Annotated in this window: 59 protein-coding genes (2 of these 59 running past the window's edge); 27 read left to right on the top strand and 32 right to left on the bottom strand. The window is 61.6% G+C overall.

Features of this window, described 5'->3' with window-relative positions; genetic code table 11:
- Window positions 1–23, top strand: partial view of a DUF5924 family protein gene (locus tag BN1188_RS06100; RefSeq protein ID WP_040260495.1) — the end only. 1,018 nt of this gene lie to the left of the window's left edge; only the last 23 of its 1,041 coding nucleotides appear in the window; the start codon falls outside the window, past its left edge; it ends in the stop codon at window positions 21–23.
- On the opposite strand, the gene BN1188_RS06095 is transcribed toward BN1188_RS06100, so the two are convergent.
- From BN1188_RS06095 to BN1188_RS06070, 6 genes are all read right to left on the bottom strand, one after another.
- The gene (locus tag BN1188_RS06095) at window positions 5–1,234 is read right to left on the bottom strand and encodes a nucleoside recognition domain-containing protein (protein ID WP_040260494.1); all 1,230 of its coding nucleotides are present in this window, start codon (window positions 1,232–1,234) and stop codon (window positions 5–7) included. The two genes, BN1188_RS06100 and BN1188_RS06095, sit on opposite strands and share 19 nt — an antisense overlap.
- An 80-nt stretch (window positions 1,235–1,314) precedes the next feature.
- Window positions 1,315–2,649 carry a glutamate/aspartate:proton symporter GltP gene (gene gltP, locus BN1188_RS06090; RefSeq protein ID WP_040260493.1) on the bottom strand — a complete coding sequence of 445 codons (1,335 nt, stop codon included), beginning with the start codon at window positions 2,647–2,649 and terminating at the stop codon, window positions 1,315–1,317.
- Window positions 2,650–3,199: 550 nt separating this feature from the next.
- The gene (locus tag BN1188_RS06085) at window positions 3,200–3,661 is read right to left on the bottom strand and encodes an inhibitor of vertebrate lysozyme family protein (protein WP_052469176.1); all 462 of its coding nucleotides are present in this window, start codon (window positions 3,659–3,661) and stop codon (window positions 3,200–3,202) included.
- A gap of 1 nt (window position 3,662) precedes the next feature.
- Window positions 3,663–3,827 carry a DUF1328 domain-containing protein gene (locus BN1188_RS06080; RefSeq protein WP_040260491.1) on the bottom strand — a complete coding sequence of 55 codons (165 nt, stop codon included), beginning with the start codon at window positions 3,825–3,827 and terminating at the stop codon, window positions 3,663–3,665.
- Window positions 3,828–3,864: 37 nt separating this feature from the next.
- Window positions 3,865–4,146 (bottom strand): hypothetical protein, encoded by a 282-nt coding sequence (locus tag BN1188_RS06075; RefSeq protein ID WP_040260490.1) that lies wholly within the window; start codon window positions 4,144–4,146, stop codon window positions 3,865–3,867.
- A gap of 198 nt (window positions 4,147–4,344) precedes the next feature.
- Window positions 4,345–5,187 carry a BON domain-containing protein gene (locus tag BN1188_RS06070; RefSeq protein ID WP_040260489.1) on the bottom strand — a complete coding sequence of 281 codons (843 nt, stop codon included), beginning with the start codon at window positions 5,185–5,187 and terminating at the stop codon, window positions 4,345–4,347.
- Window positions 5,188–5,328: 141 nt separating this feature from the next.
- Here BN1188_RS06070 and algB point away from each other — a divergent pair, with 141 nt between their 5' ends.
- Complete coding sequence (algB, locus tag BN1188_RS06065; RefSeq protein WP_040260488.1) at window positions 5,329–6,675, top strand: sigma-54-dependent response regulator transcription factor AlgB; 1,347 nt, start codon at window positions 5,329–5,331, stop codon at window positions 6,673–6,675.
- Between the two features lie 8 nt (window positions 6,676–6,683).
- The gene (locus BN1188_RS06060) at window positions 6,684–8,456 is read left to right on the top strand and encodes an ATP-binding protein (RefSeq protein WP_040260579.1); all 1,773 of its coding nucleotides are present in this window, start codon (window positions 6,684–6,686) and stop codon (window positions 8,454–8,456) included.
- A gap of 16 nt (window positions 8,457–8,472) precedes the next feature.
- On the opposite strand, the gene BN1188_RS06055 is transcribed toward BN1188_RS06060, so the two are convergent.
- The 3 genes from BN1188_RS06055 to BN1188_RS06045 form a co-directional block, all read right to left on the bottom strand.
- Entirely contained in the window at window positions 8,473–9,261 is a 789-nt protein-coding gene (locus BN1188_RS06055; RefSeq protein WP_040260487.1) for an N-acetylmuramoyl-L-alanine amidase, read from the bottom strand.
- Between the two features lie 52 nt (window positions 9,262–9,313).
- Window positions 9,314–11,407: a GGDEF domain-containing protein gene (locus BN1188_RS06050; protein WP_040260485.1), complete on the bottom strand. Its 2,094-nt coding sequence runs from the start codon at window positions 11,405–11,407 to the stop codon at window positions 9,314–9,316.
- Window positions 11,408–11,493: 86 nt separating this feature from the next.
- A complete protein-coding gene (locus BN1188_RS06045; RefSeq protein ID WP_040260484.1) occupies window positions 11,494–12,135 on the bottom strand; it encodes a thiol:disulfide interchange protein DsbA/DsbL in 642 nt (213 codons plus the stop codon).
- Window positions 12,136–12,311: 176 nt separating this feature from the next.
- On the opposite strand from BN1188_RS06045, the gene yihA reads away from it, so the two are divergent.
- Window positions 12,312–12,956 (top strand): ribosome biogenesis GTP-binding protein YihA/YsxC, encoded by a 645-nt coding sequence (gene yihA, locus BN1188_RS06040; protein WP_040260483.1) that lies wholly within the window; start codon window positions 12,312–12,314, stop codon window positions 12,954–12,956.
- A gap of 251 nt (window positions 12,957–13,207) precedes the next feature.
- Here the strand turns inward: yihA and polA are convergent, their stop codons facing one another.
- A complete protein-coding gene (gene polA / locus BN1188_RS06035) occupies window positions 13,208–15,970 on the bottom strand; it encodes a DNA polymerase I (protein WP_040260482.1) in 2,763 nt (920 codons plus the stop codon).
- Window positions 15,971–16,181: 211 nt separating this feature from the next.
- Between polA and BN1188_RS06030 the strand changes: the two genes are divergently transcribed.
- Complete coding sequence (locus BN1188_RS06030) at window positions 16,182–16,469, top strand: DUF2782 domain-containing protein (RefSeq protein WP_040260481.1); 288 nt, start codon at window positions 16,182–16,184, stop codon at window positions 16,467–16,469.
- Between the two features lie 63 nt (window positions 16,470–16,532).
- Window positions 16,533–17,483 (top strand): homoserine kinase, encoded by a 951-nt coding sequence (locus BN1188_RS06025; protein ID WP_040260480.1) that lies wholly within the window; start codon window positions 16,533–16,535, stop codon window positions 17,481–17,483.
- A gap of 38 nt (window positions 17,484–17,521) precedes the next feature.
- Here BN1188_RS06025 and znuA read toward each other — a convergent pair whose 3' ends face one another.
- Window positions 17,522–18,490 (bottom strand): zinc ABC transporter substrate-binding protein ZnuA, encoded by a 969-nt coding sequence (znuA, locus tag BN1188_RS06020; RefSeq protein WP_408633581.1) that lies wholly within the window; start codon window positions 18,488–18,490, stop codon window positions 17,522–17,524.
- A 58-nt stretch (window positions 18,491–18,548) separates the two neighbouring features.
- Here znuA and BN1188_RS06015 point away from each other — a divergent pair, with 58 nt between their 5' ends.
- The 7 genes from BN1188_RS06015 (at window position 18,549) to BN1188_RS05985 (ending at window position 24,060) form a co-directional block, all read left to right on the top strand.
- A complete protein-coding gene (locus BN1188_RS06015) occupies window positions 18,549–19,034 on the top strand; it encodes a Fur family transcriptional regulator (protein WP_040260479.1) in 486 nt (161 codons plus the stop codon).
- Window positions 19,034–19,807, top strand: coding sequence for a zinc ABC transporter ATP-binding protein ZnuC (gene znuC / locus BN1188_RS06010; protein ID WP_040260478.1), 774 nt, complete (start codon window positions 19,034–19,036; stop codon window positions 19,805–19,807). The genes BN1188_RS06015 and znuC overlap by 1 nt, the downstream gene beginning before the upstream one ends.
- Complete coding sequence (gene znuB, locus BN1188_RS06005) at window positions 19,800–20,585, top strand: zinc ABC transporter permease subunit ZnuB (protein WP_040260477.1); 786 nt, start codon at window positions 19,800–19,802, stop codon at window positions 20,583–20,585. The genes znuC and znuB overlap by 8 nt, the downstream gene beginning before the upstream one ends.
- A 73-nt stretch (window positions 20,586–20,658) precedes the next feature.
- On the top strand, window positions 20,659–21,369 hold the full coding sequence (locus BN1188_RS06000) for a PA5502 family lipoprotein (protein WP_040260476.1): 711 nt from the start codon (window positions 20,659–20,661) through the stop codon (window positions 21,367–21,369).
- 211 nt (window positions 21,370–21,580) lie between these two features.
- Entirely contained in the window at window positions 21,581–22,588 is a 1,008-nt protein-coding gene (locus BN1188_RS05995) for a methionine ABC transporter ATP-binding protein (RefSeq protein ID WP_040260475.1), read from the top strand.
- Entirely contained in the window at window positions 22,588–23,250 is a 663-nt protein-coding gene (locus BN1188_RS05990) for a methionine ABC transporter permease (RefSeq protein WP_040260474.1), read from the top strand. Before BN1188_RS05995 ends, BN1188_RS05990 begins: the two co-directional genes overlap by 1 nt.
- 36 nt (window positions 23,251–23,286) lie before the next feature.
- Window positions 23,287–24,060, top strand: a complete 774-nt coding sequence (locus tag BN1188_RS05985) for a MetQ/NlpA family ABC transporter substrate-binding protein (protein ID WP_040260473.1) — start codon at window positions 23,287–23,289, stop codon at window positions 24,058–24,060.
- Between the two features lies 1 nt (window position 24,061).
- Here BN1188_RS05985 and BN1188_RS05980 read toward each other — a convergent pair whose 3' ends face one another.
- Window positions 24,062–24,694 carry an SCO family protein gene (locus BN1188_RS05980; RefSeq protein ID WP_040260472.1) on the bottom strand — a complete coding sequence of 211 codons (633 nt, stop codon included), beginning with the start codon at window positions 24,692–24,694 and terminating at the stop codon, window positions 24,062–24,064.
- A 194-nt stretch (window positions 24,695–24,888) separates the two neighbouring features.
- Here BN1188_RS05980 and BN1188_RS05975 point away from each other — a divergent pair, with 194 nt between their 5' ends.
- Complete coding sequence (locus BN1188_RS05975) at window positions 24,889–25,533, top strand: hypothetical protein (RefSeq protein WP_040260471.1); 645 nt, start codon at window positions 24,889–24,891, stop codon at window positions 25,531–25,533.
- A gap of 9 nt (window positions 25,534–25,542) precedes the next feature.
- Here the strand turns inward: BN1188_RS05975 and BN1188_RS05970 are convergent, their stop codons facing one another.
- From BN1188_RS05970 to BN1188_RS05950, 5 genes are all read right to left on the bottom strand, one after another.
- A complete protein-coding gene (locus BN1188_RS05970) occupies window positions 25,543–27,036 on the bottom strand; it encodes a SulP family inorganic anion transporter (RefSeq protein WP_052469175.1) in 1,494 nt (497 codons plus the stop codon).
- Window positions 27,037–27,346: 310 nt separating this feature from the next.
- A complete protein-coding gene (locus BN1188_RS05965; RefSeq protein WP_040260469.1) occupies window positions 27,347–28,063 on the bottom strand; it encodes a carbonic anhydrase in 717 nt (238 codons plus the stop codon).
- Between the two features lie 260 nt (window positions 28,064–28,323).
- The gene (locus tag BN1188_RS05960) at window positions 28,324–29,382 is read right to left on the bottom strand and encodes a PA0069 family radical SAM protein (protein ID WP_040260468.1); all 1,059 of its coding nucleotides are present in this window, start codon (window positions 29,380–29,382) and stop codon (window positions 28,324–28,326) included.
- A 71-nt stretch (window positions 29,383–29,453) separates the two neighbouring features.
- Entirely contained in the window at window positions 29,454–30,800 is a 1,347-nt protein-coding gene (gene gudD, locus BN1188_RS05955) for a glucarate dehydratase (protein ID WP_040260466.1), read from the bottom strand.
- 28 nt (window positions 30,801–30,828) lie between these two features.
- Complete coding sequence (locus BN1188_RS05950) at window positions 30,829–32,187, bottom strand: MFS transporter (protein WP_052469167.1); 1,359 nt, start codon at window positions 32,185–32,187, stop codon at window positions 30,829–30,831.
- A gap of 254 nt (window positions 32,188–32,441) precedes the next feature.
- On the opposite strand from BN1188_RS05950, the gene BN1188_RS05945 reads away from it, so the two are divergent.
- Complete coding sequence (locus BN1188_RS05945; RefSeq protein WP_040260465.1) at window positions 32,442–33,152, top strand: FadR/GntR family transcriptional regulator; 711 nt, start codon at window positions 32,442–32,444, stop codon at window positions 33,150–33,152.
- A 64-nt stretch (window positions 33,153–33,216) separates the two neighbouring features.
- Here BN1188_RS05945 and BN1188_RS05940 read toward each other — a convergent pair whose 3' ends face one another.
- Window positions 33,217–33,483, bottom strand: coding sequence for a YheV family putative zinc ribbon protein (locus tag BN1188_RS05940; RefSeq protein WP_187375315.1), 267 nt, complete (start codon window positions 33,481–33,483; stop codon window positions 33,217–33,219).
- The gene (gene prlC / locus BN1188_RS05935) at window positions 33,483–35,573 is read right to left on the bottom strand and encodes an oligopeptidase A (RefSeq protein WP_084596160.1); all 2,091 of its coding nucleotides are present in this window, start codon (window positions 35,571–35,573) and stop codon (window positions 33,483–33,485) included. The genes BN1188_RS05940 and prlC overlap by 1 nt, the downstream gene beginning before the upstream one ends.
- A gap of 63 nt (window positions 35,574–35,636) precedes the next feature.
- Here prlC and BN1188_RS05930 point away from each other — a divergent pair, with 63 nt between their 5' ends.
- Both BN1188_RS05930 and BN1188_RS05925 read left to right on the top strand, forming a co-directional pair.
- Window positions 35,637–36,197, top strand: coding sequence for a gamma carbonic anhydrase family protein (locus tag BN1188_RS05930; protein ID WP_040260576.1), 561 nt, complete (start codon window positions 35,637–35,639; stop codon window positions 36,195–36,197).
- Window positions 36,197–36,853, top strand: a complete 657-nt coding sequence (locus BN1188_RS05925) for an HAD family hydrolase (protein WP_040260461.1) — start codon at window positions 36,197–36,199, stop codon at window positions 36,851–36,853. Before BN1188_RS05930 ends, BN1188_RS05925 begins: the two co-directional genes overlap by 1 nt.
- On the opposite strand, the gene BN1188_RS05920 is transcribed toward BN1188_RS05925, so the two are convergent.
- Window positions 36,821–37,915 carry an aminopeptidase gene (locus tag BN1188_RS05920; protein ID WP_040260460.1) on the bottom strand — a complete coding sequence of 365 codons (1,095 nt, stop codon included), beginning with the start codon at window positions 37,913–37,915 and terminating at the stop codon, window positions 36,821–36,823. The genes BN1188_RS05925 and BN1188_RS05920 overlap by 33 nt on opposite strands.
- Before the next feature lie 73 nt (window positions 37,916–37,988).
- Here BN1188_RS05920 and BN1188_RS05915 point away from each other — a divergent pair, with 73 nt between their 5' ends.
- Window positions 37,989–38,402, top strand: coding sequence for a PA0061/PA0062 family lipoprotein (locus tag BN1188_RS05915; RefSeq protein WP_040260459.1), 414 nt, complete (start codon window positions 37,989–37,991; stop codon window positions 38,400–38,402).
- Window positions 38,403–38,449: 47 nt separating this feature from the next.
- Entirely contained in the window at window positions 38,450–38,863 is a 414-nt protein-coding gene (locus BN1188_RS05910; RefSeq protein WP_040260458.1) for a PA0061/PA0062 family lipoprotein, read from the top strand.
- Window positions 38,864–38,880: 17 nt separating this feature from the next.
- On the opposite strand, the gene BN1188_RS05905 is transcribed toward BN1188_RS05910, so the two are convergent.
- Window positions 38,881–39,108 (bottom strand): DUF1161 domain-containing protein, encoded by a 228-nt coding sequence (locus BN1188_RS05905; protein ID WP_232430905.1) that lies wholly within the window; start codon window positions 39,106–39,108, stop codon window positions 38,881–38,883.
- A gap of 28 nt (window positions 39,109–39,136) precedes the next feature.
- Window positions 39,137–39,562 (bottom strand): OsmC family protein, encoded by a 426-nt coding sequence (locus tag BN1188_RS05900; RefSeq protein WP_040260457.1) that lies wholly within the window; start codon window positions 39,560–39,562, stop codon window positions 39,137–39,139.
- Between the two features lie 149 nt (window positions 39,563–39,711).
- Here BN1188_RS05900 and BN1188_RS05895 point away from each other — a divergent pair, with 149 nt between their 5' ends.
- A complete protein-coding gene (locus BN1188_RS05895) occupies window positions 39,712–40,713 on the top strand; it encodes an LLM class flavin-dependent oxidoreductase (protein ID WP_040260455.1) in 1,002 nt (333 codons plus the stop codon).
- Window positions 40,714–40,774: 61 nt separating this feature from the next.
- Here the strand turns inward: BN1188_RS05895 and BN1188_RS05890 are convergent, their stop codons facing one another.
- Window positions 40,775–40,996 (bottom strand): DUF1161 domain-containing protein, encoded by a 222-nt coding sequence (locus BN1188_RS05890; RefSeq protein WP_040260454.1) that lies wholly within the window; start codon window positions 40,994–40,996, stop codon window positions 40,775–40,777.
- 83 nt (window positions 40,997–41,079) lie between these two features.
- On the bottom strand, window positions 41,080–41,295 hold the full coding sequence (locus BN1188_RS05885; RefSeq protein ID WP_040260574.1) for a dodecin: 216 nt from the start codon (window positions 41,293–41,295) through the stop codon (window positions 41,080–41,082).
- 154 nt (window positions 41,296–41,449) lie between these two features.
- Here BN1188_RS05885 and BN1188_RS05880 point away from each other — a divergent pair, with 154 nt between their 5' ends.
- Window positions 41,450–41,776: an ElaB/YgaM/YqjD family protein gene (locus tag BN1188_RS05880; protein WP_040260451.1), complete on the top strand. Its 327-nt coding sequence runs from the start codon at window positions 41,450–41,452 to the stop codon at window positions 41,774–41,776.
- Here BN1188_RS05880 and BN1188_RS05875 read toward each other — a convergent pair.
- Complete coding sequence (locus BN1188_RS05875) at window positions 41,749–42,717, bottom strand: LysR family transcriptional regulator (protein WP_187375314.1); 969 nt, start codon at window positions 42,715–42,717, stop codon at window positions 41,749–41,751. The two genes, BN1188_RS05880 and BN1188_RS05875, sit on opposite strands and share 28 nt — an antisense overlap.
- A 55-nt stretch (window positions 42,718–42,772) precedes the next feature.
- On the opposite strand from BN1188_RS05875, the gene trpB reads away from it, so the two are divergent.
- The 3 genes from trpB to BN1188_RS05860 all read left to right on the top strand — a co-directional run bounded on the left by trpB (window position 42,773) and on the right by BN1188_RS05860 (window position 45,363).
- Window positions 42,773–43,990, top strand: coding sequence for a tryptophan synthase subunit beta (trpB, locus tag BN1188_RS05870; protein ID WP_040260449.1), 1,218 nt, complete (start codon window positions 42,773–42,775; stop codon window positions 43,988–43,990).
- Window positions 43,987–44,802 carry a tryptophan synthase subunit alpha gene (gene trpA / locus BN1188_RS05865; RefSeq protein ID WP_040260448.1) on the top strand — a complete coding sequence of 272 codons (816 nt, stop codon included), beginning with the start codon at window positions 43,987–43,989 and terminating at the stop codon, window positions 44,800–44,802. The genes trpB and trpA overlap by 4 nt, the downstream gene beginning before the upstream one ends.
- A gap of 99 nt (window positions 44,803–44,901) precedes the next feature.
- Window positions 44,902–45,363, top strand: a complete 462-nt coding sequence (locus tag BN1188_RS05860; RefSeq protein ID WP_040260447.1) for an anti-virulence regulator CigR family protein — start codon at window positions 44,902–44,904, stop codon at window positions 45,361–45,363.
- Between the two features lie 6 nt (window positions 45,364–45,369).
- Here the strand turns inward: BN1188_RS05860 and BN1188_RS05855 are convergent, their stop codons facing one another.
- Together BN1188_RS05855 and BN1188_RS05850 are read right to left on the bottom strand one after the other, a co-directional pair.
- Window positions 45,370–45,861 carry a hypothetical protein gene (locus tag BN1188_RS05855; RefSeq protein ID WP_052469166.1) on the bottom strand — a complete coding sequence of 164 codons (492 nt, stop codon included), beginning with the start codon at window positions 45,859–45,861 and terminating at the stop codon, window positions 45,370–45,372.
- Complete coding sequence (locus BN1188_RS05850; protein ID WP_040260445.1) at window positions 45,858–46,766, bottom strand: choline sulfate utilization transcriptional regulator; 909 nt, start codon at window positions 46,764–46,766, stop codon at window positions 45,858–45,860. The genes BN1188_RS05855 and BN1188_RS05850 overlap by 4 nt, the downstream gene beginning before the upstream one ends.
- Window positions 46,767–46,863: 97 nt before the next feature.
- Here BN1188_RS05850 and betC point away from each other — a divergent pair, with 97 nt between their 5' ends.
- The gene (gene betC / locus BN1188_RS05845; RefSeq protein ID WP_040260443.1) at window positions 46,864–48,420 is read left to right on the top strand and encodes a choline-sulfatase; all 1,557 of its coding nucleotides are present in this window, start codon (window positions 46,864–46,866) and stop codon (window positions 48,418–48,420) included.
- The gene (choX, locus tag BN1188_RS05840; RefSeq protein WP_040260441.1) at window positions 48,417–49,337 is read left to right on the top strand and encodes a choline ABC transporter substrate-binding protein; all 921 of its coding nucleotides are present in this window, start codon (window positions 48,417–48,419) and stop codon (window positions 49,335–49,337) included. The genes betC and choX overlap by 4 nt, the downstream gene beginning before the upstream one ends.
- A gap of 89 nt (window positions 49,338–49,426) precedes the next feature.
- Here the strand turns inward: choX and aroE are convergent, their stop codons facing one another.
- Both aroE and hemF read right to left on the bottom strand, forming a co-directional pair.
- Window positions 49,427–50,236: a shikimate dehydrogenase gene (gene aroE / locus BN1188_RS05835; protein ID WP_040260440.1), complete on the bottom strand. Its 810-nt coding sequence runs from the start codon at window positions 50,234–50,236 to the stop codon at window positions 49,427–49,429.
- An 8-nt stretch (window positions 50,237–50,244) separates the two neighbouring features.
- On the bottom strand, window positions 50,245–51,180 hold the full coding sequence (gene hemF, locus BN1188_RS05830; RefSeq protein ID WP_040260439.1) for an oxygen-dependent coproporphyrinogen oxidase: 936 nt from the start codon (window positions 51,178–51,180) through the stop codon (window positions 50,245–50,247).
- Between the two features lie 155 nt (window positions 51,181–51,335).
- Here hemF and BN1188_RS05825 point away from each other — a divergent pair, with 155 nt between their 5' ends.
- Window positions 51,336–52,310, top strand: a complete 975-nt coding sequence (locus tag BN1188_RS05825; protein ID WP_040260438.1) for an NADPH:quinone reductase — start codon at window positions 51,336–51,338, stop codon at window positions 52,308–52,310.
- Window positions 52,311–52,350: 40 nt separating this feature from the next.
- Here the strand turns inward: BN1188_RS05825 and BN1188_RS05820 are convergent, their stop codons facing one another.
- From BN1188_RS05820 to BN1188_RS05810, 3 genes are all read right to left on the bottom strand, one after another.
- On the bottom strand, window positions 52,351–52,905 hold the full coding sequence (locus tag BN1188_RS05820; protein WP_040260437.1) for an L-threonylcarbamoyladenylate synthase type 1 TsaC: 555 nt from the start codon (window positions 52,903–52,905) through the stop codon (window positions 52,351–52,353).
- Window positions 52,906–52,940: 35 nt separating this feature from the next.
- Window positions 52,941–54,053, bottom strand: a complete 1,113-nt coding sequence (gene dprA, locus BN1188_RS05815; protein WP_040260436.1) for a DNA-processing protein DprA — start codon at window positions 54,051–54,053, stop codon at window positions 52,941–52,943.
- 88 nt (window positions 54,054–54,141) lie between these two features.
- Window positions 54,142–54,982 carry the 3' portion of a LysM peptidoglycan-binding domain-containing protein gene (locus BN1188_RS05810; RefSeq protein WP_040260435.1) on the bottom strand. The gene runs 185 nt beyond the window's last position, so 841 of the gene's 1,026 nt are visible here — the last part of the coding sequence; its start codon lies beyond the right edge, outside the window; it ends in the stop codon at window positions 54,142–54,144.

Below are 54,982 nucleotides of genomic sequence, written 5' to 3'. Positions count from 1 at the left end.
CCGGTCAGGCAAAGAACCAGTAGCACACGGCAATGGCGCAGACTACACCCGCCAGTTCGGCGAACAGGGCACAGCCCACTGCATGGCGCGCTCGCTGGATGCCTACAGCGCCAAAGTAGACGGCCAGTACGTAGAAGGTCGTTTCCGTGCTGCCCTGGATAGTGGCCGCCACCAGCGCCGGGAAGCTGTCGACTCCCTTGGCCTGCATGGTTTCGATCAGCATCGCCCGGGCCGCGCTGCCCGAGAAGGGCTTGACCAACGCCGTGGGCAACGCGTCGACGAAACGGGTATCCAGGCCCAGCCACTGTACCCCCTGGCGGATTCCCTCAAGCGCCAGGTCCAGGGCACCCGAGGCACGCAACACGCCAACGGCCACCAGCATCGCCACCAGGTAAGGCAGCAAGCCCTTGGCCACGTCGAAGCCTTCTTTGGCACCCTCCACGAAAGCTTCATAGACAGCGACCCGACGCAAGGCCGCGACCGTGACGAAGGCAATGATTAGGCCAAACAGCGTCAGGTTGCCCAGCAGGGAGGACAGGCTGGCCACGGCCGTGGCTGACAGGCCGGCGAGGAATGCCATGAAGCTCCCCAGTATCAATGCCCCTGGCAACAGATAAGCCAGCACTACAGGGTCCCAGAGGCGCAGGCGCTGCATCAGCGCGACTGACAGCAACCCGGCCAGGGTGGAGCCGCTGGTGGCCAGCAGGATAGGCAGGAACACCATGGTGGGGTCCGGGGCGCCTTGCTGGGCGCGGTACATGAAAATGGTGACCGGCAGCAGGGTCAATGATGAGGCGTTGAGTACCAGGAAAAGGATCTGCGCATTGCTGGCCTCACCGGGGCGGGGGTTCAGCTCCTGCAGCGCACGCATCGCCTTCAGGCCGATGGGGGTGGCGGCATTGTCCAGGCCAAGGGCGTTGGCCGCGAAGTTCATGGTGATCAGGCCAAGGGCAGGGTGCCCGCGCGGCACTTCAGGCATCAGCCGCGCGAACAGCGGACCGAGCAGGCGAGCCAGGGCATCGACGATACCGGCTTTTTCAGCGATCTTGAGAAAACCCAGCCAGAGGGTGAGGGTGCCGAACAGTAGCACCATCACATCGACCGACAGCTTGGCCATGGCGAAGATGGCCTCCACCATGCTGGCGAATACCGCGGCGTTGCCTGCCACCAGCCATTGCGCCAGCGCAGCTACCGCCGCTACCAGGAAAAAGCCGAGCCATAGGCCGTTGAGCATTGCATACCCCCTTCAGCGAAGGGGGCATGATAGTCGGCCGCGAGCGAGCAGGCTATGGGCCCGGCCAGGCTGTGGCAGGCTCAGGGCTCGCTACGCCGGGCCGAGGTCAGCGCTGCCTCCCGGCTGCGCCAATGGGGCAGGGAGCTCCAATAGCGGGCGCCCTTGGCGTCATCGTACATGCCCTCCCAACGGGAAATCACCAACACTGCCAAGGCATTGCCGATTACGTTCAGGGCTGTGCGGGCCATGTCCATGATGCGATCCACCCCAGCGATGAAGGCCAGGCCTTCCAATGGGATGCCGACACTGCCCAGCGTCGCCAGCAATACCACGAAGGATACCCCCGGCACGCCTGCAATTCCTTTGGAGGTGACCATCAAGGTCAGCACCAGCAGGATCTGCTGGCCGATGCTCATGTCGATCCCGTACAGCTGCGCGATGAACAGCGCCGCGATGCTTTGATACAGGGTAGAGCCATCCAGGTTGAAGGAGTAGCCGGTAGGCACTACGAAACTGCTGATGGCTTTCGGCGCGCCGTAGGCCTCCATCTTTTCGATGACGCGAGGCAGCACGGTTTCCGAACTGGCGGTGGAGTACGCCAGGATCAGCTCATCCTTGAAGATGCGAATGAGCTTGAGCACGGAAAAACCGAACAGTCGGGCAATCAGCCCCAGCACGCCCAGGGCGAAGAACAGGATGGCGACGTATACCAGCACGACCAGCTTGGCCAGTGGCAGCAACGAGGCGAAGCCGAAGTTGGCCACGGTCACGGCGATCAAGGCGAATACGCCGATAGGGGCGTAGTTCATGATCATGTGCGTCACGCGGAACATGGTTTCAGAGATGCCCTGGAAGGTACGTACCAGCGGCTCCCGAGTTTCCGGCGCAAGGCTGGAAAGTCCGAGCCCGAAGATCACTGAGAAGAAAATGATCGGCAGCATTTCACCACGCACCACTGCCGCGAAGATGTTCGAGGGAATCAGATTCAAGAGGGTGGCCACCAGAGCGTGGTCATGTTGCACTTCGGCCGTGGTTTTCTGGTACTGGGAGATGTCCACCGTTCCCAGGGTACTCATGTCGATACCACTGCCGGGATGAACCAGATTCGCCAGTACCAGGCCGACCAGGATCGCAATGGTAGTGACAACCTCAAAATAGATGATGGTTTTCAAGCCAATGCGGCCGAGCTTTTTGGCATCGCCCACACCCGCGATACCGACGATCAGCGAAGAAATGACAATAGGGATGACGATCATCTTGATCAACCGGATAAAGATGTCACCCGCAGGTTGCAGTACGTTACTGATCCACCAGGCCTTTTCGGCGCTGAAATGGTTCAGGGTGGCGCCTAGGGCGATACCGAGCACCAAGCCAATGAGAATTTGCCACGCCAGGCTGAGTTTTGGCTTTGTCATTATCAACTCTTCTTGTCAGGTTCATCGAGGCCATGTCGACTGACATACCGATGGGGGCGCTGGCCTAGGGTAAGACTTCTGCCAGCAAAAGGAGCGAACTATTCAGATATGGCTACTCACCGTCTAATGCCATAACCGGCTAGCCCATGCCGAATCGGCATGGAAAAAGGCGCATATTTTAGGCGAAAAGAGCCTTTTCTTACCAGATTCGGAATACCGAACAAGAATTCAGCAATATCGACTCGGCTCTTAAGGGGTCGGCTATCAGCTAATTCGAACGCGTCGGCCCTACCGTTCGGCTTTCCGAACGGCCCTGGGCGTTCCTCAGAAAAGACAGGCGGTGACAAATGGGCATGAAAAAGCCTCATTGCGCGCGGGGCGTGCTCGCCCAGCGTGCAATGAGGCTTATTTGCCTGACCCGGCCCCGATGGAAGCACTCCCTGTACTCCTAGGTCACTCCGGCGAAACTACCACCAGAGCATCCCGGCCCCTTGGTCATGTAGCAGCCCTCTTCAGGCTGTACAGGTACTGCAGTGATCGTCGAGGAACCTTAATACCAGCCAGGTTCGCTCTTGAGCTGCTCGGTCAGCATGGCCTGGATACCCTCGTCGGGGCTGCCCAGCCAGCGATAATCAGCGTGCCTGGATGGCGTCTTGTCCTCGGGCAGTGCCGTGGGGACCTTCACCCATAGCGCGTAGGCCTTGGCCTTGTTCCAGCTGAACGCAACCAGTACGCGGTTGTGCAGGCAGTCGTCAGCGCGCTCGCATACTGGCCCAACCAAATACTTTTCGCCGTCTTCCGTGACGGCGGTCATCGGCGAAGAAGCTCCGGACAAGTTCAAGACCCAGTCGGGAAGGCGTTCTTCTTTCCGCACGGCTTCTTGCCAGGCATGACGGTACTGCGTATCTGTTGCAATGAGGTTACTGGCTCGCTCCTGGCCATCGTTATCCGCCCAAGCGTTGGTAGCGGCGACTGTGGCAACCAGAGCTATACCACGCAACCAGCCCTTCATGTCACGGGCGCCCACGGCGGCCGAAGAAGAAGGACACCACGAACAGCACCAGGAAAATAACGAACAGTATCTTGGCGATACCTGCGGCGGTGCCGGCGATGCCACCGAAGCCCAGTACAGCGGCGATGATAGCGATGATCAGGAACGTGATAGCCCAACTCAGCATGGTGAATCTCCTCTAGGTTGTAATCCGTGGCGCCGCGTCAAAACACCCAATGTGATTCGGCGGGGCGCTGATACTGGTCGCTTTGCTCCACTGGCTGCAGGCCAACGGCCTGGTTGCCGGATGCGCTCACCGCACTGAGGGCAGGTGCTTGCATCGAGTGCAAGGTATGGATCAACGGCTCGGCCGGCTGGTTCCAATAATGATATTGCTGGGCGCCTAGCAGGGTGAGCATCAGGGCCAGGGAAGCGAACAAGGTCTGGCGAAGGGTATGGCCGGAAGTAGGCGAGACCGAAGCAGAGCGTTGACCTGACTGTTTCATGATGACCCCCTCCAAATTCGATCGGCATCACACTGGGATGCGTTTGTTAGGGGATATTGCAGAGGTCGTGCCAGCTTCGCTTACGAAGGAAAAGCCTTAAATTACAGGGGTTTGCAGATCAAAATGACAAAGGGGACATGCGCAAGCTGCACGATGTCCCGCTTCGTCTCGGGCGAATTGCATGATGGCAAATAGATGCTACCGTGACGTGGCCATGGCAACCTTCAAAAGGTCGGTATCCACACCCCTGACGCCCCGTAGATGTCGGGCAAGGTCCGCTGCCCGGTCCTTCTCGGCCTGGCTGTCGACTTCACCACTCAGGCGGACGATTCCTTCGCTTACCTTGATCTCGATCCGCAATGCATCCAGGCCCCGCTCGTACTGATAGCTGCTGGCTAGCTTACTTCCGATCCAGGCATCGCTTATCCCGGCCTCAGTAACCGCGGCCTGTTTCTCGGCCATGGTCGTGCTCGTATCCGCCGCTCGCAGGCTGACCAGGTTATTCACCACAATCACTCCGGAAGTATGTTCCGCCAGGCTCCCGGCCCAAGTTTTAGCTTCGGCGGTCGCTGCCTGACCCGTAAGGGTGACCACGCTACCCTCGACTTTTACCTGAATGGCGGAGGAGGCGGTATCCACGCTCCAGCGCAAACGCGCTTCAAGCGTAGTCGCCAGTGTCAGGTCATCGAGCTCAATCAGCCGAGGCGATTTGACTGGTGGCCGCTCTCCAAGAGCCGGGCTGACCACCAGCTGATTATCTACGGAGGTCCCCCTGGCAACGGCCTGGGCCAGGCGCTCGGCCAGGGCTTTGTCCTCTTCACCCTCTACCTCCCCGGTCAGGCTGAGGCGTCCATCAATGACCCTGACCTGTATCTTGTCGTTGGCCAGGCGACTGTTCAGGCTGAGGGCCGTGCTGGCCGCGCCCTCGTTCCAGGCATCCTGGCGGGTGTCGGCCCAGGCCGACGTAGCACTACATAGCATGAGCAGGCTGGCCAGGGCGCTGACTAACGGTGTCCTGGCAGCTAAGCGGTTTTGCGTCATGAGGTCTTCCAGGCGGATCGAACCGAAGGGCAACGCAGCCAGCGCTACCCGGCAAAGGGTGAAATCGTTCAGAATTGACCTTGCAACTTGACCGATAATTCTCGGACTAAGAGAAGATCTTTAATTTAGGAGCGTAGGAACATGGAATCTGGTGCGGATCATCAAGGCCGTATCCTTCTGGTTGATGATGAAGCGGCCATTCTTCGCACCTTCCGCTATTGCCTCGAAGACGAAGGCTACAGTGTCGCCACCGCCAGCAGCGCGGCCCAGGCTGAAACCTTGCTGCAGCGCCAGGTATTCGACCTCTGCTTCCTGGACTTGCGCCTGGGGGAGGACAACGGCCTGGACGTGCTTGCCCAGATGCGCACGCAGGCCCCCTGGATGCGCGTAGTGATCGTTACTGCCCACTCGGCCGTGGATACGGCTGTGGATGCCATCCAGGCGGGCGCGGCCGATTATCTGGTCAAGCCTTGCAGCCCGGATCAGCTTCGCCTGGCCACGGCCAAGCAGCTGGAAGTGCGCCAATTGTCCCAGCGGCTCGAAGCGCTGGAAGGCCAGATCCGCAAGCCCAAGGACGGGCTTGATTCCCACAGCCCGGCCATGATGGTTGTGCTGGAAACGGCACGTCAGGTTGCCAATACGGACGCCAACATCCTCATCCTGGGTGAATCCGGTACCGGCAAGGGGGAGCTGGCACGGGCTATCCATGGTTGGAGCAAGCGCGCCAAGAAGGCCTGTGTCACCATCAACTGCCCGTCACTGTCCGCCGACCTGATGGAGAGCGAGCTGTTCGGCCACAGCCGTGGCGCTTTCACTGGCGCCAGCGAGAGCACCCTGGGGCGGGTCAATCAGGCTGACGGCGGTACGCTGTTCCTGGACGAGATAGGCGACTTTCCGCTGGCGTTGCAGCCCAAGCTATTGCGCTTCATTCAGGACAAGGAATATGAACGCGTGGGCGATCCGGTCACCCGCCGTGCCGATGTGCGCATCCTGGCGGCGACCAACCTGAACCTTGAAGACATGGTCAAGGAAGGGCGCTTCCGTGAAGACCTGCTTTACCGCCTTAACGTCATTACCCTGCACCTGCCGCCTTTGCGCGAGCGCAGCGAGGACATCCTCACCCTGGCCGACCGTTTCCTGGCCCGCTTTGTCAAGGAGTACGCACGCCCGGCGCGCACGTTCAGCGAGGAGGCGCGTTCAGCGCTGCTCAACTATCGCTGGCCTGGCAACATTCGTGAGCTGCGCAACGTGATTGAGCGAGCCAGCATCATCTGTCCGCAGGAACGCGTGGAAGTCAGTCACCTGGGAATGGCAGAGCAGCCGGTCAATAACGCTCCCCGCGTTGGAGCGGCCCTGAGTCTCGATGAACTGGAAAAGGCACATATCGGAGCCGTGCTTGCCAACAGCGATACCCTCGACCAGGCCGCCAGGACGCTAGGCATAGACGCGTCCACGCTTTACCGTAAACGCAAGCAATACAACCTGTGATGCCCTGGATGAAGTTGCGCACTCGACTCTTTCTCAGCATCTCGGCGTTGATGACGGTCGCCTTGCTGGGGTTGGTGCTGGGACTGGTCAGTGTTACGCAGATGGCGGCCAGCCAGCAGGGACTGCTCCAGGGAAGTTTTCATGTATTGGAAAGCGGTCTGCACCTGCGTCAGCTGCTCGGCGATCAGCTGGCGATGGCGTGGGCGGAAAAGCCTGCCCTCGAGCGCTTCGAAGCATCGCGGGTGCAATTCGAGGCCGCGCTGACCCAGGCCCAGGCGAAAGCTCCCCCACAACAAGCCGAGCAGTTCGAACGCATCGCGCAGGACTACCAAGGGTTCGCCGAACGTTTTCGCGACATAGTCCTAACCGGGGCGGATCCACGCGCCGATAACCGATTGAGCGAAGCCTTCAACAAGGTGCGCAACGACCTGATCGCGGGCCACAAGCAGTCCTTGATTGCCATCAGCGCCAATCAGCAGGTCGCCCACGATCATGCCGTGTGGATCTCAGCATTGATGGGCCTGGTGGGTATCGCCATCCTGTGCGTCGGCTTCATCACGGCGCACCGGATCGCGCGTCGCTTCGGCGAGCCCATCGAGGCGTTGGCGCTGGCCGCGGATGACATCAGCCATGGCCGCTATGACGTGACGCTACCGATTTCGGCCAGCCCCGAAATGAACCGCTTGAGCCAGCGCTTCGCAACCATGGCCGATGCGTTGCGTAACCATCAGGCGACCAACGTCAACGAATTGATCGCCGGCCAGCAACGGATGCAGGCAGTGCTGGACAGCATCGATGATGGCCTGCTGATGATCGACCGTCAGGGTTTGCTGGAGCACCTCAACCCAGTGGCGCAACGACAGCTGGGATGGGACAGTGATCGCAAGGGACTGAGCCTGGGAACCGCCCTGGACCAGCCTGATCTGGATGTTCAGCTACAGACCGTGCTGCGCGGCGGCTCTCTTGAGCGGGCGCCGGATGACCTGGAGTTCGAAGTGGACGGGGAAACCCGTTTGCTGTCCTACAGTCTGACCCCGGTCAGCCACGTTCAGGGCGATATTCTGGGCGCGGTCATGGTGTTGCATGACGTCACCGAGCAACGCGCGTTCGAACGTGTACGCAGCGAGTTCGTACTGCGGGCTTCCCATGAACTGCGCACCCCGGTCACCGGCATGCACATGGCCTTTGGCTTGCTCCAGGAACGGGTACGGTTCGAAGCCAACTCACGCGAAGCCGACTTGCTGAAAACCGTCAATGAAGAAATGCAGCGATTGATGCAGCTGATCAACGACCTGCTCAACTTTTCCCGCTACCAGAGCGGACTGCAGAAGCTGACTTTGGGGCCTTGCGTGGTCGATGACTTGCTCAGCCGCGCCAAGGATCGCTTCAGCGATGCCGCGGCTGCCCAGGGCATAGCATTGGCCCTTGAGCACGCGCAGAACCTGCCTCGGCTGCATGCCGATGAAGCTCAGCTGGACCGGGTACTCGACAATCTGATCGACAACGCTCTGCGGCACACCCCCAGCAATGGTCATATCCGACTGCAGGCCCGGCGCCACGCCGAAAGGGTGATCATCAGCGTCGAGGACAGCGGCGAAGGCATCCCCTACGGCCAGCAAGGCCGCATCTTCGAACCCTTCGTGCAGGTAGGTCGCAAGAAGGGCGGTGCCGGCCTGGGCCTGGCCTTGTGCAAGGAGATCGTGCAACTCCACGGCGGGCGCATGGGCGTGTATTCCCGTCCGGGGCAAGGCACGCAGTTCTATATGGCGCTGCCGGTCTAGGCGACGCCTGTGGCCGTCAGATCATGCCGGCCAGTACTTGCAGAATCGCGGCGGTCTCGGCATCCGGCGCGCCATCGAAGCGACTCGGCCGGTAATGCATCTGGAACGCGGCCAGCACATGGCGGGTAGCCACGTCCAAAACCCCGCTACGGCTTACTCCATAGCCTATTTTCGCCAACTGCTCCTGATACCAGGCCATGGTGGGCGGGCTCATCTCGAAATGGACCTTGGCACGGCTGACAGCCCTTGCGTCCGGCCAGAGGCCGAAGCCTTCCTTGGCCAATCGCTGCCAAGGAAAAAGCGGGCCGGGGTCCAGCTTGCGCAAGGGGGCGATATCGCTATGACCGACGATGTAGCGCGGCTCCAGGCGATAGCGGGTACGGATGTCGCGTAGCAGTGCCAGCACTGCCTGGACCTGGGCTTCGCTGTAGGGGTACCACACGCGGCCAGTGGGGGTGTCTGTGTAGCCGGGGTTGACGACTTCAATCCCAATGGACGATGAGTTCAGCCAGGTGCGGCCATCCCATTCGCTTTCACCGGCATGCCAGGTGCGGTATCGCTCATCGGCCAGCCGGTAAATGGTGGCCGGCCCATCTCCTATCAGGTAATGAGCACTGACTTGCCCATGGGTAAGCAAGGCAAGAGAGCGGTCCAGAGGGGCAGCCGTGTAGTGCAGGACTACGAACTGCACACGGCTGTCATAGTTGGCTGAAGGGTGGCTGGTATCCAGGCGCAGCCCACTGGCGCAGCCGCTCAACCACAACGCTATGGCCAGTCCGGCGAGGTTTCGCAGTTTCATGATCATCGCAAGGCAGAAAACAGGGTGTCAGTTTACATAACTCCGCCACGGTGGCGGCTCAGGCTCGCTCGATACGGTTTCGGCCGCCGTCCTTGGCCCGATACAGGGCCTGGTCCGCGCGTTTGAGGGCTGTTTCAGTGGACTCCCGCGGCTTGACGGCCGTAGTGCCCACCGACACCGTGACCACGATCCGCATGCCCTTGAAGTGGAAAGGACAGGCCTCGATGACCTGGCGCATCTTTTCCAGCACTTCGCCGGCGACTTCCGGGGTGGCGCCAGGAAACAGCGCCACGAACTCTTCACCGCCGAAGCGGGCCAGGAAATCACCCTCACGCAGTTGTCGGCGCAACTGATCGGCCACGATCTTCAGCACACGGTCGCCCGCCAGGTGGCCATAGCCGTCATTGATCGACTTGAAATGATCCAGGTCCATGATCGCCAGCTGGATTGGCGTATCGTCCTCCGGAAGCCTACCAGCAAGCGCCTCGAGGCGCTCGCTCAAGCCGGCGCGGTTGGACAGGCCGGTGAGAGGGTCCAACAGCGCCTTCTGTCGTTGCTCCTCCAACACGTTGCGATAGGCTTCGGCCTCCCGTTCCATGTTCGCCACACGCTCGGACAGCCCACGCATACGCTCGGCAACTTCCTGCTCACGGGCTTCACGCCTGCGCCGATGCTCATCCACCGAGCCCAGCAAGCCATCGAGGCGCGACTCCAGCAAGCGTTTGAGGCCATCGGCATCAGCAGTGGCAGCCACACTCTCATGCAACCCACCTACCTGCTCGCGCAGTTCCGTGTCGAGCTGGCGCGCCTGGTCCTGGCTTTCAGCATGGTCCAGGCTGGCTACCTGGAGCTGGCCATGGAACCATGCCAGTCGCTCATTGATCTGCTCAAGGTAGCGCTGTAGCTCCTGTTGCCCATTGTCACTGATAGCCAACACCATGGCCGCCAGGTCGTCCAGAAGAGGTAGCAACTCGTACCAATTCAAGCCATGGTCGAGCCGCTCTCGCATGGAATCCGCTTTCTCCAACAGCTTCTGCGGAAGCACCAGGTCATCCAGCATTTTCAGCAAGGTGCTTTCAATATGGGTGGCCACCGAGCTGTAGGTAGGCTCGGCATGCGCCGCCAGGCTATAGCCTTCGGTCTGCGCCTCGGGGTCCGTGCTCAGCGCTTCGGCCAGGCTCAGCGGCAACGGCAGGATATCCAGCGCGGCGGGGGTCAGCGCAACCTTGGGGCAGGATTGGGGTGCAACCTCGACAAGCACATGCGGGGTGACAGCTGGTTCGGTTTCCACCGTCAGGCTGGCCGCGTCGACTTCCGACGGTTCAGGTTCCGGATCCTCTTCGGCGGCCGAGTCAGCCGTGGAGGACGCCATCAAGGGCTCAACCACGATGGTATCCCGCGCGGCGGTGACAGGCGCGAGCTCGATCTCCGGGGACGCTTGCGCGGCGAGCGAGTCGGGCTGAGGATGCAACGGCACCTCAACTCGCGCCGCCGGTTCCGTTGAGTTCGCGGCAGGCGCGTCGGCTATCGTGGGCGAGTCGGCAGATACCATTGCCGACTCGGTTTCGGCTTCAGCTCTTGCCACGGGCGCGACGGTCGGAAACGCCTCAGGTTCGATGCTCGGCTCGTCCCGGTGCCCGAACAAGCGCTCCAGCAGGCCAGGCCTGGCAGGATTGGCCACCGGGTCCAGGGAAGTCAACGCGGCGCCTTGTAACGCGCTCAGTTCGCTCAGCAACAGGGGAAGCTCGCGCGATTGCCCTATGCGCTTTTCCAGACCATGGGCGAATTTTTTCAGGGGCTTAGCGGTTTCCCGTGGCAGCGGCAAGGTCTGCAATTGGTCCACGAGGGCATTGAGGGCGGTAGCGATCTGTGCCATCCGGGCTTCACGGCGCTGCTCGGAATCGAGCACGGTACGCTCCAGGCGAGGAATCAGCTGAGCCAGGGCAGCGTCCATATTGTCGCTGCGCACTACCTCGCGCATTTCCTTCATGCACTGGTCTACCGCCTTGTCCGAGCCCTCGGCGGCAAGGGTGCTACGCACCAGGCCGAGACGGAGCAGGTCGAGCCGAGCGTTCCAGCGGCGCTCCAGCTTTTCCTGGTCCTCGATGCTCTTGAGGTATTTTTCTTTCCAGCGCTGAGCTTCATCGGTCATGGGCAAACGAGGCCGGCGCGCAAGGTCAGGATCAGATCAGGCGTACCCTCGGGGCCAAGGGTACGTGGAAAGTCGAACGGTGGGATTTATTGGCCGGCGCCCTTGGCCGCTCGCTCTTTCTCGATCAGTGTATCGGCCACTTTGAGGGTTTCTTCAGGGCCGCCCGACGAACCGAGATCGAAGCGATACTTGCCGTTCACGATCATGGTCGGCACGCCCGTGGCACCGTAGTCCGCCGCAAGCTTCTTGTACTTGGCGACCTGGCCCTTCACCGCGAAGGAATTGTAGGTTTCCAGGAACTTGGTCTTGTCCACGCCGAGGTTGGCGACGAAGTCCGCCATTTCCTCGGGCGTCTTGAACATCTTGTGTTGCTTGTGGATGGCATCGAACACGGCGGTATGGACCTTGTGTTCCACGCCCATGGCCTCCAGGGTCACGAACATCTGGCCGTGTACGTCCCAGATGCCGCCGAACATGGCCGGAATGCGGACAAAATGGACATCGGCGGGAAGCTTTTCGACCCACGGGTTGATGGTTGGCTCGAAGGCATAGCAGTGCGGGCAGCCATACCAGAACAGCTCCACCACTTCGATCTTGCCGGGCTGGGCCACAGGCACGGGGCTTTCCAGGACGGTGTAAGGCTTGCCGCCCTGGGTGTCATCCGCATGGGCGGCAACGCCGAACAGGCTGGCCAGCGCCAATACCGCGCCGATGAACAGATTACGCATGCTTAACTCCTGGGCATGAAAGGATGGCCTTGAATACATGGCTCAAGCGGTCATGGCAAGTAACAAAGCGTTGAAGGTTGTAACCGGAGGGCTGCCGCGTGGCAACGACAGTCCATTACCCAAGGGATATACTGCGGGCCATTACGCCAAAGGCGTCTCGATTGTCCAGGATTCTCATGTCGTTCAAGAACCCCGTGCTTGGCCTTTGCCAGCAAGCTTCCTTCATGCTCAGTGCCGCGAAAGTGGACCAGTGTCCGCCCGACGCTGGTTATGAAATCGCCTTCGCCGGCCGCTCCAATGCCGGTAAATCCAGCGCGCTCAATACCCTGACCCACGCCAGCCTGGCCCGTACCTCCAAAACCCCCGGGCGTACCCAACTGCTCAATTTCTTCCGCCTGGATGACAGTCGCCGCCTGGTCGACCTGCCCGGCTACGGGTATGCGAAGGTACCTATCCCGCTCAAGCAGCATTGGCAAAAGCATCTGGAGGCCTATCTGGGCAGCCGCGAAAGCCTCAAGGGCATCATTCTGCTCATGGACGTTCGCCACCCGATGACCGACTTCGACAACATGATGCTGGACTGGTCGGTGGCCAGCGGCATGCCCATGCATATCCTGCTGACCAAGGCCGACAAACTGACCTATGGCGCCGCGAAGAACACCCTGTTCAAGGTGCAGTCCGAGATCCGCAAGGGCTGGGGCCCCTCGGTAAGCATCCAGTTGTTCTCCGCGCCCAAGCGCAGCGGCCTGGACGAAGCCTATGAAGTACTTGCCACCTGGTTGGGGCTGATGCCCGAGCCAGAACAGGCCCAAGCGGTCTGAGCGGCAGGCCGCCCGCGAAAGGTGCAGGCAAAAAAAACCCCAAACTTCATATGGGGAGGGCGAAGTTCGGGGTTCAAGTACCGGTGCCGCTTTTGGCGGGCCGGATATCTGCCAACACTTAACACAACATAGGAGCATCGAAGGGCTTCGCAGCCGTTCAGGTGCTCTGAGCCCCGATTCACAGGTTTAGTTCCTCACCGTTGCAAATTAATCGCAATAACGATGAGGTTTCATAAACTGAATGGCGCGGGTCAGTGCGCCTCGTCCCAGTTGTTGCCTATACCGACTTCCACCAGCAGCGGCACTGCCAGGCTGGCAGCTCCGGCCATGTGTGGCTGGATTTGCTCACGTACCTGCTCGACCAGATCCTCACGCACTTCCAGCACCAGTTCGTCGTGAACCTGGAGGATCATCCGCGCATCCAGGCCGCTGCTTTCAAGCCATTCATGCACCGCGATCATGGCAAGCTTGACAATATCCGCGGCCGTCCCTTGCATCGGGGCGTTGATAGCGGCCCGCTCGGCGCCACGACGCAGGGCAGGGTTCTTCGCGTTGATGTCAGGCACATGCAGCCGGCGGCCGAAAAGCGTCTCTACATAGCCCTTTTCCGCCGCCTGGGCGCGTGTGCGCTCCATGTAGCCCAAGACACCTGGGTAGCGAGTGAAGTAGCGGTCGATGTAATCCTGGGCCTGCTTGCGATCTACCCCGATCTGCTTGGCCAGGCCGAACGCGCTCATCCCGTAGATCAATCCGAAGTTGATCGCCTTGGCGCTGCGCCGCTGATCATGGGTCACGGCTTCCAACGCCACGCCGAACACTTCGGCTGCCGTTGCCCGGTGCACGTCCAGGTCATTCTGGAAGGCATGCAGCAGGCCGGCATCCTGTGCCAGGTGCGCCATGATGCGCAGCTCGATCTGCGAGTAGTCCGCCGCCAGCAGCTTGTAGCCAGGCGCGGGGATGAATGCCTGGCGAATGCGCCGACCCTCCGCGGTACGGATCGGAATGTTCTGCAGGTTCGGGTCGCTGGAGGATAAGCGGCCGGTAGCTGCTACGGCCTGCTGGTACGAGGTATGAATACGCCCGGTGCGAAGATTGATCTGCTCCGGCAGCTTATCGGTATAGGTGCTCTTGAGCTTGCTGAGGGTCCGGTACTGCATCAGAACCTTGGGCAAGGGATAGTCCTGCTCGGCCAGTTCCGCCAATACGGCCTCGGCCGTAGAGGCCTGGCCTTTGGCAGTCTTGCTGATCACCGGCATGCCTAGCTTTTCGTACAGGATCACACCCAATTGCTTGGGCGAGCCCAGGTTGAAGGTTTCCCCGGCAATGGCATAGGCCTCTTGTTCAAGGGCCATCAGCTTCTCGCCCAATTCCGCGCTCTGCACCGCAAGGAGCGCCGCATCTACCAGGGCGCCGTTTCGCTCCATCCGGGCGAGTACGGGCACCAGCGGCATCTCGATTTCCCCCAGCACACGCTCGACGCTTGGTATGGCTGCCAGGCGGGGCGCCAGGGTCTGGTGCAGGCGCAAGGTGACATCGGCATCCTCGGCCGCATAGGGGCCGGCCAGCTCCAGCGGCACCTGATCGAAGGTCAGCTGCTTGGCCCCCTTCCCGGCCACGTCAGTGAACAGGATCGTCTGGTGCCCCAAATATTTGGCCGCCAGGCTGTCCATATCATGACGTGTGGCAGTGGAATCCAGCACATAGGACTCCAGCATCGTGTCATAGGCCAGCCCGCGGACTTGAATGCCTTCGTCCAGGTCACCGCCGATGGCACAGTTAGCCAGTATGTTGATGTCGTACTTGCCATGCTGGGCCACCTTGGCCTTGGCAGGGTCTTCCAGCAAGGGCTTGAGCGCACGTAATACCTGATCCCTGTCGAGCTGGCGAGGCACGCCCATGTACGAATGAGTGAGGGGGATATAAGCAGCCTCATGAGGCTCCACGGCGAACGACAGCCCCACGAGTTCCGCAATCTGCGCATCCAGCCCTGTGGTTTCGGTGTCGAACGAGAACAACGGCGCCTTTGCCAGCTTCTCCAGCCAGCGTTCGAAGTCGGCCTGTTCAAGGATGGTTTCGTATTTCACTTCGGCGGCGGACGCTGGCGGAGCTTCCAGCGGCACGCCCTCCACAGCCGGGGCCTCGCGCTTGAGCTCTTCGAGCCAGCCCTTGAACTCCAGTTCGGAGTACAGCGCCGCGAGCATTTCCCGATCCGGCTCGCCGCACATGAGGTCTTCAATGGCAACATCCAGCACCACGTCGGTCTTGATGGTCGCCAGCTCGTACGAAAGAAACGCCATCTGGCGATGCTCTTCGAGCTTGGCCGGCAACGACTTGGCGCCTCGGATGGGCAACGTCGGGACCTTGCCCAGGTTCTCGTACAGCTCGGCCAGGCCGCCGCCGATACCCAGCAGCAGGCCTTGGGCCGTTTTTTCACCTACGCCGGGCACGCCGGGGATGTTGTCCACCTTGTCACCCATCAGGGCCAGGTAGTCGATGATGTGCTCAGGCCCTACGCCAAATTTTTCACGTACGCCGGGGATGTCCAACACAGTGCCGGTCATGGTGTTGACGAGGGTGATGTGCTCGTTCACCAGCTGGGCCATGTCCTTGTCACCGGTGGAGATGACGACATCCCGGCCTTGAGCGGCGCTGATACGCGCAAGGGTGCCGATCACGTCGTCCGCCTCTACCCCGTCGACACAGAGCAGCGGATAGCCGCTGGCGCGTACCGAGGCGTGCAGTGGCTCCACTTGCACCCGCAGGTCATCGGGCATCTTGGGGCGGTTGGCCTTGTACTCGGCGAACAGCTCATCGCGGAACGTGCCGCCCTTAGCATCGAAGACCACGGCGAAGGGGCTGTCCGGGTATTGCCGTCGCAGGCTGCGCAGCATGTTGAGCACCCCTTTCACCGCTCCGGTGGGCAGCCCCTTGGACGTAGTCAGCGGGGGCAGGGCATGGAAGGCGCGGTACAGGTAGGAAGAACCGTCTACCAGAACGAGGGGCGCTTGGGTCATAAGCAGGATCAACCTTTTGGACGTAGGGTCTGCGCGGAGCCGAGGCGCGCGGTAGCGTAGGGCCGCGCACGGGCCCGCCTTGGCCTACCGCTTGTAGATAGGCAATTCGTGCCGGTGTTCAACGCGGTCTCTGATGCGCAGATACATTTCAAGTGGTGCGAGGCCGGCGTTACTATGGCGGCTCAGCCGACCACAAAGGGACAAGGTTACCATGCACTCGCTCAAACGCCTGATGCTCGCTTCGATCCTGCTCGCCGCTCCGCTGGCGGCAATCGCGGCGGACGATGCCCCCTCCGCGGACCCGGACGTGACCATCCGCCAGGAAGGCGACAAGATGATTCAGGAATATCGCCAAAACGGATTCCTCTACGCCGTGAAAGTCACCCCCAAGCACGGCAAGCCTTACTTCCTGGTGCGCGCCGACGGTACCAGCCCGAACTTCATCCGTTCGGATCAGCCCGACATGCTCATTCCCCAATGGGAAATCTTCAAGTGGTAGACTCGCGCGGCTAATTTCAACCAGGCGCTGGCTAGCTGGCGCCGCTTCAGGCCCTGAACGACCATGTCCGTCTTTACCCCGCTGTCGCGCCCACAACTGGAAACCTTCCTGCAAGCCTACGATCTGGGCCGGCTGCGTGACTTCCAAGGCATAGCTGCGGGTACCGAAAACAGCAATTTCTTCGTCAGCCTGGAGAAGGGTGAATATGTGCTGACCCTGGTGGAGCGGGGGCCAGCCCAGGACTTGCCGTTTTTCGTCGAGCTGCTGGAGGTACTCCATCAGGCGCAGCTACCGGTACCCTTCGCCATCCCGGGTACCGATGGCGTGGCACTGCGCGAACTCGCCGGTAAACCCGCCTTGCTCCAGCCTCGGCTGGCCGGCAAGCACATCAGCGCGCCCAGCGCCGAGCACTGCAGCGAGCTGGGAGCGCTCCTGGCACGGCTGCATCTGGCCACGCGCGATCGCATCCTGCATAGACGCACCGATCGCGGCATGACCTGGATGCTGCGCGAGGGAGAACGCCTGGTCCATGGCATGGAAACCTCGGCCGCAGCCTTGCTCAACGCGGCGTTACAGGAAATTCGCGAGCAGCGTGAAGCCATCCTGGCATTACCCATGGCCAACGTGCACGGGGATCTTTTCCGCGACAACGCCATGTTCGAAGGCACCCGGCTGACTGGCGTCATCGACTTCTACAACGCCAGCGCGGGGCCCATGCTGTACGACGTGGCCATCAGCCTGAACGACTGGTGTTCAGCACCTGACGGCACCCTGCAGCCGGAACTGGCCATGGCCTTGCTCAGCGGATATGCGAGGTTGCGACCCTTTACCCGCGCCGAAGCCGAACTGTGGCCGGTGCTATTGCGCATCGCCTGCGTCCGCTTCTGGCTGTCGCGACTGATCGCAGCGCAGTCCTTCGCGGGGCGGGATGTTCTCATTCACGACCCGGCCGAATTCGAGCAGCGGCTGTCCCAGCGCCAGGTGGCGACCGTAGCCCTGCCGTTCACTGAATGATCTTGCCAGCCGGGCCTGGAGCCCGGCTCAACGAAGCGTCACAGGGCTTCCAGACAATCTGCCAGGTTGTCGGCCAAACGCCGCAGCAACTGTTCATAGCCTCGCGCGTCTGCTGTTTCCGACGCCCCGAGCGGGTCGAGTTCCGCCAGGCGCACCGGCAGCCCGGCGGTCAAGGTTTCGGCCAGCCGCGGTCGCGCAGGGGGCTCGCTGAACACGCAGCTCTTGCCGGCCCCGCTCAAGCGAGCCCGCATCTCTGCCACATGCGCCGCTCCGGGCTGTACCTCCGCCGCCACGCTGAACACCCCAACGTGCTTCAGGCCATAAGCCTGTTCGAAATAATCGAAGCCCTCATGGAACACGAAGAACGGTTTGCCAGCCACGCCTGCCAAACGTTGACGAAGTTCGCCGTCCAGCGTGGCCAGGCGTTGCTTGAAGCTTGCCAGGTTCTGCTGGTACCGGACGGCATTGGCCGGGTCGGCCTGGGCGAAATCCGCCGCCATTTTTTCCGCGATCACCGAAGCGTTGGCCGGGTCGAGCCAGAGGTGGGCGTCCAGTGAGCCTGGGCGATGATCGTGGTCATGCTCGTCGTGTTCATCACCCTGGTCGCCTGCGTGGCCTTCATCGCCGTGATCATCCACATGCGCATCGCCTTGCTCGCCGAAATGACGCAAATGCAGGCCGGGCAGGGTCTGCAGGGCCACGCTCGGCTGCTTGCGGGCCGTCAGGGCCTTGTCGAGGAAGGCTTCCATGTCCGGCCCGATCCAGTACACCAAGTCGGCCGAGCCGACCTGGCGTACATCGGATGGGCGCAACGCGTAATGGTGAGGGGACGCCCCTGGTGGCAGCAGTACGTCTGGCGTGCCCAGGCCATCCTGCACCGCGGCGGCGATCAACTGAACCGGCTTGATGCTGGTCAGCACTGAAAGCTGGGCATTGGCCAATGGGCTGAAGGCCAGGCCCAGGCCGCTACAAATGATCCATACGAAAAGCCGAGACACGGCAGGCACCCCAGAGCGGCTGAAAAGGAGTAACATAATAACGTCTCTCAACCGATGCGTCCCGCTCATGTTCACTACGCCGCTGGCCCACCGTCCCCATGACCACTCCCATTGCGTCCATTCGGCGCTGACCGAAGCCGACACCCTCTGCCAGCAGAAGGGCCTGCGCCTGACCGCGCTGCGCCGTCGCGTGCTTGAACTGGTGTGGCAGAGCCATAAGCCGCTTGGCGCGTACGACATTCTCGCTGTGCTGAGCGAGCAGGACGGCCGCCGCGCGGCGCCGCCCACGGTTTACCGAGCTCTGGATTTCCTGCTCGACAATGGCTTGGTCCACCGCATCGCCTCGCTCAACGCGTTCATGGGCTGCGTTCATCCCGAGCATGCGCACCAGGGGCAGTTCCTGATCTGCCGGACATGCCATATCGCTGTGGAACTGGAACAGCCCGGTATCACCCAGGCGATCAACGAAGGCGCCAGCACGGTCGGTTTCAGCGTTGAAACCCAAACGGTCGAAGTGGTCGGCCTATGCAGCAATTGCAAGGCAGCGGCCTGATGAGCGAGCCATTGCTGCGCCTGGAGCAGGTCAGCGTCGCTTTCGACGGTCAGGCCACGCTGGACCACGTGGATCTCCAGGTGAGCGCAGGCGAAATCGTAACCCTGATCGGCCCGAACGGGGCGGGCAAGACGACCCTGGTACGGGCGGTGCTTGGCCTGTTGCAGCCAGACAGCGGCTCGGTCTGGCGTCAGCCTCGGCTGCGGGTGGGGTACATGCCACAAAAGCTTCAGGTCGAGCCCACCTTGCCGCTTTCGGTCGTGCGCTTCCTGCGCCTGCTGCCAGGCGTGAACCGCGCCCGGGCCGAGGCCGCGCTGGCCGAGGTAGGAGCGGCCCAGGTCATCGACAAGCCGGTACAAAGCGTTTCCGGTGGCGAGCTGCAGCGTGTGCTGCTGGCCAGGGCATTGCTGCGTGAGCCGCAGTTGCTGGTACTGGACGAGCCTGTCCAGGGGGTGGATGTCGCCGGCCAGGTAGAGCTGTACCGGCTGATCACGCGCTTGCGCGATCGCCATGGCTGCGGGGTACTGATGGTGTCTCACGACCTGCACCTAGTGATGAGCACCACCGACCAGGTGGTCTGCCTGAACCGTCATGTGTGCTGCTCCGGTCATCCGGAACAGGTCAGCGGCGACCCAGCCTTCATCGAGCTCTTCGGCGACTACGCGCCAGGCCTGGCGGTGTACCACCATCATCACGACCATGCCCATACCCTGCATGGAGAGGTCATCGGTGGCCAGCCCCATGCACATGGAGCCCATTGCAATCATGGCTGACTTTCTTCTTTACGCCCTGGCGGCTGGCTTGGCGCTTGCCATTGTCGCCGGCCCTCTGGGTGCCTTCGTGGTCTGGCGGCGCATGGCCTATTTTGGCGATACGCTGTCTCATGCCGCGCTCCTGGGCGTCGCCCTCGCCCTGGCGCTAGACATCAGCCCCACCTTGGCCGTTACCCTCGGCTGCCTGATCCTGGCGGTCGTGCTGGTCACCTTGCAGCAACGCCAGCCCCTGGCTTCGGACACGCTGCTGGGCATCCTGGCGCCGAGCACCCTGTCCCTGGGGCTGGTGGCGCTAAGTTTCATGCGTGACGTACGCATCGACCTGATGAGCTATCTGTTCGGCGACCTGCTGGCCGTGAGTCCAGCGGACCTGGGCTGGATACTGGGCGGCAGCGCGCTGGTACTGGTTTTGCTAAGCCTGCTCTGGCGCCCCCTGATTGCCATTACAGTGCACGAGGAGCTGGCTCGAGTGGAAGGCTTGCCCGTGGCAGGGCTGCGCCTGGCCCTGATGCTGCTGATCGCTATCGTGATAGCCGTGGCGATGAAAATCGTCGGGGTGCTGCTGATCACTTCGCTACTGATCATTCCGGCCGCGGCCGCGCAACGCCATGCCAGGTCACCTGAGCACATGGCGCTCGGAGCCAGCCTGCTAGGGGTTCTCGCGGTACTGGCGGGGCTGGCGATGTCCTGGTTCAAGGATACGCCGGCCGGCCCGTCCATCGTGGTCAGTGCCGCCGCATTGTTCCTTGTCAGTTACACCTTGCCACGGCGGGCATGAAAGCATGGGGCTTTTTCCCGTGGGCATCCGGCGTGTAGACTTGCTCGATTTTGCCCATAAAGAGAGTGGCGCAATGAAGCTTTTGACGTCTCGTTGTCTGCTGATCGTAGCCTGTTCCCTGGTGCTTGCCGGTTGTCAGAGCGCGCCACCCGTGCCTGCGCCGCCGCCGCCGCCCTCGGCCCTGGAAGTGCTGCGACAGAGCATTGACAGCAATGAACTGGCCACGGCCGAGGATCAACTTGCAACCCTGCAAGCGCAAACCCCGGACGATTCCCAACTGGAGACCGCTCAGCGCCAGCTCGCCGAGGCTTATCTCAAGCGCAGCCAGATCGTATTGCAGAAGGGGGACGTGAACGCGGCCGCGACCGCGCTGGCTCGTGCCCGCGCCCTGATGCCTCAGGCGCCTGCGCTCACTGGTGGCGTCAATGGCGCTATCGCCCAGGCCCGCAAGGCTGAACTGGAAAAGGCCGAAGCGGCGCTCAAGGCCGCTGAAGCCAAGCCGATCGCACGGTTGATCGACCCTACCGCCAACAGTACGCCAGTAATCCTGGCAACCCAGGATCAACGTCAGCTGTGGGCCCAACTGGACGACCTCACCAGCGACATTGTCAATTACCAGTGCGATGTCGTGGTACAGGCGCCTCGTCAGGCCGATATTCCGTGGCTTGAAGCCCTATTGCGCAAGCGCGTCACGCGCCGCGCGCCCGGGCTGGAATGGAAGCTCGCTCATCGTATCGAGCGCAAGCAACCGGCGATCGTTATCCTGAGCCCCGCCAAGCCCTGAGCGCGATTTTCCAGGGCGGGCCTACGGCGCTACCGCCCTGGATAATGGCTTCGCTGCGCCAGGCCTTCCTCCGATCAATCTCTAGCCGCGACAGTACGCCTCGGCGCGTCCTCGAAAGAAATTCTCAAGCCGAGCCGCGCTCAGGTTAAAATGCGCGGTTTTGGCTAACCGCCCCAATGCGCCCACCCGGCGCGCGGCACGCAGGTGACCCGTGATCGAGTTTCAAGACGTCCACAAGACCTACCGGGTAGCCGGCCGGGACATTCCCGCGCTGCATCCTACCCGGCTCGTCATCCCTTCCGGCCAGGTCTTCGGCCTCATTGGCCACTCCGGCGCCGGCAAAAGCACGCTGTTGCGCCTGATCAACCGCCTGGAGCAACCCAGCGGCGGCGCCATCTTCATCGACGGTGAGGATGTAACCGCCTATGGCGCCGATCGCCTGCGCCAGTTGCGCCAGCAGGTCGGCATGATCTTCCAGCATTTCAACCTGCTGGCCTCCAAGACCGTGGCCGACAATGTGGCCCTGCCCCTGCGCCTGGCCGGGGAGTTGTCCACCAAGGATATCGATACCCGCGTCCAGGGTCTGCTGGCGCGGGTCGGCTTGAGCGAGCACGCCCGCAAGTATCCCGCGCAGTTGTCCGGCGGGCAGAAGCAACGGGTGGGTATCGCCCGCGCACTGGCGACCCAGCCGAAGATCCTGCTGTGCGACGAAGCCACCAGCGCGCTCGACCCTCAAACCACGGCGTCGGTGCTGCGCTTGCTGGCCGAGATCAACCGCGAGCTGAATCTGACCATTGTATTGATCACCCATGAGATGGACGTGATCCGCCGGGTATGCGACCAGGTAGCGGTGATGGATGCCGGGCGAATCGTGGAGCAGGGGCCTGTGGCGGATGTGTTCCTGCACCCCACGCATCCCACCACAAAGCGTTTCGTGCAGGAAGACGAGCACGTGGATGAAAGCGAACAGCGCGACGACTTCGCCCATGTGCCCGGGCGCATCCTGCGCCTGACCTTCCAAGGTGAAGCCACCTATGCCCCCCTGCTGGGAACCGTGGCCCGCGAAACCGGGGTGGACTACAGCATCCTGGCCGGGCGCATCGACCGTATCAAGGATACCCCGTATGGCCAGCTCACCCTGGCCGTGACCGGCGGGGACCTGGAGGCGGCCTTCGCCCGCTTCGCTGAAGCCGACGTTCATATGGAGGTACTGCGCTGATGGATTTCTTCGCCAATGTGGACTGGACCGAAATCTGGCTGGCTACGGTCGATACCCTTTTGATGCTGGGCGGCTCGCTGCTGTTTACCGTCATTCTGGGCCTGCCATTGGGCGTGCTGCTCTTCCTCTGCGGGCCCCGGCAGCTTTTCGAGGAGCGTCGGGTCTATGCCTTGCTATCGTTCCTGGTGAACGTACTGCGCTCGCTGCCGTTCATCATCCTGCTGATCGTCATGATCCCTTTCACCGTGCTGATCACCGGCACCTCGCTTGGCGTAGCCGGGGCCATCCCACCCCTGGTGGTAGGGGCTACGCCATTCTTCGCGCGGCTGGTGGAAACTGCCCTGCGCGAAGTGGATCGAGGCATCATCGAGGCAACCCAGGCCATGGGCGCCACTACCCGCCAGATCATCCTCAATGCGTTGCTGCCTGAAGCCCGGCCGGGGATTTTCGCGGCCATTACCGTAACGGCGATCACCCTGGTGTCCTATACCGCGATGGCGGGCGTAGTGGGGGCCGGCGGCTTGGGCGACCTGGCCATCCGCTTCGGTTACCAGCGCTTCCAGACGGATGTGATGATAGTCACTGTCATCCTGCTTTTGGTGCTGGTGCAGATCCTTCAAAGCATCGGCGATCGTCTGGTCGTTCATTTTTCCCGTAAATAAGCGTGGCCGCCGATTGCGGCCCGCAGGAGCCTTTCCATGAAAAAATTGCTTGCGGCCTTCGCCGCCGTGTTCTCGCTTGCCGCCCAGGCCAATGAAACCCTGACCGTGGCTGCCACGGCCGTGCCTCACGCCGAAATCCTTGAGTTCGTCAAACCCGTCCTGGCCGCCGAAGGGGTAGACCTCAACATCAAGGTCTTCACCGATTATGTGCAGCCCAACGTCCAGGTCGCCGAGAAGCGTTTGGACGCCAACTTCTTTCAGCACCAGCCGTATCTGAACGAGTTCAACAATGGCAAGGGCACTGATCTGCTCGCCGTCACCGGCGTTCACCTGGAGCCCCTGGGCGCCTACTCGAGCAAGTACAAGACCCTGGCCGAGTTGCCTGGCGGTGCCAACGTGGTCATTCCCAACGATGCCACCAACGGGGGGCGGGCCCTGTTGCTGCTGCAGAACGCCGGCCTGATCAAACTGCAGAATCCGCGGGATATCCTCGCGACCCCCAAGGACATTATCGAGAATCCGAAGGATCTGAAGATCCGCGAACTGGAAGCCGCCACGCTGCCACGCGTGCTGACTCAGGTGGACCTGGCCCTGATCAATACCAATTATGCCCTCGAGGCCAAGCTGGATCCGGCCCATGATGCCCTGGTCATCGAAGGCAATGATTCGCCCTATGTAAACATTCTGGTGGCCCGCCCGGACAACAAGGACAGCCCGGCCATGCAGAAGCTGGCCACGGCGCTGCACAGCCCTGAGTTAAAGCAGTTCATCCTGGATAAATACAAGGGCGCGGTTTTGCCCGCCTTCTGAACTAACTTCCCTCGACCAGCTGCGGCAGCCGCCGCAGCAATTGGGACGAATCGAAAGGCGCGCGGATGAAACCGCGTAGCCGACCGTCAGGGCCAATCACCGCCAGGTTGCCGCTGTGCTGTACGGTGTAGTTGGGCTTGCTCGTGTCTGCGGGGAGGTAGGGGATGCTCAGGCCCGAGGACAACTGCATCAGAACATCCTCAGGCGCAGTCAAGCCCACGAATTCTGGATCGAAATAGCTCAGGTAGTTCTTGAGCTGCTCTGGCGTATCCCGATGGGGGTCGACACTGACTAAATACACCCGCAGCCGCCCCGTAATTTCAGGCGAGAGCTTCCGCTTGATCTCCCGCAGTTGCGCCAATGTGGTGGGGCAGATATCCGGGCAGAAGGTATAGCCGAAGAACAGCAGGCTCCAGGTGCCCTTGAGCTGATCCATGGCGACCGCCTGGCCGTCCTGGTTCGTCATGGAGACGGTCGGCACGGCGCGGCCCTGAGGCAGAAGGATGATCCCGGCCTCGACCAGCTCGGTACGCTCATCAGGGCCTTCCTGGCTGAGCATCCGCTCAACCGCCCAACCTGCACCCAGGGCAGCTACAGTAATGACAGCAGCGGCCGTTTTTTCCAGACGAGTCATGTTCAGCTCCCGAAGCACAAGCCGCTACGCTAAGAGGCTGGAGGGCGAGGTGCAACCTCGCGCGAGCAATTAAGTGCTGGCCATATGACATAACCTAAAGAAATAACCAGGCTATGGTTATGACAATTTCATCTTATTCTGCGCTGGGCCGCGACTATCGTAGGGGCTTTGCGTCATGTTTAGCTGGAGACACCATGAATACCGCCGCCATACGCGAGTTGATCGACCGCGCCCATGCACATGAACAGCGAACCGGGCAATTGGCCCGGCACCTGGAGGAGCACCGTTCGAACTTGCATCATTCGATCACCTTCGCTGAAGCGCCCATGAGCGACGACGCCTTGCTCCCGCGCTTCGTTGACGCATACATCCAGCAGGTGCCGGACCTTATCGATGCGGCGGCCCAGGTGGCCATAGACGCTGGCATAGCCGCGCAGATCCATCCTGTACTCAATATCGCCACGGAATACTTCCTGCAGCCGCCCGCTATCCTGAACGGCCATGACGGCATGGACGGCCTGCTGGATGAAGCTTACCTGGCCCATCGCTTGGTGGAAGAGGTCAACGACCTCTATATTCGTCACTTTTCCCAGCCGCTGATTCCGGTAGACACCACAGTGGCGAACCTGATCGCCCACAATCTGATCGGCGAGCCCTTCGCCAATCAACTGGACGAGGTGGTACATCACTCCATGGACCAGTTGCTCGATGACGAAGCCTTCGAGCAGGACACTGTCCAGGCCTACAAGGACAGGCTCACCAGCCCCGAGACGGGCGCGGCCTGGAAACGCTGGCCGTGCCTGTCCCGTCAACTGGGCGTGGGGCTGGATATCGCCTGAGCGCCAGCCTTATCCGCTCGCGCTCAGGCCGGTGGTTGTGCGCAGGCGACCCTCGACCCTGCGCTTGAGCCCACGGGTCTCGATGGTCAGGCGCGAGCCGCTGGCCTGATTGGCGCGGCCCCAATCTTCCAGTAGCTCCAGACATGAGTGGTCGATGTAACTCAAGCCGCCAAGGGGCACGTGCACATGGCTACCGGGGGGAATGCTGGCCAGAGCCTTGGTCAGTGCCGGCACCTTCAGGAAGGTGGCCGCGCCCGTCAGGCGCAGCTCCAGCTGACCTTCGCTCAAGGGTATCAGGGCGATCTTCAGGCGAGAGGCCTTCAGCGCCAACTTGAGCAGGGTCAGGGCGAAGCCCAGCAACACGCCGGTCAGCAAGTCAGTGAACACAATGGCCAGCGCTGTAGCGGCATAGGTGAACATCGGCATACGGCCATAACGACCCAGCCCACGGAAGGCTTTGAAATCCACCAGTTTCACACCCGTGAACACCAGCACACCGGCCAGACTCGCCACTGGAATGCTCTGCAACACTGTCGAGAGCAAAAGCACGAAGGCGAGCAGCCATAGGCCATGGAAAATGGCCGAGGCACGGGTTTGCGCCCCAGCCTGGACATTGGCCGAGCTGCGTACGATCACCCCGGTCATGGGCAAGGCACCCAGCACACCGCAGAGCATGTTGCCCACGCCCTGGGCGGACAGCTCGCGGTCGAAATCCGAGCGCGGACCACTGTGCATGCGATCTACCGCGGCGGCGGACAACAGCGTTTCGGCGCTGGCGATGAACGCCAGAGCCACGGCCGCGATCAGTACGGCGGGATCAGCCAGCGCCATCAAATCAGTAGGGGTGAGCCAGTCGATGGCCTCGGCAAGGTTTTCAGGTACCTGCACCCGCTTGACCTGAAGGGGTAGCAGCAGACTGATCACCGTAGCGGCGGTAACCCCTAGCAAGGCGCCTGGAATGAAACGCAACCGCGCCGGACGCAGCTTCTCCCATGCCCACATGATGGCGATGGTCAACAAGCCCAGGAGGCCGGCTTGCCAGCCTAATCCTCCGCCCAAGGTAGGCAGGGCGTCACCCACCGCGCCTGGAAACTGCAGCAGGTTGGCCATTCCCGAAGGCTGAGGCGCCTGGTCCAGCATGACGTGGATCTGCGAAAGCACGATCAATATGCCGATACCCGCCAACATTCCATACACCACGGCAGGCGCGGTGACCCGGAACCAGCACCCGAGCTTGAAGCGTCCGGCCAGCAACTGTAGCCCACCGGCCAGTACCAGGATCGGGCCCAACATTCCCAGCCCATGCTGGCGAACCAGCTCGAATACCAATACCGCCAACCCGGCGGCAGGCCCGCTGACCTGAAGGGGCGAGCCTGCCAGGAAGCCGACGACCAAACCGCCCACGATGCCAGTGATCAACCCTTTGGCCGGCGGCACGCCGGAGGCAATGGCGATGCCCATGCACAACGGCAGCGCTACCAGAAATACCACTACCGAAGCCATCAGCTCGCGCGGCAAAGCCGCTTTTATTTGCGTAATAGTCACGTTGCTCTCCTGAACTTACTTCAGGCCGTGGCCGGACCGTTATGAACAGGCACGTCGGATGCAGGACCGCGAAACGGGCGAATGCGACACGCAGCCGCTTCGCCAGCTTCATCTAATTCCTGCAGGAAGTACCCGTTTTTGATTGTTCTTATTAACAACGGAAGCGGCCAGAACTTCATCGAAGATGGCGTTCAACCCTGGCCTGTAATCACTGACCCATTAGGCATCGCCCATCGAGGGGCGGCGGCGGTCTACGTGTGCTGCATTCCTAGAAGCGTCCCTTGGGCGTCGCGCTAGGGGTATCAGGGCTGTCCAGCGGCAGGAAACAGTCCTGCTCGGCATCGTAGGCTTTGATTTCGCTGGTTTCGATGTTGTACACCCAGCCGTGGATGAACAACTGACCGCTGGCGATGCGCGCGGCCACCGAGGGGTGGGTACGCAGGTGGCGAAGCTGAGCGATAACGTTTTCCTCGGTAAGCACCGCCATGGTCTCGGCCTCCGAACCACAATTGCAGTTCTCGTGCACCACGGTTTTCGCCGCCTCGGCATGGCGCAGCCAGGCGGCTACGGTCGGCATCTTTTCCAGGCTGTCCGGGTTCAGCACGGCCCGCATCGCGCCGCAATCGGAATGGCCGCAGATGATCACATGCTGGACTCCAAGCGCCATCACCGCATATTCAAGCGCGGTGGACACGCCCCCGTTCATCTGGCCATAGGGAGGGACCACGTTGCCGACGTTACGGGTCACGAACAGATCACCCGGGGAGCTATTGGTGATCAGCTCGGGCACGATCCGCGAATCCGCGCAAGTGATGAACATGGCACGCGGCCGCTGTGCCGTGGCCAGCTTCTTGAAAAGCGCCTGCTGTTCCGGAAACACCTCTTGGTGGAAATGGCGGAAGCCGTTGACGATACGTTGCAGCGACTGCTCAGCGCTTTCGTCGACAGTGGCCGGGTCGGGGAGGGGTTGATCCATCGAATCCATGCTTGATCCTCTTGACGGTAAGACTTGCCCCACAAGGGGTGAAGAAAAATCCTACACTGAAAGCTTTCACCCAGGTATTAAACAAAGTGTGACCGAATAAGACAATTCTCAAACTAATGTCTTGACCTTAATCAAAGCTTAAGTGCCATTACCCAGACATAAAGGACTTCCGGACTGATGGACTAATAGCTAAATAACATTAAATGCTGGCAGTCTGCTTACTGCTCTATATATGCAACAGCCAACTCCTGTTTTAAAGCTTAAAGCAGTGATAACTGCTGCCCCGGTGGGCTGAACGCATGGCAATCCAGGCCATCGCCCGCACGTGCTTGAAGGCCGGCCCGCTTGACAGCATGGGCGAAGCGCCTGGCAACCATCTGGGCGAAAACACCTTCTCCCTTCATGCGCTCACCGAAGCGTGAATCATAGAGTGCACCGCCCCGGCTTTGCCGAATCATGCTCAGAACATGGTTCGCCCGTTGCGGATAATGAACACGCAACCATGCCTCGAACAGCGGCGCTACCTCCAGCGGCAAGCGCAACAACACATAATGGGCACTGCTCGCCCCGGCCTTTGCGGCGGCGTGGATCATGGCTTCGAGCTCGTGATCGTTGATGGCCGGAATGACAGGCGCACAGATCACCCCTACGGGTATCTCTGCTTCAGCCAGCACCCGTACGGCTCGCAAACGTGCCCCAGGCGCTGCGGCCCGTGGTTCCAGGGTACGCTTGAGTTCGTTGTCCAGTGTCGTCAGGCTGATCATGACCCGTACCAGGCGCAGGCTGGCCAATTCCCGAAGGATGTCCAGGTCACGCAATATCATCGCGCCCTTGGTCGTGATGGTTACAGGGTGGCGATACCGCAGCAGAACCTCCAGCAGCTCCCGGGTTATGCGGTAGTCCTGTTCGATGGGCTGGTAAGGGTCGGTATTGGCGCCCAAGGCGATGGGCGCGCACCGGTAACCCGGTTTGCCCAAGGTTTCTTCCAGGCGTTGTGCAGCGTTGGTCTTGGCGATCAGGCGCGTTTCGAAATCCAGCCCCGGTGAGATGTCCCAATAGGCATGGGTAGGGCGGGCAAAACAGTAGATGCAACCGTGCTCACAGCCCCGGTAGGGGTTGATCGAGCGATCGAAGGGAATATCCGGTGAACTGTTACGAGCGATGATGGTTTTCGCCGCTTCGATACGGACCTCGGTGTGGACGCTGGCTGGCACTTCCTGGTGCCAGCCATCATCCTCCAGCACCGAGCATTGGCTGTGGAAACGATTGTCCGGATTGCTGTCCGCACCGCGGCCGCGCTGGGGAGCTCTGGGTAACATGGGAACAGGCTCTATACTGTATGGAAAACCAGTATAAACCTGCTCAGCCCTTTGCTACTGCCCCTTGTCGCCTAGCGCACCAGGCAAGGCCGCTTGTTATCGAAGCGCCAGTTCGGGATCAGGAACTGCATCGCTACCGCGTCGTCGCGAGCGCCGAGGCCCATTCCCTTGTACAGCTCATGGGCTTGGGCCACGGCGTCCATGTCGATTTCCACACCCAGGCCTGGCTTCTTCGGCACGGCGACATGGCCACTGATGATCTGCAGTGGCTCGCGGGTCAGACGCTGACCGTCCTGCCAGATCCAGTGCGTGTCGATGGCGGTGATCTCGCCCGGCGCAGCGGCTGCTACCTGGGTGAACATTGCCAGCGAGATATCGAAGTGGTTATTGGAGTGCGAGCCCCAGGTCAGCCCCCAATCGTTGCACATCTGCGCCACTCGAACGGAGCCTTGCAGGGTCCAGAAGTGCGGGTCCGCCAGCGGTATGTCCACGGCTTGGGACTGGATGGCATGGCCCATCTGCCGCCAATCCGTGGCAATCATATTGGTTGCGGTGGGCAGGCCGGTCGCACGGCGGAACTCAGCCATCACTTCACGGCCGGAGTAGCCGTCTTCCGCTCCGCAGGGATCTTCGGCATAGGCCAGCACATGATGCTGGTCTCGGCAGAGGCGTATGGCTTCCTTCAACGACCAGGCGCCGTTCGGGTCCAGGGTGATACGGGCTTGAGGGAAACGCTCGGCCAAGGCGGTGACCGCGTCGATTTCTTCCTCACCGCGCAATACGCCACCCTTGAGCTTGAAGTCATTGAAGCCATAACGGGCCTGGGCGGCTTCGGCCAGGCGGACCACCGCTTCCGGCGTCAGGGCCTTTTCGTTGCGCAGGCGGAACCAGTCGTCAGGGCCGTCTTCGCTACGGTAGCCGAGGGTGGTCTGCCCTCGATCGCCAATGTAGAACAGGTAACCCAGCATCTTCACCGCGTCGCGCTGCTGCCCCTCGCCCAGGAGCGCGGCCACTGGCACGTCGAGGAACTGGCCCAGCAGGTCGAGCAGGGCCGCTTCCATAGCGGTTACCGCATGGATAGTGATGCGCAGGTCGAAGGTCTGCAACCCACGGCCGGCGCTGTCCCGCGCCGCGAAGGCTTCGCGCATGCGATTGAGTATCTGCTGGTACTGGCCGATGGGCTGGCCGACCACCAGCGCGCGGGCGTCTTCCAGGGTTTCACGGATACGCTCGCCACCGGGCACTTCGCCAACGCCGATATGCCCGGCGTTGTCCTTGAGGATCACGATGTTACGGGTAAAGAAAGGCCCATGGGCGCCGCTGAGGTTGAGCAGCATGCTGTCATGCCCAGCCACTGGAATCACTTGCAGGTCGGTGACGATGGGGGCCTGGCCGGCCGCTCGGGAAAGATCGTTCATGGTCATGTCCTTGTCAGGTTCCGTAGTCTCAGTGAGGCTTGCCCAGGGCGGTACCCGCGCCTGGCTGGTTCAAGGGCGGCTGGGCGCCGGGGCGGGTCTTGGCGAAGAACACCAGTATGGCGGCCAGGATCGAGGTGCCGGCCAAGCCATACAGGCCACCGACGATGGAACCGGTCTGTTGTTCCAGGAAACCGAAGGTGGCTGGCGCGAAGAAGCCCCCCAGGTTACCGAGGGAGTTGATCAACGCGATGACCGCCGCAGCGATTCGCGCATCCAGGTAAGCCTGAGGGATCGGCCAGAACAGCGCGGAGGCGGATTTGAAGCCAATGGCGGCGAAGCATACCGCCACGAAGGCGAAGACAGGACCGCCCGTGGTGGACAGGAACATCCCCAACGCGGCGATGAGCAGGGCACAGGCAACCCAGGCCTGCTGGAAGCGCCATTTGCCAGAGGCGGCGGCAAAGGCATACATGGCAATGATCGAAATCAGCCAAGGAATCGAGTTGAACAGGCCCACCTGGAAGTCGCTCAGGTCACCCATTTTCTTGATGATGCTGGGCAGCCAGAAGGTCGCGGCATAGATGGTCAGCTGAATGCAGAAGTACAACAGGCAGAACAGCAGGATCTGTCCGTCCTTGAGTAACTGGCCCATGGTCGGTTTCACCGTGGCCAATGCCTCGCGCTCGCGTTGCTCCTGGTCGATGGCCTGTACAAGCGCATCCTGCTCATCTCGGCTGAGCCATTTGGCATCATGGGGCCGCGAATCGAGCCAGAACCAAACAATGAAACACAGGAACACTGACGCCAGTCCTTCGATCAGGAACATCCACTGCCAGCCGCGCAGGTTCAGGCCTTCGATGCTCAGCAATGCGCCAGACAAGGGCCCGGAAATCAACGAGGCGATGGCCGAGCCGCTAAGGAATATGGCGATGGCCTTGCCACGCTCGACACCGGGCAACCACCGGGTGAAGTAGTAGATCACGCCTGGAAAGAAGCCTGCTTCGGCGATGCCCAGCAAGAAGCGCAGGATGTAGAACTGGGTTTCGTTCTGCACGAAGGCCATCAGCGTGGCCACGATGCCCCAGGTGAACATGATGCGGGTAAGCCACAAACGGGCGCCTATGCGCTGGAGCAGGATATTGGACGGGACTTCGAACAAGGCATAGCCGATGAAGAACAGCCCGGCGCCTAGTCCGTAAGCCGCGGCACCGATACCCAGGTCGTGTTCAAGATGCGTGCGGACAAAGCCAATGTTCACCCGGTCAATGTAGTTGACGATGAACATGATGACGAACAGCGGAAGCACACGCTGCTTCACCTTCGCCACGGCACGAGCCAGCACTGTGTCGATTTCGCCGGAGCCGGCGACCACCTTCGGATTGCTCACATCGATACTCCCACTGTTATTTTTATGCGGGGTAGGGCGCGGTGCGCCTCAAACCGCGATCAGGGCCTGAACGACCCCTACGCTGATAGACATCATACAACTGGTTTCCCGACGCTACAATCCTCTCGCCCTTTACGTTGGGCCTATACGGTAAAAACGCCGATGAATCCTAATCTTGAAGGTGTGTTGTCATACAACAAACCCGTTCGGCTCGTGGATGTTAAGATGGCTATCTTCTACATCGGACTTGCGACATGCCCTCCCACAGCGAACAAGCCACTCGACGCCGCGCGCCCAACCTGGCACACGACCTGGTCAATGAGCTGACCCAGCGCATTCTTCGCGGCGATTACGCTATGGGGCAGAAATTGCCTTCAGAAACGGCCATCGTCGGCGAGCATGGCGTGAGTCGCACAGTGGTGCGTGAAGCCTTGTCCAAACTCCAGGCCGCCGGGCTGGTAGAGACTCGGCACGGTGTGGGTACCTTTGTGATGGAGCGGGTGCCCCAGGCTGGCATGCGCCTCAACGTCGCTACCCTGACCAACGTGCGTAGCGTGCTGGAGCTACGCATGGGCCTGGAAACCCAAGCGGCGGCCCTGGCGGCGCGGCGGCGCAGCGAAGCTCAACTGTCACAGATGCGCGAGGCGCTGGACGATTACCAACGCCTGCTGGCCAACAACGACAGTTGTGTGGAAGCTGATCGCCGGTTCCACTTGCTTATAGCTCAGGCCACCGGGAATGACTGCTTTGCGGAGATGCTCCTGCACTTGGGCGCCGCGCTCATTCCACGCACCCAGCTCAACCACCAGGAGCGCGGCGGCGAGGACTTCACGGTACTGGGGCGCATGGCCCAGGCTGAACATGAAGCCATCTATGCCGCCATTCGACGGCAAGATGCCGACGCCGCCCGGGCAGCCATGCTGCTGCACTTGAGCAACAGCATGGAGCGTTTTCACGCCGGCTGACTTCCGTGGTGGGGCGGTTTGGAGCCGATTTCGCCAGCTGACGCTGGCTCCCATCGGGCAGACGTCACTTCTTCAATTTGGGGTTGGGGAAGAATTGCACGGTCTGCACCTTCGGCTTGGGCTTGGCTTCGGCCTGGTTCACCCGGGTGCCCAGCTCACGAGGAATGGACTGGCCTTGGGCATTGAGGGTATCGGAATAGCCGCAGGCCACGCATTCACGATGAGGAACGTCGTCTTCGTTCCACATCATCAACTTGTCCATTTCACTACAGGCCGGGCAAACCGCCCCGGCGATGAACCGCTTCTTGGTCTTGCTCACCACAGCCTCCATCACGCCGCCTCGCCTTCCACCAGGCCGCTGTGACGCAGCAGCGCATCGATGGACGGCTCTCGGCCACGGAAATCCTTGAACAGTACCAGCGGCGCTTGGGAACCTCCCCGCGCCAGAATGGCTTCACGGAACGCCCGCCCCGTTTCGGGGTTGAGCACACCGTCTTCCTCGAAGCGGGAGAAGGCATCCGCCGAAAGTACCTCGGCCCACTTGTAGCTGTAATAGCCCGCGGCATAACCACCGGCAAAGATGTGCGAGAAACTGTTGGGAAAGCGGTTGTACGCCGGTGGCCGCATGACCGACACCTGATCGCGGATGCCTTCGAGCACCTCAAGCGGAGTGCGCCCGTCACCGTGGCTGACGTGCAGCTCGAAGTCGAACAGCGAGAACTCCAGTTGGCGCACCATCATCAGGCCGGACTGGAAGTTCTTCGCCGCCAGCATCTTGTCCAACAGGTCCTTGGGCAATGGTTCGCCAGTTTCGTAATGGCCAGACATCAATGCCAGGCCTTCGGGCTCCCAGCACCAGTTTTCCATGAACTGGCTCGGCAGCTCTACCGCATCCCAGGCCACGCCGTTGATGCCGGACACTCCCGCATGCTCGATGCGAGTGAGCAAGTGATGCAGGCCATGACCAAACTCATGGAAGAGGGTGGTCACCTCGTCGTGGGTCAACAGCGCTGGCTTGCCCGGTACCGCTGGGGTGAAATTGCAGACCAGGTTGGCGACCGGGCTTTGCAGGCGGCCATCGACGGTGCGCCGACGGTCCTTGGCACCGTCCATCCAGGCGCCGCCGCGCTTGTTGGCGCGCGCGTAGAGATCAAAGAAGAAGCGCCCTACATGCTGGCCGTTTTCCTTGATCTCGAACAGACGTACGTCCGGGTGCCAGCTATCGAAGCCGGACAGCTCCGCGATTTCGATACCGTAGAGCTTCTGCACGATGGCGAACAGCCCGTCGAGCACCTTGTCGATGGGGAAATAGGCACGCAGGGTTTCCTGGGAAACGCTATAGCGCTGCTCCCGAAGCTTTTCTCCATAGAAGCCACTGTCCCAGCTTTGCAGATCCGGGCAACCATGCTCGGCAGCAAAGGCCTTGAGCTGTTCTAGGTCCTGAGCGGCGAACGGCTTGCTGCGCTGGGCCAGATCACGCAGGAACCCAAGCACCTGGTCGCTGGACTCGGCCATCTTGGTGGCCAGGCTCAGTTCTGCATAGTTGCCGAAGCCCAGCAGCCTGGCCAGTTCCTGACGCAGGTCGAGGATTTCGTTCATCACCGGCCCGTTATCGAACTGGCCGGCATTGGGCCCCTGGTCGGAGGCGCGGGTCGAGTAGGCCCGGTAGACTTCCTCGCGCAGAGCGCGATCTTCGGCGTAGGTCATCACCGCATAGTAGCTTGGGAACTCCAGGGTAATCAGCCAGCCTTCCAGGTCCTTGGCCTGGGCGGCGGCCGCCATCTGCGCGCGTGCCGATTCCGGCAGGCCGGCCAAGGCCTGCTTGTCCGTTATCAGCTTGGTCCAGGCTTGGGTGGCATCGAGCAGTTGGTTGGAGAACTTGCTGCCTAGCTCGGAGAGCTTGCTCTGCACCTCGGCATAGCGCTGTTGCTGTTCAGCCGGCAGGTCGATGCCGGAAAGGCGGAAGTCTCGCAGCGAATGTTCCAGGATGGTCTTCTGAGCCACGTCGAATCCCTGGGCGGCGGGGCTTGCCGCCAGGGCCTGGAAGGTTTCGAACAGCTGGCGGTTCTGGCCCAGTTCGGTGGAGTAGGCGCTCAAGGCAGGCAGGCAAGCCTCGTAAGCTTGGCGCAGCTCAGGGCTGTTACACACTGCATTGAGGTGGCTGACCGGGCTCCAGGCCGCACCGAGGCGGTCGTTGAGCTCGTCCATGGCCAGTACCAGCCCTTCCCAGCTGGGCTCGCTGCCTTGGCGCTCGAGAATGGCGCTGACCTGGGCGCGGTTATCCGCGAGAATGCGCTCGATCGCCGGCTGAACGTGCTCGGGCAGAATCGCCGAAAAGGGCGGCAGATCGTAGGGCTGGAGCAGCGGATTGGTCTCGGTCACGGTCACATACCTTGGCTTGGAGAGGAAACACTGGTTCATCTTAATTACAATCAACGGTCACCGCAGCATCGGTGGCGCCTATTGTCGGTACAGAAGGAGACTATCGTGATTCGCACATTCGCCGGGCACAGCCCCGTGGTCGGGCCAAGAGCCTTTGTAGACGCCACTGCGGTAGTCATCGGCGATGTCCATATCGGCGAGGATAGCTCCGTCTGGCCTTTGACCGTCATCCGCGGCGATATGCACCGCATTCGTATCGGCCAGCGCACCAGCGTGCAGGATGGCAGCGTGCTGCACATCACCCATGCCGGACCCTTCAACGATAAGGGCTTCCCCTTGGTGGTCGGCAATGATGTCACCATTGGCCACAAGGTGATCCTGCACGGCTGCACCCTGGGCGACCGCATCCTGGTCGGCATGGGTAGCACGGTGATGGATGGCGCTGTTGTCGAAGACGATGTGATCATAGGTGCCGGCAGCCTGGTGCCGCCCGGCAAGGTCCTGCAAAGCGGCTTTCTGTACGTGGGTAGCCCGGTGAAACAGGTGCGGCCGCTGACCGAGAAGGAGCGCAGCTTCTTCACCTATACCGCTGGCAACTACGTCAAGCTCAAGGACCAGCACCTGGCCGAAGGCTTCGATCGATACCAGCCAGAGGCCCGTTGATGCGCTATCACAATGTGCTATTCGACCTGGACGGCACCCTCACCGATCCGCGCGTGGGCATTACCCGCTCCATCCAATATGCACTGGCCAAGCTCGGCATCGACGAGCCCGACCTGCGCAAGCTGGAGCATTTCATCGGCCCGCCGTTGCTGGAAGCCTTCATGCAGTTCTATGGGTTCGACGAGGCACGCGCTTGGGAAGCAGTAAATTTCTATCGCGAGCGATTCAAGGTCACTGGTCTGTATGAGAACGAGATGTTCGAAGGCGTCATTGAACTCCTCGATCTGCTACGCGCCCAGGAACGTACCCTCTTCGTAGCGACCTCCAAGCCCTGGGCCTTTGCCCGGGAGATCGCCCGGCACTTTGGCTTCGACCAGCATTTCAAGCTGATCTACGGTAGCGAACTGGATGGCACCCGTACCGATAAGGTCCAACTGATCGCCCACTTGCTCGAAGTCGAAGGGCTGGACCCTAGCGATACCCTGATGATCGGTGATCGCAAGCACGACCTGATCGGGGCGCGTCGCAACGGCCTTGCCGCTGTCGCGGTCGGCTACGGCTTCGGCAGCGTAGAGGAGCTGGAAGCCGAAGCGCCTGAATTCCATTTCCATACCCTTGCGGACCTACACCGAGCCTTCAGCGAGCAACGCCTGTAGCGCTCGCTGCCGCGCTTCAGCGGATTGTCCGGCGAGGCTGCGAACCGCTTCATGAAAGGCTCGCCAGTTTTGCCCGGCGCGCTCGTAGAGCCGGGCAAAGGCTGGAACGTACTGGTCGTACAGACCGAACGGGAGCAGCTTGGCATTGTTGATAGGGCCTTGCACCCAAGAGTCGTAGGGCCCCTTTCCTTGCCATATGCTGTCCCGCAACTGCCGATAGTCTCGGCGAAACTGTTCGATCAAGGCGGCTTTCCGGGCCCGCATCACCATGGGCGCCATGGGCTGGGCGTAGAGCGCGCCGAGGTGGTCGCGCAACCCAAGCACCAACTGTACGAAGGCAGCCTGCTTCGCTTCCGGAGCCTGCTCAAGCGGGGGCAGGCTACGCGCGCGGCGCCATTGACGGGTGCCTTCTTGCTCGACGAAGGTGGCGTAGGACTCGTTGAAGGCAGTATCACCTGGCGCATAAATCAGCTGATGCGCCAGCTCATGAAAGATCAGGCTGGCGAGGCGTTCGCTGTCCCAGCCCACCATGGAGCTGAGGATCGGGTCGTCGAACCATCCCAGCGTGGAATAAGCCTCGACCCCACCGAGGTATACATCCAGGCCTTGCAAGCGCATCAGCGCCGCCGCGCCACGGGCCCGTCCTTGCTGGTAATAGCCACGGTAGGCCACGCAGCCAGCGATGGGAAAACAGTGTTGCACCGGCTCAAGGGAAAATTCGGGCGTCGCAAACAGATTCCACACTACGTAGGGCCGGTGAATGTCGGCATACAGACGATAGCTACGGTTGTCTGGCAGGCCAAGCTGTTCACTGGCGAAGGTCCGTGCCTGCTGGGCGTCGACCAGTCGGGCACGCAAGGTCGGTGCCGTGCGGGGATCGGCGATTGTCTGTGCGACCGGTTCACGCGCGCGAAGCAAGGCGAACTGGCCACGTGCCAGCTGCTGGTAGTAGTCCAGGGTAGAGCAACCGCCGAGCAGAAAACACCCTGCCATGGGAACCAACAGCCTGGAAAGACGGTCGAGAGGGCCGTGGCGCGAACGCCAGAAAATAAATCCGAACATGCGTCAGGTCGCCTTGAAGTGGCCTTACAGGGCCTGGTCCGAGGTCCTTATCATGCCTGCTGGAGCACCTTTCATGCGTACAATCCTGTTGCTTGCCGCCTTATTCAGCCTCGGTGGCTGCATGGGCTTGCCTAAACCGGACCCCAACCAGGCATGGGTAGACCTCCACATGCCCAAGGACGATAGCCTGCATGCGCAGACGGTCGATGCCCAAGCCTTGGAAGATCCTCGCTACTTCGAGGTTCAGCCTGGTAGCCATGAGCTCACGGTGCGCTATCAATTTACCGTCACTCCCGACAACATTGGTCCCCAGGCCGAGCCGCTGCAACGCGACTGCCAGTTGAACATCAAATATCAAGGCTTCAATGCCGGTGAGCGCTATCGCCTCGAAGTCGGCAGCCTGGGCTTTACACCCTGGGCCAAGCTCTATGATGAGCAGAGCCGACTGGTCGGACGCGCGCAACCAGCGGGCTGCCAGCGCGCATGAGTTCACCTGGCGGCGTATGCTGACAGGGCCCAATCGAGACCTGACCTATGCGCCGCAACCTTCCGTTCGTTCTTTTCGCCTTGCTTGGCGCCTGTAGCAACACGCCAGTGCCCACACCGGATCCAGCCCAGGCCTGGGTCGAGATGTTCACCCGTACCGGGAAGATGGTGATGGCCGAGCGCCTGGATGGGCAGCGCCTGGAAGATGGCCGCTTCTTTCAGGTGCGCCCTGGCGCTCATGAACTTCGGGTTCGCTTCGATTATGAGGTGACCACCGCCTCGCTGCCCATGGGGCAACCCTCGGAGCGTATCTGCTACGTTGACCTGCGTTACGATAACTTCAAGGCCGGCCAGCGCTATCGCCTGGAAGCGCGTAACCTCGGCCTGCAGACCTTCGCTTTCCTGTATGACGCCCAAGGTGCCACCCTGGCGACCGAGCGGCAAGTCAACTGCCTGTTCTAGTCAGGGAAGGATGTCGATCAGGTATCGTTCTTCTGGTAGATGATCTTGCGAGTGCCGTACTCGCAGCTACCTACGATCATGCTCGGGTCGGTGGCTTCGGCGGCGGGTACAATTTCCAGTGTGTAGGCGACCACGCCTTGTGCCTGGATCTTGGCTTCGATCTCGGCTTTGAGTTCGGCACAATCCCTCGGTGCTGCGGCTATCGGAACGCTGACGGCCAAGGCAAGTGCCCCGGCCATCACCATGCCCGTGCCTGTTAAGGCACGCATGCGCTTAGACCAGCGTGGCGTCGAGGGTGATCTCGGCGCCCTTGAGTACCTTGGATACCGGGCAGCCGGCCTTGGCCTTGGCAGCCAGCGCCTGAAACTGCTCATCGCTGGCGCCGGGAACGCTCGCCTTGAGAATCAAATGAACCTTGGTGATGGCAAAGCCGTCATCTTGCTTATCCAGGGTGACTTGAGCGGTGGTGTCGATGCGCTCGGCTGTCAGGTTCGCCTCGCCCAGAATCATTGACAGGGCCATGGAGAAACAACCGGCATGGGCCGCACCGATCAGCTCTTCAGGGTTAGTGCCAGGGCCGTTTTCGAAGCGGGCCTTGAAACCATAGGGAGCGCTTTTAAGCACGCCGGTTTCAGTAGAGATTTCACCCTGGCCGTCCTTCAGGCTGCCTTTCCATACCGCTGATGCTGTCTTGATCATCGCTCGCTTCCTCAAGTAGTGGGTAACGTCTCGTTGTGAGAGGCCAGGCCGCCAGCGCAAGTTCAGCACAGATTTGCGAAAGCGTTACAAAGAGTTCAATGTGTCCCCCACAGGAAAACGGCGCGGGGGTGTCTGTTTCTGGAGTAGTTATGAAAGCCTTGAGTGACATCAAATATTCCGCGCTGGACCTGGTGCCGGTTCGTCAGGAAACCGGGCCCGCCCAGGCCCTGCGCAATTCCCTTGACCTGGCCCAGCACCTGGAGCGCTTTGGCTATAACCGGTTCTGGGTAGCCGAACATCACAACATGGATGGGATCGCCAGTTCGGCCACCTCCGTGCTGCTGGGCTACCTGGCCGGGGGTACCTCGACCATCCGGGTAGGCTCCGGTGGTGTCATGCTGCCAAACCATGCGCCGCTGGTCATCGCCGAGCAATTCGGTACGCTGGAAAGCCTGTACCCAGGGCGCATCGATCTAGGCCTTGGACGCGCGCCAGGCTCCGATCAGATGACGGCACGAGCCCTGCGCCGTGAGCGAAGCGGCAGTGCCGATGATTTCCCACAGGATGTCGAAGAGTTGCTGGGGTACCTGGGTGAACGCACCCCTGACCAACGTGTGATCGCCGTACCAGGCACCGGTACTGGAGTACCGGTATGGCTGCTGGGGTCAAGCCTGTTCAGTGCTCAGCTCGCGGGCATGCGGGGCCTGCCTTATGCCTTCGCCTCGCATTTCGCCCCGCGCCTGATGCATGAAGCCATTCGCATCTATCGCGACCACTTCACGCCCTCTGCCTATCTCGACAAACCTTACGTCATGCTGGGCATTCCCCTGGTGGCAGCGGACAGCGACGAACGTGCCGACTACCTGGCCACTTCAGTGTACCAGCGCATTCTCAACCTTATTCGCGGCCAGAGCCTGATGCTGCAACCTCCAGTGGAGAGCATGCACGGCCTGTGGTTGCCTCATGAGAAAGACGCCGTGGGCAGTTTCCTGGGCATGGCGATGATTGGGAGCCCGGTGAAGATCCGCGCCAAGCTGGAAGTACTGTTACAGCAAACCCAGGCCGATGAGCTCATCTTCACCTGCGATCTCTACGAGCACGCCGATCGGCTGCGCTCATACGAGCTGCTGGCGCAATTGATGAAAGGCTAGAGCGCTTGCCAGAACGCCCTGCCAGCCAGGCGGCTCGCCTGGCCCCAGGGCGTTGAAGCGGCTACCGCTTGTAGACGATTTCCTTGGTACCACCTTCGCACGTCCCGACCACCTTGCCGTCGGCCGCACTGCCCTTGTCTACTACCTCCAGGGTGTAGCTGGCTGCGCCCTTTGCCTTGATCTTCGCGTCGATTTCGCTTTTGAGTTCATCGCAGGGCTTGCCCGCGGCCAGAGCGCTGCCCGCCAGCCCCATGAGGAGCGTTGCCAACATCAATCGTTTCATCGTTCAGGTTCCTTTGAGTCGATTCAAACCAGTCAGGCGCCGGGGCGGCCCAGTGCTCGATGCAGGTGGCTTCCAGGTGCCACTCAGCTATTGGTGATACGGAAGCCTACCTTCAATGTGACCTGGAAGTGCCCGACCTGGCCGTTTTCTATGTGGCCGCGGGTTTCGGTCACTTCGAACCACTCCAGGTTCTGAATGGTCTTGGCCGCTTCGGCGATGGCATTCTTGATCGCATCATCGATGCTGACGGTGGAAGAACCTACCAGGTCCACTTTCTTGTACGTGTGATGGTCGCTCATATGCAGCTCCTCGGTCAGTGGCAGTACCATCGGCAATGCTGATGGCTCCGTTTACATCTGTGCGCAGAGCAGGGTCAAAAGTTCAGAGTCGCCGCACTTTTACGAAGCGGCGCAGTCGGACCTAAACACCGCAACCATCCGCCAGGAGTGAACCATGGCCAATACCTCGCTGCGTAAAGCCTCGCTGCAAAGCATGGAAGCTGAAATCGAAAGCCTGCTGCGCTCTTTGGAAAGCCTTAAGGGCGATGCTTCGGAAGAATCGCGCAAGACCTTGAAAGCACTGAAGGCGAACGCTGAAACCGCGCTCAAGCATTCGCGCAGCCTGCTGGCCGACGTCTATGAAGACGTCAAGGTGAAAACCCGTGAAACCAGCCTGGCCACCAAGGAATACGCTCAGGAACATCCGCTGACCACTGCTGGCATCGCCATCGGTGCCGTCGGCCTGCTCGCCGCCTACCTGCTCTGCAAGCGCTCCCACTGATCCGCTTGCCGCGCCAGCTCCTGGCGTAGCCACTCGGCCAAGCGCTCGGCCCGGGAGCCGGCGCGCCTGCGTGGCACCCACAGCATCAGGCTGGCTGTCGTCTGGCTGAACCCCCAAGGGGCGACCAACCGCCCCGCCTGAAGGTCGTCCGCTACCAGGGCGTGGGGTGCGATCGCCACACCCAAGCCAGCCACCGCAGCTTCGAGCAGATAGTACAAGTGCTCGAAGCGCTGGCTGAACTTCAGCCCTGCACTATCCAGGTCATGGGCCCGTGCCCAGGCCGGCCAGGCCTGTGGCCGCGAATCGGTCTGCAGCAAGGTTTCCCCGAAGACCGCCGTGGGCGGCGCTCCGAGCAGGGCGGCGCAGCCTCGGTAGTGGGGGCTGACCACTGGCCCTACGCGCTCCGCCAATAGCTCATGTACCTGTACCTCGGCCGGCCAGGGCGGCTGGGCATACACCAGCAAGGCATCCAGGCTCGGGCTTTGAGGGTCGAGATCGCCTTCCCCGGCCGATAAATGCAAACGCAGGTCGGGCAAGTCCGCGTTCAAGCGCCCCAGGCGCGGAATGAACCAGCGGGCCAACAAACTTCCCGAACACCCCAACACAAAGGGGGCGTCGGCCTGATCGGCAGCCAGCTCGGCGCAGGCGGTACGCAGGCTGTCGAATGCCTGACTGCATGCGTCGCGCAAGCGTAGCCCGGCGTCGGTCAGCCTGAGGCCGCGCCCTTCCTTGCTGAACAAGGCTACCCCTAGCTCAGCTTCCAGCAATTTCAGCTGACGGCTGATGGCGCCATGGGTGACATTCAAGTGCCGCGCCGCCTGGGTCAGGCTACCCAGGCGAGCAGTGGCCTCGAACGCGCGCAGACCATTGAGCGAGGGCAGGTGGCGGGTCATGATCTGTGAGATTTCCTTACAGGTTGCTGCAATCTTATCGGTTTTCAGCAGCGCCTGTCGCGGCTACAGTCTAGGCATCTGTCCTCGCTTCGGAAAAGCTCCCATGACCGCTCAAACCCTGCGCAACGGCCCCGACGCCAACGGCTTGTTCGGCGCCTTCGGCGGCCGCTACGTCGCTGAAACCCTGATGCCCCTCGTGCTGGACCTGGCTCGTGAATACGAGGCCGCCAAGCAGGACCCGACGTTTCTCGAACAGCTGGCGTATTTCCAGCGCGACTACATTGGCCGGCCCAACCCACTGTATTACGCCGAGCGGCTGACCGAGCACTGCGGCGGCGCCAAGATCTACTTCAAGCGCGAAGAGCTCAACCATACCGGCGCCCACAAGGTGAACAACTGCATAGGCCAGGTGCTGCTGGCCAAGCGCATGGGCAAGAAGCGCCTGATTGCCGAAACCGGCGCGGGCATGCATGGCGTGGCCACTGCCACCGTGGCGGCGCGCTTCGGCTTGCCTTGCGTGATCTACATGGGTGCCACCGATATCGAGCGGCAGCAGGCTAACGTATTCCGCATGCGCCTGCTCGGTGCCCAGATCGTTCCGGTGACCGCCGGCACCGGTACCTTGAAGGACGCGATGAACGAGGCTCTGCGCGACTGGGTCACCAATGTGGAAGACACCTTCTACCTCATCGGAACAGTCGCCGGCCCGCATCCGTACCCGGCGATGGTGCGTGACTTCCAGTCCATCATCGGCAAGGAAACCCGCGAGCAGCTGCAGGAGAAGGAAGGCCGTCTGCCAGACAGCCTGATCGCCTGCGTGGGTGGCGGTTCCAACGCCATGGGGCTGTTCCACCCATTTCTGGACGACGCCAGTGTCGAAATCATCGGTGTCGAGGCCGGGGGGCATGGCGTCGATACCGACAAGCACGCCGCCAGCCTCAATGGCGGCGTACCGGGCGTGCTCCACGGCAACCGCACCTATCTGCTTCAAGACACCGATGGCCAGATCACGGACGCGCACTCCATCTCGGCGGGGCTGGACTACCCTGGCATCGGGCCGGAGCATGCCTGGTTGCACGAGATCAAGCGGGTGCAGTACGTCAGCATCACCGATGACGAAGCCCTGGCAGCCTTCCATCTCACCTGCCGAACCGAAGGCATCATTCCGGCCCTGGAGACCGCTCACGCCCTGGCCGAAGCCATTCGCCGCGCGCCCACCTTGCCCAGGGACCACTTGATGGTGGTATGCCTCTCCGGTCGGGGTGACAAAGACATGCAAACTGTAATGAACCACATGGCCGCCCAGGAGGCCCAGGCATGAGCCGTCTCGAACAACGCTTCGCCCAGGTCAAGGCCGAAGGCCGCGCCGCCCTGGTGACCTTCGTAACCGCCGGTGACCCGGGCTACGACGCTTCCTTGCAGATTCTCAAGGGCCTGCCCGCCGCCGGTGCCGATGTGATCGAGCTGGGCATGCCGTTCACCGATCCCATGGCGGACGGCGTCGCTATCCAGCTGGCGACCCTGCGCGCCCTGGCCGCTGGCCAGACCCTGCTCAAAACCCTGGACATGGTCCGCGCATTCCGGGAAACGGACACCACCACGCCGCTGGTGCTGATGGGTTACTACAATCCGATCCACCGCTTCGGCGTCGAGGCTTTCGTGGCCCAGGCGCGGGAAGCTGGTGTGGATGGCTTGATCATCGTCGACCTGCCGCCGGAGCACGACGCTGAACTGGCAACCCCGGCCCAGTCGGCCGGAATCGACTTCATCCGCCTGACCACCCCTACCACGGATGACAGCCGCTTGCCACGCGTACTCGAGCGTAGCTCCGGGTTCGTCTACTACGTATCCGTAGCCGGAGTAACTGGCGCCGGCTCAGCTACCAGTGACCAGGTCAGCGCCGCCATTGCACGCCTGCGCAGGCATACTTCGCTGCCAATAAGCGTGGGCTTCGGCATTCGCACGCCCGAGCAGGCTGCTGCCATCGCCCGGTTGGCCGACGGCGTGGTCGTGGGTTCGGCACTAGTGGACAAGATCGCCCAGGCGCCTAGCCCAGCCCAGGCAGTCGATGACGTACTCAGCCTGTGCGGGGCGTTGGCCGAGGGCGTACGCAGTGCTCGAACCCCAAGGTAAAGTTCCTGATACAGAGGAATTGCCTACGGTTTTGACAGACTAATCGGCAAGAACAAGGGAGCGATGTTCGCTCCCTTTTTTGTCGTAGAGGATCCCCCCATGCATGCTCCCCGTTCGCTCATCGCCGCCGCACTAGGCGCTTTCATCGCCTTGGGCTTGCCCCTGGCCGAGGCCGCTCCCGGCCCGGACGACCAGCACGGGGGCCCGCAGCAGCATGGCCAGGGCAACGGCCACGGCAATGCCCATGGTCAGAATGGCCAACCGGGCCAGGCCGGAAAGCAGGCCAAGGGTGGTCGCCCGCCACAAGACTTTGGCCCGGTGCGCGATAGCATCCGTGAGCACCGCACCGACTTTGGCCGCGGCACCCCCTTGCCACCCGGTATCCAGATTGCCAAGGGCCGACCTCTGCCGCCGGGTTATGGCCACCGTCTCGATCGCGCCGCGCTGGCTCATCTACCGCACTACGATGGCTACGAATGGCGCCGGCTGGGCACAGACGTGGTGCTGATCGCCGTCGGTACGGGCATCGTCTATGAGATTCTCAACGGCGTGCTGAATTGAGCCACTTCAGGCTGGCATGATTGGACGGTCCAGTCCCGGTTGCCATAGGCCGACAAAGCGGGGCGGCGTAACCCCCATCGCCCGTCCTAGGTAGCTGAAGATGGAGTTGCTGTTGGCCCATTTCCCTCGCCATCCCAGGCCGCAGCGGGGGTAGTCCAGATCCAGCCGGTTGATCTGAGCCACCATCGCCACGGCCCGGTTCCAGCGCTCAAGGATGTCGCTGGCATTACCTTGCACCACCGCGATCCTGGGCTGGGCGGGCCTGCACAGGGTCCAGGCCTGGCCAGGCTGGAAATGCCAGGCTTGCAGCCCATGCCAGCGAGCATACCCGATAGGCACCGGGCGTCCGTTGCGTCGGTCAGTGGCCAGGCCATGCAATTCCCCGTGCCAGGTACCGTCCGGCCCTCGCAAGACCCAGAAATTATGACTGCACCAACGGACGAGCCGAAAAGCCCGCGCTTCGATTGTCCAGTCACCGGCCTTGGCTTCAGGGTTCATGCCAGGCGCTCCGCCAACAGCCAATCGACGAAGTGATCGATCATGCGCCCGCGTCGTTTGCGTTGGGGTAGCCATAAGGAATAACCCAATTCCGAGCGCACGCTTTCGGCGACTGGCCGGCAGAGCAAGCCCTGGGCGATAAGATCGTCCACCAGGTGGCGCCAACCGATGGCTACCCCTTGGCCACCAATGGCGGCCTGGATGAGCAAGGTGTAGTTATCGAAGCGCAATTGACCGGCCATGGGGGTTACCGCAATGCCTACGGCCCGGAACAGTCGCTCCCAATCGAACCAGCGATTGGCCTGGTTGCTGCGCAGATGCAGCAAGGGTAGCCGGGGCAGGGCGGGCAAAGGCAAGGGCAGCGCGATTTCCTTGAGCAGGCTGGGGCTGCAAACCGGAAACACCTCTTCGTTGAACAACCAATGGCTTTGTCCATGGCCGGGAAAGCGGCCGTCACCGAACTGGATAGCGATGTCCGTATCGCTGCGTAGCATGCCGTGCATGCGCTCGCCCGTGACGATACTCACGTCGACTTGGGGGTGGGCCTGGTGAAAGCGGTGCAGCCGTGGCATCAACCAGTACGCCGCGAAGGCGAAGTCAGTGGCTACCTGCAAGACCTCCCGCTGTCCCCGGCTGGTCGCCTCCAGCAACCCTTGCTCCAGGCTACCCAGGCCATCGCTGACATGCTGAAACAAGCATTCACCAGCTTCGGTCAGGGTGATACCGCGGTATACCCGATCGAACAGGCGCAGTTGCAGTTGCTCTTCCAAACGCTTGATTTGCTGGCTGATGGCTGGCTGCGTGGTGCCTAGCTCCATGGCCGCCGCGGTGAAACTGCGCTGGCGAGCGGCTGATTCGAAGGTGCGCAACGTATCCAGCGATAAGGTACCCAGGCGATCAAACATAAGGCTTACTTATCCTAGTCATTAGGCCCAACGGGATTTACGGCCCCACGAGACGAAGCCCATCCTGAACCAAAACAAGTTGGCATAAGGAGCCTCTATGGAACGCCGGACTTCGACGAAGCGCAAGAACATCCTGTTCATCATGGCCGATCAGATGGCCGCTCCGCTGATGCCGTTCCATGGACCCTCCGTGCTCAAGCTGCCTCATCTGACGCGATTGGCGAAGGAGGCGGTAGTATTCGACTCCGCCTACTGCAACAGCCCGCTATGCGCGCCCTCACGCTTCACATTGGTCAGCGGTCAGTTGCCCAGCCGTATCGGCGCCTATGACAACGCAGCGGAGTTTCCCGCGGATACGCCTACCTACGCTCATTACTTGCGCCGCCTGGGCTACCACACTGCATTGAGTGGAAAGATGCACTTTTGTGGTCCGGACCAACTTCATGGCTATGAAGAGCGGCTCACCAGTGACATCTACCCGGCCGATTATGGGTGGGCAGTGAACTGGGATGAACCGGATACCCGGCCAAGCTGGTACCACAACATGTCGTCGGTGCTGCAAGCTGGCCCTTGTGTGCGTACCAACCAGCTGGATTTCGACGAGGAAGTGGTCTTCCGGGCGCGGCAGTACCTTTATGACCATGTTCGCAAGGCAGACGGCCGGCCCTTCTGCCTCACGGTGTCCATGACTCACCCGCACGACCCCTATGCGATTCCCCAGGCTTACTGGAATCGGTACGCCGATACGGAGATTCCGCTGCCCCGAAACCTTGTTCCCCAGGAGGCGCAAGACCCCCATTCGCAACGGCTGCTCAAGGTTTATGACCTCTGGGGCAAGCCCTTGCCCGAACATAAGGTCCGCGACGCACGGCGCGCTTACTTCGGCGCCTGTAGTTACATCGACGATCAGGTAGGCGAGCTGGTGACCGTGCTGGAAGCGACAGGTTTGCTTGACGACACCGTGATCGTGTTCAGCGGCGACCATGGCGACATGCTGGGCGAGCGCGGCCTCTGGTACAAGATGCATTGGTTCGAGATGGCCGCCCGGGTGCCATTGTTCATCTGGGCGCCTGGGCAATTTCCAGCAGCCCGGGTTGACGCCAGCATCTCCACGGTCGACCTGTTGCCGACCTTGGTGGAACTGGCCGGAGGGCAAGCCGAGCCAGGGCTTCCCTTGGACGGACGCTCGCTGATGCCCCATCTGCGCGGCGAGCAGGGCCACGACGAGGTGTATGGCGAATACATGGCCGAAGGCACCACCAGCCCGCTGATGATGATTCGGCGGGGCGATTACAAATTCATCTACAGTGAAGCCGACCCTTGCCTGCTCTATCACCTAGTCAACGACCCGGCTGAACGGGAGAACCTGGCGGGCTCGCCCGACTATGCCCAGGTATTCGACACCTTTCTCGACGAAGCGCGGGCCAGATGGGACATTCCACAGATCCACCGCCAGGTTCTGGCGAGCCAGCGTCGCCGCCGGTTCGTCGCCCAGGCCTTGGCCTTGGGTACGCTGAAGAGCTGGGATCACCAGCCTCTGGTAGATGCCAGTCAGCAATACATGCGCAACCACATCGACCTGGACGATCTGGAGCGCAAGGCGCGTTTTCCGCAACCCTGCCACTCAAACGAAAACGAAGGGGGAAGACCATGAAGTCCTTGACCACGATGATCCTGCTCGCCAGCCTGACCGGGGCGAGTCTCTCGGTCCAAGCCGCCGACGCCTGCAGCCCGGTACGGATGGCGGACCCGGGTTGGAGCGACATCGCTGCCACCAATGCCCTGGCCGGCCTAGTACTCGAAACCATGGGCTATTCCGCCAAAGTCGACTCACTGGCGGTACCGATCATCTATGGCGGTTTGCGGGACGGCCAGGTAGACGTATTCCTGGGCAATTGGATGCCGGCACAGAAGGGGTTCGATGACCAGTTCATCGCTACGGGCAAAGTGACCCGCCTGGCGAAGAACCTCGAAGGCACCGAGTTCACTCTCGCGGTACCGGACTATGTCTATGCTGCGGGCGTACATGACTTCAAGGACCTGAATCGCTTCGCCGAAAAATTCGATCGCAAAGTCTACGGCATCGGCTCGGGCGCGCCGGCCAACCAGTCCATCCAGGACATGATCAAGAAGAACGACTTCGACCTGGGGCAATGGAAGCTGGTGGAGTCCAGCGAACAAGCCATGCTCGCGGAAGTAGACAGGGCAGTGAAGAAACAGCGCTTCATCACTTTCCTGGGGTGGACGCCTCATCCTATGAACGTAAAGCTCAAGATGCATTACCTCACCGGGGGTGAGGCGTATTTCGGCGACAGCGGTTCGGTCTATACGGTGACGCGCAACGGCTACGCTCAAGCCTGCCCGGAAGTTGCCCGTTTCCTTAGTCAGATGCGATTCACCCTGGACATGGAAAACGCCGTGATGGCCGAGGTGGTCGACAAGAAGATCAGCAATGGCGAAGCGGCCAGGGCCTGGCTCAAAGCCCACCCCGAGGTGCTCGAGGCATGGCTCAAAGGTGTCAAGACCGCAGACGGCAAGGAAGCCCTGCCCGTCGTTACGAAGGGGTTATAGCGCCAGCGAAGCTGGCGAACAGGCCATTGGATGCGGGCTGGAATCGTCGCTCTTGGAAACAGAAGCCGCACATGACGGCTTCGCGGCCCCTACAAACCGCGCAGCGCGGCGAGGACCGGAGCAGTAGCGACCTCGACGCCTCGCCAATACCGGAAGGCCACCGCGGCCTGTTCCACCAGCATGCCCAGCCCATCGATGGTCCTGGACGCGCCCTGGGCCTGAGCCCAAGCGTTGAAAGGTGTCTGGCCGGCGCTGTACATCATGTCGTAGCACACTGTACGACCGGCCGCGATCACTGATGCAGGCAGCGGCGGAACCTCTCCGGCCAGGCTTGCGGCAGTGGCATTGATGATCAGGTCCATTGGGCCTTCCAAGTGCTCGAGGGAAAGCGCATCGACCGGCCCGAGTTCAGCGAATGCTTGCGCCAGGACTTGAGCCTTTTCCGGGGTGCGGTTGGCGACGGCCAGCTGCGCGGGGCGCTGTTCCAGCAGAGGCTCGATCACGCCGCGGGCGGCTCCGCCCGCGCCAAGCAGCAGAATGCGTGCGCCTTTCAGGTCTACGCCATTGTTCAGCAAGTCGCTGACCAGCCCCTCGCCGTCGGTGTTGTCTCCGCGCAGGCGCCCATCGTCCAGGCGGCTAAGCATGTTGACCGCCCCGGCTCGCTCGGCGCGAGGCGTCAGAACGTCGCACAGTTGCCAGGCTTGCTCCTTGAAAGGCACGGTGACGTTCGCGCCCAGACCCTCGACGAAGAAAGCCCGGGCCGCATCGGCGAAACCGTCCAGCGGAGCGAGCAACGGGCTGTACTCCATGCGTTGCCCAGTCTGTTCGGCGAACCACCTGTGGATGGCCGGCGACTTGCTGTGGCCGATGGGATTGCCGAACACTACGTACTTGTCCATGAAAGCCCTCAGGGTTGTAGGTCGGTGACCCGGTCTGTACCCAGCCAGTCACGGTCTTGCAGGAAATAGTCGGTCAGGCGCGCTTCTTCGCTGCCCGGCTCCGGCTTCCAGTCATAGCCCCAACGAACCCGAGGCGGCAGCGACATCAGGATGGACTCGGTACGCCCACCTGATTGCAGCCCAAACAGCGTGCCACGGTCATAGACTAGGTTGAATTCCACGTAGCGACCCCGACGGTATTCCTGGAATGCCTTCTGTGCTTCGGTCCAGGGCATGTCGCGACGACGCCTGACGATAGGCAGCCAGGCCTCCAGGTAAGCATCGCCGACCGCACGCATGAAGGCGAAGCTGGTGTCGAAGTCCCAGCTGTTGAGGTCGTCGAAGAACAACCCGCCGATACCGCGAGGCTCATTGCGATGCTTGAGATGGAAATAGCGGTCGCACCAGGCCTTGTAACGCGGATACACATCCGGCCCGAAAGGCGCGCAAGCGCGCTCGGCCACCTGGTGCCAATGGACACAGTCTTCTTCATAAGCATAGTAAGGCGTCAGGTCGAAGCCTCCCCCGAACCACCACACCGGCTCTTGCCCTTCTTGCTCGGCGATGAAGAAACGCACGTTGGCATGAGACGTGGGCACATGGGGGTTGTGCGGGTGCATCACCAGGGAAACGCCAAGGGCCTCGAAGCTGCGGCCCGCCAGCTCGGGACGGTGGGCACTGGCCGAAGGCGGCAGGCTAGTGCCATGGACATGGGAGAAATTCACTCCACCTTTTTCCAGCACCGCGCCATTGTCGATGACCCGGGTACGGCCACCGCCCCCTGCCGGCCGCGTCCAGGCTTCCTCAAGGAAACGAGCACCGCCATCTTCGTCTTCCAACGCCTTGCAGATGCGATCTTGCAGCTCGAGCAGATAGGCCTTCACGGCCTCGGTGCGACTGTTCATCGGTTACCTCATGGACGAAACACGCCAAGGGCCGAGTCGACGGCCCGGCCAAATCGGCGCGTAGCATAGCATTGCTTGTCGCCTGGACAGTTGACGCCGGTCTATGGAAAGGCGTCCGATAGGCCAATCAACCTGACAGAGCGAGGAGATACCCGATGGCAAGGCGGATTCAGTTTTCCAGCAACGGCGGTCCTGAAGTGCTCGAACTGGTGGAGTTCAAGCCCAGCGAGCCCGGCCCTCTCGAAATTAGAGTACGTAACCATGCCATTGGCTTGAACTACATCGATACCTATTATCGTAGCGGCCTGTATCCAGCGCCGGGCTTCCCTTCCGGGCTGGGCACCGAGGCCGCGGGCGTCATCGAGGCTGTTGGCAGCGAGGTCACCAGCCTGTCGGTCGGTGATCGGGTAGCCTATGCCGGAGGGCCATTGGGCGCTTATAGCGACGTGCATGTGCTGCCAGCCAGTGTCGTGGTCAAGTTGCCTGAAGCCATCAGCTTCGAGCAGGCCGCCGCGATGATGCTCAAGGGCCTGACTGTCCAGTACCTGCTGCGCCAGACCTACCGGCTGCAAAGCGGGGAAACCATCCTGTTCCACGCTGGCGCCGGTGGCGTGGGGCTGCTGGCCTGCCAATGGGCTTCTGCTCTCGGCGCCAGGGTCATCGCTACCGTAGGTTCCGCGGAAAAAGCGGAGAAAGCGAAAGCCGCAGGGGCCTGGGAAGTGATCGACTACAGCCGCGAGGACGTAGCCAAGCGCGTGCTTGAATTGACCAATGGCCAGAAATGCCCGGTTGTTTACGACGGGGTAGGCAAGGACACTTGGGAAACTTCGCTGGACTGCGTCGCCCCACGCGGGCTCCTCGTCAGCTTCGGCAACGCGTCAGGCGCGGTAACCGGAGTGAACCTGGGGGTGCTTGCCAGTAAGGGCTCGCTATACGTCACTCGGCCGACATTGGGTACCTATGCGGTACCAGGCGCCCTCCAAGGCATGGCCGACGAACTCTTCGAGATGGTGACCAGCGGCAAGGTCAAGGTGGAAGTCCACCAACGCTATCGTCTTGACGAGGCGGCCCAGGCTCATCGGGATCTTTCCGGTCGCAAGACCACCGGCTCCACCGTATTGCTTCCTTGAGCCCTGGGGTGCCACCTCCGGGGCGGCACCCGCCGTTGGGTCAAGGGCGCACGACTTCGCCCGTGCGCAGATCGCGGATCACGCTGGGGTTCTTGCGCCCGCCAAGTGCCCCACCGAGCACCACGTCCACCTCGCCGCGGAAGTATTGCTCTACGCGCAGGCGACTACGCGCTGGGGGTCGCCCTTGCGGATTGGCGGAAGTGGACACCAACGGCCCTACCAGCGCGCAAAGTTCGCGTACCAGCGGATGGTCGCTTACGCGCACCGCCACGCTGTCGTGCTTGCCCGTGATCCAGGCGGGAAGAAGATCGCGATGCGGTACCAGCCAGGTGTTGGGCCCTGGCCAGGTACTGGCCATCTGGTCCATCCAGGCCTGGGGGAAGTCTTCGAAGAGAAAATCGAACTGGCGGATGTTGTCCGCGATCAGAATCACACCCTTGGCCACCGACCGGCCCTTGATCGCCAGCAGGCGATAGACCGCGTCCTCGTTCCACGGGTCGCACCCCAGGCCCCACACTGCCTCGGTTGGGTAGGCAATCACCGCGCCGGCACGTATTTCCCGGGCGGCTTGTTGCACACGCCAACTGCTTTCCATTTGCCATCCTCCAGCGATCGATGCGGGGAGTGTAACTAGGCGCAGCGGGCAAACCAACGCCCGGCTTCACAAACGGCATTGCCCGCCAGTTCGTGCTCGGTCAGCGCGGCCAGCACCTTGGGCAATGGCCACCCCAGGCTCGCGGCCAGTTGCTCGGCATTCTGCGGGGCAGCCTGGAGCTGACGAAGCAGGGCGTCACTTCGAACGTTGACTGACGGCTGGCTGGGGAGAGCTGGCAGCGGGCCGTGCCAACCGCGCAAGCCTTCCAGAATGTCATGAACCGACTCCACCAGCTGGGCGCCCTCGCGGATCAGCTGGTGACAGCCCTTGACGCCAGGATGGTGAATCGAACCAGGAATGGCGAATACTTCACGCCCTTGTTCCGCTGCCAGCCGTGCGGTAATCAATGACCCGCTGGCCAAATTGGCCTCGACCACCAGCACGCCCAGCGAAAGCCCGCTGATGATACGGTTGCGCCGAGGAAAGTGTTCACGGGCAGGCGGCGTGCCCAGCGCAAACTCGGATACCAGTGCGCCACCTTGCTCCGCGATGCGCCTGGCCAAGCCGAGATGCCGCTGTGGATAAATATGTTCCAGCCCGCTACCGAGCACGGCGATGGTGCCGCCGCCGATATCCAGCGCGGCTTGGTGCGCGGCGCCATCGATGCCCAGTGCCAGGCCCGAGGTCACCACGAACCCGGCCTGCGCCAGGGTAGTGGAAAAGGCACGGGCGGTATCCAGGCCGGGGCGTGACGCGCGCCTGCTGCCGATGACGGCCAGCTGAGGGCTTTCAAGCAATCCCGGGTTCCCCGCTACGAAGAGCAAGGGTGGCGGGTTGGAGATTTCCTGCAATAGGGCAGGGTAAGCCGGGCTATCGAACGCCACCAGATGATGGCCGGGCGTTTCGAGCCAACGTAGCCCAGCAAGCGCGCCGTCGCGAACCTCAGGGCTGCGGCGCGCCTCGGCGGTAGCCTGGGGCAAGCCCAGGGAGCGCCAGGCAGACGCTGGCGCGCTCAGGGCCGCGCTGGCCGAACCGAAGGCATCTATCAATGCACGGAATTGGATAGCGCCCACCTTGGGCAACTGGTGAAGGCGCAGTCGCGCTTCAAGCTCTGCCGGTGGCGTGAGCCTGGAGGAGAACAATGGCATGCGATCATCCTTGATCTAAGCCTCCACGGGATGCATATCCTGTGGATAACTGTGTTGGTAACTTCTGGCCAGGCAACCTCTGGCGTGCTTAAGGGTTGCGAACCTTATCCTGTACCGCCAAGGAACGGGTGGCACTCAGGACCAGACCATAGCTCAGTTTCTGATACGTGCGAAATACCATCAACAGCCCGGCGCGTTCGTCCGGCACCTTGACCTGTTCCCCGGTGATCCGGTCTCGCACAGTTTCACCCGTCTTGTAGATGGCAAGCACATTGCCTTCTTCCAGGCCGTCCCGTTGGCCTTTGTTCAGGGTGACCACATCGTACTTGCCGATCTGAGTGACTCCACGGGGGACGTCGATGATATGGCCTTCCACCGGACCGTTCGGTGGGCTCGGCAGGAACAGTGAGTTGATCGAGTGTTCTTCGCTGGTGAACAGGCGATCGCCCAGGCGAACCTCGGCGGTGGAACGCTGCAGGCCGAGGGTGGCGATATCGCCTTCCACCGCGATTACTTCGCCGCTACCGATATTGTCGGCGTTGATGCCCAGTACTTCCTGGGTTTCGGGGTCGGTATACACCTTGCCCTGGCGGAATATGCCATACCCCGTATGGGCAGGTTCGAACTGGCCTCGCGCGTAGATCCGATCCCCCATGCCGCTAAGTACCCGCTCCTGATTCCCCGCTACGATGTAAGGGGCGGTTTCGAAAGCGGCGGCATCATCGACGATTCGGTTGCTGATCAGGAAGGCACTGATCGCGCCCAGCGGGATACTGGGAATGGCTTCGGCCACTGGCGTAGCCCGGATATGAGGCGAGAGCTTGAGGGTACCTCGGGAGGCACCCCGCTCGAGCGACACCTGGGGTTGCCCATTGACCATGCTCAGCACGAGCGAGTCCCCTGGGTAGATGAGATTCGGGTTGGTGACC

The sequence above is a fragment of the Pseudomonas massiliensis genome (assembly GCF_000826105.1).
GTDB classification, from domain to species: domain Bacteria; phylum Pseudomonadota; class Gammaproteobacteria; order Pseudomonadales; family Pseudomonadaceae; genus Aquipseudomonas; species Aquipseudomonas massiliensis.
The sequence above is the reverse complement of the archived record's forward strand: the minus strand, read 5'-3'. Positions and strand labels throughout refer to the sequence as shown.

Coding starts and splice junctions, on each gene's coding strand:
- BN1188_RS06095 (WP_040260494.1), bottom strand. CDS start 1,234: ATGCTCAACGGCCTATGGCTCGGCTTTTTCCTGGTAGCGGCGGTAGCT.
- gltP (WP_040260493.1), bottom strand. CDS start 2,649: ATGACAAAGCCAAAACTCAGCCTGGCGTGGCAAATTCTCATTGGCTTG.
- BN1188_RS06085 (WP_052469176.1), bottom strand. CDS start 3,661: ATGAAGGGCTGGTTGCGTGGTATAGCTCTGGTTGCCACAGTCGCCGCT.
- BN1188_RS06080 (WP_040260491.1), bottom strand. CDS start 3,827: ATGCTGAGTTGGGCTATCACGTTCCTGATCATCGCTATCATCGCCGCT.
- BN1188_RS06075 (WP_040260490.1), bottom strand. CDS start 4,146: ATGAAACAGTCAGGTCAACGCTCTGCTTCGGTCTCGCCTACTTCCGGC.
- BN1188_RS06070 (WP_040260489.1), bottom strand. CDS start 5,187: ATGACGCAAAACCGCTTAGCTGCCAGGACACCGTTAGTCAGCGCCCTG.
- algB (WP_040260488.1), top strand. CDS start 5,329: ATGGAATCTGGTGCGGATCATCAAGGCCGTATCCTTCTGGTTGATGAT.
- BN1188_RS06060 (WP_040260579.1), top strand. CDS start 6,684: ATGAAGTTGCGCACTCGACTCTTTCTCAGCATCTCGGCGTTGATGACG.
- BN1188_RS06055 (WP_040260487.1), bottom strand. CDS start 9,261: ATGATCATGAAACTGCGAAACCTCGCCGGACTGGCCATAGCGTTGTGG.
- BN1188_RS06050 (WP_040260485.1), bottom strand. CDS start 11,407: ATGACCGATGAAGCTCAGCGCTGGAAAGAAAAATACCTCAAGAGCATC.
- BN1188_RS06045 (WP_040260484.1), bottom strand. CDS start 12,135: ATGCGTAATCTGTTCATCGGCGCGGTATTGGCGCTGGCCAGCCTGTTC.
- yihA (WP_040260483.1), top strand. CDS start 12,312: ATGTCGTTCAAGAACCCCGTGCTTGGCCTTTGCCAGCAAGCTTCCTTC.
- polA (WP_040260482.1), bottom strand. CDS start 15,970: ATGACCCAAGCGCCCCTCGTTCTGGTAGACGGTTCTTCCTACCTGTAC.
- BN1188_RS06030 (WP_040260481.1), top strand. CDS start 16,182: ATGCACTCGCTCAAACGCCTGATGCTCGCTTCGATCCTGCTCGCCGCT.
- BN1188_RS06025 (WP_040260480.1), top strand. CDS start 16,533: ATGTCCGTCTTTACCCCGCTGTCGCGCCCACAACTGGAAACCTTCCTG.
- BN1188_RS06015 (WP_040260479.1), top strand. CDS start 18,549: ATGTTCACTACGCCGCTGGCCCACCGTCCCCATGACCACTCCCATTGC.
- znuC (WP_040260478.1), top strand. CDS start 19,034: ATGAGCGAGCCATTGCTGCGCCTGGAGCAGGTCAGCGTCGCTTTCGAC.
- znuB (WP_040260477.1), top strand. CDS start 19,800: ATGGCTGACTTTCTTCTTTACGCCCTGGCGGCTGGCTTGGCGCTTGCC.
- BN1188_RS06000 (WP_040260476.1), top strand. CDS start 20,659: ATGAAGCTTTTGACGTCTCGTTGTCTGCTGATCGTAGCCTGTTCCCTG.
- BN1188_RS05990 (WP_040260474.1), top strand. CDS start 22,588: ATGGATTTCTTCGCCAATGTGGACTGGACCGAAATCTGGCTGGCTACG.
- BN1188_RS05985 (WP_040260473.1), top strand. CDS start 23,287: ATGAAAAAATTGCTTGCGGCCTTCGCCGCCGTGTTCTCGCTTGCCGCC.
- BN1188_RS05980 (WP_040260472.1), bottom strand. CDS start 24,694: ATGACTCGTCTGGAAAAAACGGCCGCTGCTGTCATTACTGTAGCTGCC.
- BN1188_RS05975 (WP_040260471.1), top strand. CDS start 24,889: ATGAATACCGCCGCCATACGCGAGTTGATCGACCGCGCCCATGCACAT.
- BN1188_RS05970 (WP_052469175.1), bottom strand. CDS start 27,036: ATGGCTTCGGTAGTGGTATTTCTGGTAGCGCTGCCGTTGTGCATGGGC.
- BN1188_RS05965 (WP_040260469.1), bottom strand. CDS start 28,063: ATGGATTCGATGGATCAACCCCTCCCCGACCCGGCCACTGTCGACGAA.
- BN1188_RS05960 (WP_040260468.1), bottom strand. CDS start 29,382: ATGTTACCCAGAGCTCCCCAGCGCGGCCGCGGTGCGGACAGCAATCCG.
- gudD (WP_040260466.1), bottom strand. CDS start 30,800: ATGAACGATCTTTCCCGAGCGGCCGGCCAGGCCCCCATCGTCACCGAC.
- BN1188_RS05945 (WP_040260465.1), top strand. CDS start 32,442: ATGCCCTCCCACAGCGAACAAGCCACTCGACGCCGCGCGCCCAACCTG.
- BN1188_RS05940 (WP_187375315.1), bottom strand. CDS start 33,483: ATGGAGGCTGTGGTGAGCAAGACCAAGAAGCGGTTCATCGCCGGGGCG.
- prlC (WP_084596160.1), bottom strand. CDS start 35,573: ATGAACCAGTGTTTCCTCTCCAAGCCAAGGTATGTGACCGTGACCGAG.
- BN1188_RS05925 (WP_040260461.1), top strand. CDS start 36,197: ATGCGCTATCACAATGTGCTATTCGACCTGGACGGCACCCTCACCGAT.
- BN1188_RS05920 (WP_040260460.1), bottom strand. CDS start 37,915: ATGTTCGGATTTATTTTCTGGCGTTCGCGCCACGGCCCTCTCGACCGT.
- BN1188_RS05915 (WP_040260459.1), top strand. CDS start 37,989: ATGCGTACAATCCTGTTGCTTGCCGCCTTATTCAGCCTCGGTGGCTGC.
- BN1188_RS05910 (WP_040260458.1), top strand. CDS start 38,450: ATGCGCCGCAACCTTCCGTTCGTTCTTTTCGCCTTGCTTGGCGCCTGT.
- BN1188_RS05905 (WP_232430905.1), bottom strand. CDS start 39,108: ATGGTGATGGCCGGGGCACTTGCCTTGGCCGTCAGCGTTCCGATAGCC.
- BN1188_RS05900 (WP_040260457.1), bottom strand. CDS start 39,562: ATGATCAAGACAGCATCAGCGGTATGGAAAGGCAGCCTGAAGGACGGC.
- BN1188_RS05895 (WP_040260455.1), top strand. CDS start 39,712: ATGAAAGCCTTGAGTGACATCAAATATTCCGCGCTGGACCTGGTGCCG.
- BN1188_RS05890 (WP_040260454.1), bottom strand. CDS start 40,996: ATGAAACGATTGATGTTGGCAACGCTCCTCATGGGGCTGGCGGGCAGC.
- BN1188_RS05885 (WP_040260574.1), bottom strand. CDS start 41,295: ATGAGCGACCATCACACGTACAAGAAAGTGGACCTGGTAGGTTCTTCC.
- BN1188_RS05880 (WP_040260451.1), top strand. CDS start 41,450: ATGGCCAATACCTCGCTGCGTAAAGCCTCGCTGCAAAGCATGGAAGCT.
- trpB (WP_040260449.1), top strand. CDS start 42,773: ATGACCGCTCAAACCCTGCGCAACGGCCCCGACGCCAACGGCTTGTTC.
- trpA (WP_040260448.1), top strand. CDS start 43,987: ATGAGCCGTCTCGAACAACGCTTCGCCCAGGTCAAGGCCGAAGGCCGC.
- BN1188_RS05860 (WP_040260447.1), top strand. CDS start 44,902: ATGCATGCTCCCCGTTCGCTCATCGCCGCCGCACTAGGCGCTTTCATC.
- BN1188_RS05855 (WP_052469166.1), bottom strand. CDS start 45,861: ATGAACCCTGAAGCCAAGGCCGGTGACTGGACAATCGAAGCGCGGGCT.
- BN1188_RS05850 (WP_040260445.1), bottom strand. CDS start 46,766: ATGTTTGATCGCCTGGGTACCTTATCGCTGGATACGTTGCGCACCTTC.
- betC (WP_040260443.1), top strand. CDS start 46,864: ATGGAACGCCGGACTTCGACGAAGCGCAAGAACATCCTGTTCATCATG.
- choX (WP_040260441.1), top strand. CDS start 48,417: ATGAAGTCCTTGACCACGATGATCCTGCTCGCCAGCCTGACCGGGGCG.
- aroE (WP_040260440.1), bottom strand. CDS start 50,236: ATGGACAAGTACGTAGTGTTCGGCAATCCCATCGGCCACAGCAAGTCG.
- hemF (WP_040260439.1), bottom strand. CDS start 51,180: ATGAACAGTCGCACCGAGGCCGTGAAGGCCTATCTGCTCGAGCTGCAA.
- BN1188_RS05825 (WP_040260438.1), top strand. CDS start 51,336: ATGGCAAGGCGGATTCAGTTTTCCAGCAACGGCGGTCCTGAAGTGCTC.
- BN1188_RS05820 (WP_040260437.1), bottom strand. CDS start 52,905: ATGGAAAGCAGTTGGCGTGTGCAACAAGCCGCCCGGGAAATACGTGCC.
- dprA (WP_040260436.1), bottom strand. CDS start 54,053: ATGCCATTGTTCTCCTCCAGGCTCACGCCACCGGCAGAGCTTGAAGCG.